The sequence below is a fragment of the Metabacillus schmidteae genome, from assembly GCF_903166545.1.
In the GTDB taxonomy this organism is placed as follows: Bacteria; Bacillota; Bacilli; order Bacillales; family Bacillaceae; genus Metabacillus; species Metabacillus schmidteae.
Genome location: NZ_CAESCH010000001.1, coordinates 288,358 through 346,028, shown reverse-complemented (window position 1 = coordinate 346,028; position 57,671 = coordinate 288,358). Strand labels below are relative to the sequence as shown.

The following is a 57,671-nucleotide window of genomic DNA, read 5'->3' as shown; positions in this document are numbered from 1 at the left end:
TAGATAACTTTTCTTTTACTTCTTCAAGATTTGTACGTAGAAATTTAATATCTAACATAATGACTGCTCTCCTTTTCATAATTTGCCCGTGACGAGGAAGATTCTAAGCAACAAAAAAACTCCCGTCCCCAAAAAGGGACGAGAGTTACCCGCGTTGCCACCCTAGTTAAGAATACACACTGTATTCTTCACTTAATGAATAACGGTCATAGCCGGAATAGCCTACTTAAACAATTGTTAGTTCAGCCATTCATTCAAGGATGGATTCGCAGGCATCTATCACCGATTTTCACCAGCCATCGGCTCTCTATAGATAGAACATCATGCTACTAGTTCCTATCATCACGTTTGCTTAATTTATTTAGTATAAATTAATTTACTATAAGTTTATAGTAGTCGCAAGTTTTTTATACACTTATTTAGACTCTTTTACCATATTTACAAATAATTGAGTCATCCGATGATCATCTGTTAATTCCGGATGGAATGAGCATCCAAGGAATTGTCCTTGACGAGCTGCAACAATTCGGCCATTATGCTTCGATAGAATCTCCACATCTTCACCAACCTCAACAATATGAGGAGCGCGGATAAAGACTCCTACAAAGTCCTCTCCAACACCGGTAATCATTAATTCAGCCTCAAAACTATCCTTTTGACGGCCAAATGAATTACGCTCTACCGTTACATCTAATAACCCTAAGTGAGATTGATCATATCCCACAAGATTCTTAGCCAACAGAATTAATCCTGCACATGTACCAAACATAGGCTTTCCAGATGCAGCAAACTCTTTTAATGGCTCCATAAAATTATATTTATCGATAAGGCGACGCATCGTTGTGCTCTCGCCACCAGGAATGATTAAGCCATCAAGGTCTGCAAGCTGATCAACTGTTTTAACAACAACTCCCTCAGCTTCACATGCCTCTATTGAACGAACATGCTCTCTTACAGCACCTTGTAACCCTAATACACCAATTTTCAGCATGTTAAAAACTCCTTTGTTACCAACCACGCTCTTGCATTCTGTGCTCTGGTAAAAGACTTGAAATTTCAATTCCCTGCATTGCAGATCCAAGTCCTTTAGAAAGTTTCGCAATTAGTTCATAGTCTTGATAATGAGTTGTTGCTTCTACAATTGAGCGTGCAAATTTAGCTGGATTTTCTGATTTGAAGATACCAGATCCAACAAATACTCCATCAGCACCTAGTTGCATCATTAACGCAGCATCGGCAGGAGTTGCTACACCACCGGCAGCAAAGTTAACAACCGGTAATTTACCTTCTTTTTTAATTTGAAGAAGAAGCTCAAAAGGAGCACCTAAATTTTTCGCTTCTGTCATTAACTCATCTTCGCTCATTGCAGCTACTTTGCGAATTTGTGCATTCACTTTACGCATATGACGAACAGCTTCAACAATGTTTCCTGTTCCCGGCTCACCTTTTGTACGAAGCATAGATGCACCTTCTGCAATACGGCGAGTTGCTTCACCTAGATCACGGCAACCGCAAACGAATGGTACTGTGAAGTCACTTTTTAATAAGTGATACTCTTCATCTGCAGGAGTTAAAACTTCACTTTCGTCAATATAGTCTACACCCATTGCCTCTAATACACGTGCTTCTACAATATGTCCGATACGTGCTTTTGCCATAACTGGAATCGATACAGCATTCATTACTTCCTCTACAATTGTTGGATCAGCCATTCTTGCTACACCACCGGCAGCACGAATGTCAGCAGGAACTCGTTCAAGTGCCATTACAGCAACTGCGCCTGCTTCCTCAGCAATTTTAGCTTGCTCTGCATTTACAACGTCCATGATGACGCCGCCTTTTTGCATTTCTGCCATTCCACGCTTTACGCGGTCAGTACCTGTTGTATTACTCATTGTGGTTGTCCCCCTTATGTAATGTCCTAGTAACTAGGATTTGTTTTAGATTAAGAAAAATTCATCTACGCTATATTTTATCCTAAGTTCTAAAAAAATCCTATCAAAATTCAATTAATTAGTAAAACAATTCCTATATATTTTACTATTCTATCATTTAACAATTAATAATTTTCTATTATAGCTTAGTTTTCATGATACGAATACTTTTTTATGTATTTTAGATGATCATAAATTATTAATGAGTCGCAATATAAAAAGACTCCCTATAAAGAGAGTCTTTTTCATCATAATATTAAAACCAGCCTTTTACTGTATCTGATACTGTGCCCCATAAATCTCCAAAGAAGCCTCCAATACCCCTCATAGAGAGAATAAACCAGTTGGCCTTTTCAACTTTTTCATTCGTTACAAGGTCTACTTGAGAGAGTGTATCACTTTTGATATTTGTTAAAGCTTGACCTTCTCCCTCATAATTAATTGTCATTTTACCTACAACATGGTCTTTTTTAACTGGTGCGGTTAATTCCCCTGCTTTTGTTAATTGATCCTGGTCAATTTCAAAGGTTGGCTTATAGGCGTCCTCTTCACCGTTTTTCACTACAAGTTTTACGGCATCCTTGGTATGAATGGATACTGAATCTTCCTTACCTTTTACTACAGGAATAGTTGATTGCTTTTCAATTTGATAATTTGCTGGAAATACTTCTTTTACTGAGAAGTTATCGAATGCGTAGTCTAACATTTTTTCTGTCTCAGGGAAGCGTGAATTTTTCACATCTCCCTCATTTCCTTGTGCATCCATCACAACAGTAATAACACGCATACCATTTTTAGTTGCAGTAGCAGTAAAACAAGATCCTGCTGAAGAAGTTGAACCTGTTTTCAAACCGTCTACACCTTCATAACCATAAACTAACTCAGGAAGCATCCAGTTCCAGTTTGGCATGAGAGTTGCGTCATCAGTACCTTCTCTAAAGGTTTTTTTAGGAATACTTGCTGTTTCTAAAACCTCTGGGTAATCTTGAATTAATCTTTGTGAAAGTAAGGCCATATCTCTTGCTGACAATTTACTTTCTGCATTCACATCTGTACCTTCAGGATGCATGCCAGATAAATCCTTATTTTCTAATCCTGTCGCATTGACAAATTCATAATTTGTTAAGCCTAGCTCTTTCGCTTTGTCATTCATCATTTTGACAAAAGCTTTCTCTGATCCTGCAATTAATTCAGACAAAGCAATAGCTGCACCATTAGCAGAGTAAATAGCCATTGCTTCATATAATTCTTGTACGTTATAGCTGCCATCTAGTCTTAAAGGTACATTTGAAAGATTTCCATTTTGTGAAATCTTATAAACATATTCACTTGGCTTATAGGTTTGATCCCAGCTAATTTTTCCTTCTTTAATTGCCTCTAGAACTAAGTATTCTGTCATTACCTTTGCCATACTTGCAATAGGTAGTTTTTCATCAACATTTTTTCCATATAAAATTGTTCCAGTAGATTCCTCAATTATGATTGCTGCTCCTGCATTAATTGATATCGGCTCTGCAGCCTGAGCAGACGTATAAGGAAAAATGGATGAAACAATAAAGGTTAAAGCAAATAGAATTGCTATCATTTTCTTTATTCTCACGTTGTACACTTCCTCCAAATTATATTATCTATATGAAAACTCCATTTGAATTTTGCTTTCTTAAAGAAACAACAAAATTGATTTTATCATAGAAAGAGCAAAAAAAATAGACAGAGTCATAGACTCTGTCAAATGTTATAGTTCTGTCATATTTGGATTATATTTAATCCAAAAGACTTATTATAACGAGTAATTTGGGGCTTCTTTCGTAATTTGGACATCATGTGGGTGGCTTTCTTTTAAGCCTGCGCCAGTCATACGGATAAATTGTGAATTTTCTCTAAGTTCTTTAAGATCCTTTGTTCCACAATAACCCATACCAGAACGAATACCACCGACTAATTGATAAATAGTATCTGCTAATGGCCCCTTATATGGAGTTCTTCCTTCAATACCTTCTGGAACGAACTTCTTGTTGTCTTCTTGGAAATAACGATCTTTACTTCCCTTTTCCATTGCAGCTACAGAACCCATACCACGATAAACTTTAAAACGTCTTCCTTGGAAGATTTCCGTTGCACCAGGACTTTCAGAAGTACCTGCAAGTAAACTTCCTAACATGACAGCATGGCCACCTGCAGCTAAAGCTTTTACCATATCACCAGAGTATTTAATACCTCCATCTGCAATAATCGATACCCCATGTTTTCTTGCTTCTGTTGCACAATCATATACTGCTGTGATCTGTGGTACACCTACTCCTGCAACTACTCGAGTTGTACATATAGAACCAGGTCCAATTCCTACCTTGACAACATTTGCACCAGCTTCTATTAGATCTTTTGTAGCTTCAGCAGTTGCAACATTTCCTGCAACAATATTCAGGTTTGGATATTCATTACGGATCGCCTTCACTGTATCAAGAACACCCTTTGAATGACCATGAGCTGTATCAACTACAATTGCATCTACATTTGCTTCAACTAACTTCTTAACACGAATCATTGAATCACCTGTAACACCAACCGCTGCAGCAACAACTAGGCGTCCATGTGAATCTTTAGCTGAGTTCGGGAATTCAATTACTTTTTCAATATCCTTAATTGTAATAAGACCTTTTAAAATACCATCATTATCCACTAAAGGTAGTTTTTCAATTTTATGCTTTTGCAACATACTTTCAGCTTCTTTTAGAGTTGTTCCAACAGGTGCAGTTACAAGATTTTCCTTTGTCATGACATCACTGATTTTAATGGAATAATCTTGAATAAATCTCATATCACGGTTTGTGATAATACCAACTAATTTCTCTTCTTCGGGGTTATTTACAATTGGAACACCTGAGATTCTATATTTACCCATTAAGTGCTCTGCGTCAAAAACCTGATGATCTGGAGTTAAATAAAATGGGTCTGTAATAACTCCTCTTTCAGATCTTTTTACTTTATCAACCTGCTCTGCTTGCTGTTCAATTGACATATTCTTATGAATAACACCAATTCCACCTTGTCTTGCAATCGCAATAGCTAATTCAGCTTCTGTTACAGTATCCATACCAGCACTGATAATTGGAATATTAAGTTTTAAGCTAGGTGTAAGCTGTACACTTAAATCCACATCTCTTGGTAATACCTCAGATTTTGCTGGCACTAATAGAACATCATCAAAAGTTAAGCCTTCTTTAGAAAATTTTTGTTCCCACATTAGTAAAATCCCCCTCTTTTCGGCAAAATATTATTAGTAGATTATCAACATGTTTTCAGACTGTCAAGAATGGAATAAAGAGTTTAAATATTTAGAATTAAATAATTGGAGTGTACAATTTATGCCAGCCTTGTATTGGGAACGCTTACTATCGTATCATTCAACGCAAACAATTCAAAAGAAATTAGAAAGATGTTATAAAAATCTTTCTGAAGAAAATTCAAGTGGCTTGTCCTATGATAATTGTTACCGATTTATTTACTTTCTTAAACATGGTGAAAATTTCTTTTTACAGGCCAACCAGTCACCACAAGCCATTCAACCAATTTTGCTTTTTTATGGTATATCACAGCTATTGAAAGCATGCTTATTAATAAAGGATCCCAACTATCCTTCAACTTCATCAGTACTAGCACATGGGGCATCAAGCAGAAAAAGAAAAAAACAACAATATCAATTTTTAAAAGATGAAATTAAAGTTCAGAGAAATGGTTTGTTCAGCCATGTAGCAAAGGAACTTTTTCAAATACAGGATCATCTTGAAGCCGAAAAGTACTCAATGGAATTACTTCTTAACCAAATAGCTGAGATGAACGATGTTTTGTTGTTTCATCAAGCTAAAAAAAATTATGTGAAAGTTGAAACAACTGGCCAACGTCAAATCATTTTAACAGATACCACTGCTCAATATTTCCATATGTCAGCTGAAAGACTTTCTGAATTTTTAGGGAAAAATCACCATCTTGAGCGGGAAAAAGATGCTACGAATAACCAAATTATTTTACGAACTAAATATTCAAATCATACGTTTCACTGTTCACCCTTTTTATTTCATATCGAGGATAATGCATTTTATTTACCAAACAAACGTGAATCATTTCTATCCCTTCCGGAACTTCTCGTTCACTACTTATTGCTATATAACCTGAGTATGATCTCACGTTATGAAACTGAGTGGTGGTATGAACTCCTATTAGGAACATCAAATGATGACTATCCAATTATTCTACGTTATATGGAAATAGCTAAAAGAAAGATCCCTTATTTTATTTTGAAGTTTTTAGAAGAACATTTGTGAATTTTAACATTAAAGGAGAAGCTAAACCTAAGGGTAGCTTCTCTTTTTTACGTTCAGATTTCTGCTGGCTTGCGATAAGCGTGGGAATCTCCGCGTCAGTTGTTCATTCAGTGTCATGTGCCATCTGCGCACACATTAGTAGGGTGTTAAGTTAATTTATCTTCGATTATGAAGATTTATCAACGATTATTTCATTTTATCTTCGATTTTCAGCAACTTATCTTCGATTATTTTAATTTATCTACTATTCTACAAAATTCACCAAAAATCTACATACACGTAAACTCCATATCAAACAAAAAAAGACCAGTATCTCTACTGATCTTTTCCCTCTTCTTACTTGGCGACGTCCTACTCTCACAGGGGGAAACCCCCAACTACCATCGGCGCTGAGAGCTTAACTTCCGTGTTCGGATTTCGGCTTGCGATAAGCGGCGAATCTCCGCGTCAGCTTGTTCGTTCAGATCCTCATGTGCCAACTGCGCACATTCCGGTCTTCTCTCTCGGCGCTTCCTTACTTGCACAGGATGTGCTGACTTCTACGTTGCCACAGGACGTGGCGCTCTTAGTAGAAGTTCCTTAATATGCTTCTCCCAAGCCTCAGGCTAGTAAGTTTACTTTGTCTCTACCTCTTTACAGACTAAACCTTCGGTTTATTTTACTTTTTAAATCCATACAAAAAAAGACCAGTATCTCTACTGATCTTTTTTCCTCTTCTTACTTGGCAACGTCCTACTCTCACAGGGGGAAACCCCCAACTACCATCGGCGCTGGAGCTTAACTTCCGTGTTCGGATTTCGGCTTGCGATAAGCGGCGAATCTCCGCGTCAGCTTGTTCGTTCAGATCCTCATGTGCCAACTGCGCACATTCCGGTCTTCTCTCTCGGCGCTTCCTTGATCTTCTTGCTTCTCCCAAGCCTCAGGCTAGTAAGGTTACTTTGTCTCTACCTCTTTACAGACTAAACCTTCGGTTTATTTTACTTTTTAAATCCATACAAAAAAAGACCAGTATCTCTACTGATCTTTTTTCCTCTTCTTACTTGGCGACGTCCTACTCTCACAGGGGGAAACCCCCAACTACCATCGGCGCTGAAGAGCTTAACTTCCGTGTTCGGCATGGGAACGGGTGTGACCTCTTCGCCATCATCACCAAATAATATAAAGTTTGAAGGCATGTTCCTTCAAAACTAGATAACGATTCACAATTCAATTCACTAAGCTTACGCTTTTTATTAGGTTAAGTCCTCGATCGATTAGTATCAGTCAGCTCCACACGTCACCGCGCTTCCACCTCTGACCTATCAACCTGATCATCTTTCAGGGATCTTACGTCACTAAGTGACAGGGAAATCTCATCTTGAGGGGGGCTTCATGCTTAGATGCTTTCAGCACTTATCCCTTCCGCACATAGCTACCCAGCTATGCCTTTGGCAAGACATCTGGTACACCAGCGGTGCGTCCATCCCGGTCCTCTCGTACTAAGGACAGCTCCTCTCAAATTTCCTACGCCCACGACGGATAGGGACCGAACTGTCTCACGACGTTCTGAACCCAGCTCGCGTACCGCTTTAATGGGCGAACAGCCCAACCCTTGGGACCGACTACAGCCCCAGGATGCGATGAGCCGACATCGAGGTGCCAAACCTCCCCGTCGATGTGGACTCTTGGGGGAGATAAGCCTGTTATCCCCGGGGTAGCTTTTATCCGTTGAGCGATGGCCCTTCCATGCGGAACCACCGGATCACTAAGCCCGACTTTCGTCCCTGCTCGACTTGTAGGTCTCGCAGTCAAGCTCCCTTGTGCCTTTACCCTCTACGAATGATTTCCAACCATCCTGAGGGAACCTTTGGGCGCCTCCGTTACATTTTAGGAGGCGACCGCCCCAGTCAAACTGCCCACCTGACACTGTCTCCCAGCACGATCAGGGCTGTGGGTTAGAATTTCAATACAGCCAGGGTAGTATCCCACCGACGCCTCCACCGAAGCTAGCGCTCCGGCTTCTCAGGCTCCTACCTATCCTGTACAAGCTGTACCAAAATTCAATATCAGGCTACAGTAAAGCTCCACGGGGTCTTTCCGTCCTGTCGCGGGTAACCTGCATCTTCACAGGTACTATAATTTCACCGAGTCTCTCGTTGAGACAGTGCCCAGATCGTTACGCCTTTCGTGCGGGTCGGAACTTACCCGACAAGGAATTTCGCTACCTTAGGACCGTTATAGTTACGGCCGCCGTTTACTGGGGCTTCGGTTCAAAGCTTCGCTTGCGCTAACCTCTCCCCTTAACCTTCCAGCACCGGGCAGGCGTCAGCCCCTATACTTCGCCTTGCGGCTTCGCAGAGACCTGTGTTTTTGCTAAACAGTCGCCTGGGCCTATTCACTGCGGCTTTTCCGGGCTATTCACCCTAAAAAGCACCCCTTCTCCCGAAGTTACGGGGTCATTTTGCCGAGTTCCTTAACGAGAGTTCTCTCGCTCACCTTAGGATTCTCTCCTCGCCTACCTGTGTCGGTTTGCGGTACGGGCACCTCTCACCTCGCTAGAGGCTTTTCTTGGCAGTGTGGAATCAGGAACTTCGGTACTATAGTTCCCTCGCCATCACAGCTCAGCTTATGTGACAACGGGATTTGCCTCGTTGTCAGCCTAACTGCTTGGACGCGCTAATCCAACAGCGCGCTTACCCTATCCTTCTGCGTCCCCCCATTGCTCAAACGGTGAGGAGGTGGTACAGGAATTTCAACCTGTTGGCCATCGCCTACGCCTTTCGGCCTCGGCTTAGGTCCCGACTAACCCTGAGCGGACGAGCCTTCCTCAGGAAACCTTAGGCATTCGGTGGAGGGGATTCTCACCCCTCTTTCGCTACTCATACCGGCATTCTCACTTCTAAGCGCTCCACGAGTCCTTCCGGTCTCGCTTCACAGCCCTTAGAACGCTCTCCTACCATTGTTCGTAAGAACAATCCACAGCTTCGGTGATACGTTTAGCCCCGGTACATTTTCGGCGCAGAGTCACTCGACCAGTGAGCTATTACGCACTCTTTAAATGGTGGCTGCTTCTAAGCCAACATCCTGGTTGTCTAAGCAACTCCACATCCTTTTCCACTTAACGTATACTTTGGGACCTTAGCTGGTGGTCTGGGCTGTTTCCCTCTTGACTACGGATCTTATCACTCGCAGTCTGACTCCTGAACATAAGTCTTTGGCATTCGGAGTTTGACTGAATTCGGTAACCCGATGGGGGCCCCTAGTCCAATCAGTGCTCTACCTCCAAGACTCTCATTTCAAGGCTAGCCCTAAAGCTATTTCGGAGAGAACCAGCTATCTCCAAGTTCGATTGGAATTTCTCCGCTACCCACACCTCATCCCCGCACTTTTCAACGTGCGTGGGTTCGGGCCTCCATTCAGTGTTACCTGAACTTCACCCTGGACATGGGTAGATCACCTGGTTTCGGGTCTACGACCACGTACTCTTTCGCCCTATTCAGACTCGCTTTCGCTGCGGCTCCGTCTTATCAACTTAACCTTGCACGGGATCGTAACTCGCCGGTTCATTCTACAAAAGGCACGCCATTACCCATTAACGGGCTTTGACTACTTGTAGGCACACGGTTTCAGGATCTCTTTCACTCCCCTTCCGGGGTGCTTTTCACCTTTCCCTCACGGTACTGGTTCACTATCGGTCACTAGGGAGTATTTAGCCTTGGGAGATGGTCCTCCCTGCTTCCGACGGGATTTCACGTGTCCCGCCGTACTCAGGATCCACTCTGGAGGGAACGAAGTTTCAACTACAGGGTTGTTACCTTCTTTGACGGGCCTTTCCAGACCTCTTCATTTACTCCGTTCCTTTGTAACTCCGTATAGAGTGTCCTACAACCCCAAGAGGCAAGCCTCTTGGTTTGGGCTAATTCCGTTTCGCTCGCCGCTACTCAGGAAATCGCGTTTGCTTTCTCTTCCTCCGGGTACTTAGATGTTTCAGTTCCCCGGGTCTGCCTTTATTACCCTATGTATTCAGGTAAAAATACTACTCCATTACGAGCAGTGGGTTCCCCCATTCGGAAATCTCCGGATCAAAGCTTACTTACAGCTCCCCGAAGCATATCGGTGTTAGTACCGTCCTTCATCGGCTCCTAGTGCCAAGGCATCCACCGTGCGCCCTTAACAACTTAACCTTCGACAAATGATAAGCTTCAGATTACTTCGTTGGCTTCATGTTCTGCGGTGCTCATGGACAAATTACGTCCATTCCGCTCCTCAACCATTTCGCCGCCTCGTACTCTTCGCTTCTCCTTTGTCTCAAGACATAAGTACTTACTTAATGTCCTGATTCAAATATTATTAAGAGAATCACTAAACTAAGCGTTTAAACTCAGTGAATTACTTGAATTGTTTTCGTTATCTAGTTTTCAAAGAACATTGGTGGAGCCTAGCGGGATCGAACCGCTGACCTCCTGCGTGCAAAGCAGGCGCTCTCCCAGCTGAGCTAAGGCCCCATATTTTTATTTGAGATGGTGGGCCTAAATGGACTCGAACCATCGACCTCACGCTTATCAGGCGTGCGCTCTAACCAGCTGAGCTATAGGCCCATCTCTATAAATTCAGAGAACAAAGTTCTCTCAAAACTAAACAAAATACCAAGCGTACCTCATATCCTTAGAAAGGAGGTGATCCAGCCGCACCTTCCGATACGGCTACCTTGTTACGACTTCACCCCAATCATCTGTCCCACCTTAGGCGGCTGGCTCCTTACGGTTACCCCACCGACTTCGGGTGTTACAAACTCTCGTGGTGTGACGGGCGGTGTGTACAAGGCCCGGGAACGTATTCACCGCGGCATGCTGATCCGCGATTACTAGCGATTCCGGCTTCATGCAGGCGAGTTGCAGCCTGCAATCCGAACTGAGAATGGTTTTATGGGATTGGCTTGACTTCGCAGTCTTGCAGCCCTTTGTACCATCCATTGTAGCACGTGTGTAGCCCAGGTCATAAGGGGCATGATGATTTGACGTCATCCCCACCTTCCTCCGGTTTGTCACCGGCAGTCACCTTAGAGTGCCCAACTGAATGCTGGCAACTAAGATCAAGGGTTGCGCTCGTTGCGGGACTTAACCCAACATCTCACGACACGAGCTGACGACAACCATGCACCACCTGTCACTTCGTCCCCCGAAGGGGAACCTTCTATCTCTAGAAGTAGCGAAGGATGTCAAGACCTGGTAAGGTTCTTCGCGTTGCTTCGAATTAAACCACATGCTCCACCGCTTGTGCGGGCCCCCGTCAATTCCTTTGAGTTTCAGTCTTGCGACCGTACTCCCCAGGCGGAGTGCTTAATGCGTTTGCTGCAGCACTAAAGGGCGGAAACCCTCTAACACTTAGCACTCATCGTTTACGGCGTGGACTACCAGGGTATCTAATCCTGTTCGCTCCCCACGCTTTCGCGCCTCAGCGTCAGTTACAGACCAGAGAGTCGCCTTCGCCACTGGTGTTCCTCCACATCTCTACGCATTTCACCGCTACACGTGGAATTCCACTCTCCTCTTCTGCACTCAAGTTCCCCAGTTTCCAATGACCCTCCACGGTTGAGCCGTGGGCTTTCACATCAGACTTAAGAAACCGCCTGCGCGCGCTTTACGCCCAATAATTCCGGACAACGCTTGCCACCTACGTATTACCGCGGCTGCTGGCACGTAGTTAGCCGTGGCTTTCTGGTTAGGTACCGTCAAGGTACCAGCAGTTACTCTGGTACTTGTTCTTCCCTAACAACAGAACTTTACGACCCGAAGGCCTTCATCGTTCACGCGGCGTTGCTCCGTCAGACTTTCGTCCATTGCGGAAGATTCCCTACTGCTGCCTCCCGTAGGAGTCTGGGCCGTGTCTCAGTCCCAGTGTGGCCGATCACCCTCTCAGGTCGGCTACGCATCGTCGCCTTGGTGAGCCGTTACCTCACCAACTAGCTAATGCGCCGCGGGTCCATCTGTAAGTGACAGCCGAAGCCGTCTTTCAATTTCGAACCATGCGGTTCGAAATGTTATCCGGTATTAGCTCCGGTTTCCCGGAGTTATCCCAATCTTACAGGCAGGTTACCCACGTGTTACTCACCCGTCCGCCGCTAATCGTCGGGAGCAAGCTCCCTCAGATTCGCTCGACTTGCATGTATTAGGCACGCCGCCAGCGTTCGTCCTGAGCCAGGATCAAACTCTCCAATAAAGTGTTTGATGTAGCTCATAAAAGTTTTGTACTATATAGTACGTTTTTGTTAATCGAAATTAACGTTGGCACGCTTGGTTTTGTTTAGTTTTCAAAGAACTTTTATCGCCCAAAAGCGACTCCTTTAATATAACATTTAACTCATTATCAAGTCAACTGTTTTTTTATTTGTTACTTTTTTGAATTCAGCTCTGATTAGCTGACTTAAAAGATTATAGCAGCAACAAAAACTTTAGTCAACACAAATCAGAGCTTTTTTATATAATTTCTTCTATAAACATTTCTCTTCGATCTTTTAATGAAATGATTTCCTCTGTGAATAAGTATTTCACCATTGGTCTAGTAGGATTATGATCATCTATAAAGATGATTTCGGCATCCAGACCATTTGATAACCTTACCTTAGTACCTGAGGAAAATCTGGTAATACCCTTTTTTAACTCGTTAATGATTGTAATATCAAACTTTCCAAAGTCATCCTCCATTATTTGCTCTAAAACCTTAAAAGGCGATTGTTTACTTCGATATGGTCTAATAGAGACCATTGCCTGATATGTGTCAGCCAAGGCTACTATTTTGCTGTATGGGTGCAGCTGCGATTCTCTTACATTCAATGGATAACCACTGCCATCAATTCTCTCATGATGCTGCAAAACCCCCATCTTCACTCCATCTTTGATAGACATGATGTTTTTAAGCATATTGTAGCTATGAACTGGATGTTGTTTTATATCTTTGTATTCACTCTCAGTTAATGTTAATTTCTTTTTTAATATATTTTGATTTACTTTAGCCATACCACAGTCACATAATAACCCCGTTAATGCAATCTGATTTACTTCACCTTGTTGGTAACCTAACTTGTTTGCTAAATACGCACTAACCAATGCCACTGAAATACTATGATGAAAAACGTAATCTTCTTGTTGGCAATAATGATAAAGCTTAAATACTTCTTCATCATTGCGAACAATATTAGGAACTAAGGGTATTATCACTTGTCTTACCTTATTAATATCCAGTAAACCACCAGATTGACAGTTTATAAAGAGCTGTTTGTAAGCTTGTACACTTTCTAAATATTGTTGATAAAATGTTTTATGGATTACTTCCTCTTTTGAAATGTCTGTCACTTGATCTTCATCAAAGAATGATGGTCTAAATTCTTTTCCGTTTTCCAATACGCTTGCTACTTGTACCTCTTTAACTAAAAATGCTTGTAGAACATCTTTTAAATGATTATTAATGATTGTATTTTTATATGCTAATGGTCTACTTGTTGCTGATAAGACATGATCAGTTAAAATACAACCTTCTTGTAATTGAGTAATATGGATTTTCAAAAGGTATCCCTCCCTAGTCCATTATACCTAAAAACGAGAACATTGCTCTATTTTTAAATAGAAAATTAAAAAGGAGTTAATACAGCACGATTGTGTGTATTAACTCCCTTTTTTCTATTCCTCAGATTGAATATCTGCTTCTGTTTCTTCCTCTTCCTGGTCTTGTTCCTCTTCTTTTTGCACCAAAGCAACAGTTGATACAGAAACATTCTCATCAAGCTTAATTAATTTTACACCTTGTGTGTTACGTCCCATTTTGGATATAGTATCAACATCCATACGAATTATAATACCGCTTGCCGTGATTAACATAATATCCTCTTCTCCAGTAGCAGCTTTTACTGATACAACTGGTCCATTTTTCTCGGTGATATTACATGTTTTCAACCCTTTACCGCCACGGCTTTGAACTCGATATTCTTCAGAAGGAGTTCGTTTTCCATATCCATTGCCTGTAACAATTAGAACATCCACATTTTCTTCGAGAATTTCCATACCAACAACTTCATCATCCTCATCAAGGGAAATCCCTTTAACTCCTGAAGCAGTTCGGCCCATTGAACGAACATCTGATTCTGGGAAACGAATCAACATACCATTTTTGGTCCCGATGATAATGTCTTTTGAACCATCTGTTAATTTAACTGAAATAAGTTCATCTTGTTCACGAAGACCTACAGCAATTAATCCATTATTACGGATATTTGCGAATTGAGATAATGGGGAACGCTTAGAGACCCCTTCTTTTGTTGTAAAGAATAAGAACCAATCATCAACAAATTCAGAGACAGGTATAATTGCATTAACCCATTCGCCTTTTTCTACACTTAATAAATTAATAATTGGAAGACCTTTAGCTGTTCTGCTAAATTCAGGAATTTCATATCCCTTCGCTCTATAAACCTTCCCTTTATTAGTGAAGAATAGGATTGTATCGTGGGTTGATGTTGTTAATAGCTGTTCGACAAAATCATCATCATTTGTTCCCATTCCCTGGATGCCTCTTCCGCCACGTTTTTGACTTCTATAAGTGGATACTGGAAGACGTTTAATGTATCCATTATGAGTTAATGTAATGACGATATTTTCAACAGGAATAAGATCTTCATCTTCAATTGCTTCAAGACCTCCTGAAACAATTTCAGTACGACGAACATCATTGAATCGATCTTTAATTTCAGTCAACTCATCACGAATAATCGCAAGTACTTTTTCTTCATCTGCTAAAATAGCTTTTAATTCTGCAATTAACTTAATAAGTGATTGATATTCTTCCTCGATCTTTTCACGTTCTAATCCGGTTAATCTCTGTAGTCGCATATCTAAAATTGCTTGAGCCTGCTTTTCACTTAGAGAAAATTGCTCCATTAATCCATTACGGGCAATTTCAGTAGTTTGTGAATTACGGATTAATGTAATCACTGCATCTAAATGATCAAGTGCCACACGCAAACCTTCAAGTATATGAGCTCTAGCTTCTGCTTTTCTTAATTCAAAAGCTGTTCTACGCTTAATAACAACTTTCTGATGCTCAAGGTAATGGAATAGCATTTGCTTAATATTAAGAACCTTAGGGTGACCATCCACTAAAGCAAGCATATTGATTCCAAAACTTGTTTGCAGTGCTGTTTGTTTATAAAGATTGTTAAGTAATACATTGGCATTAGCATCTTTGCGGACTTCGATTACAACACGCATACCATTACGATCAGATTCATCGCGTAAATCTGTAATTCCGTCGATTTTCTTATCACGAACCAATTCAGCAATCTTTTCAACCAGCTTTGCTTTATTTACTTGATAAGGAATTTCTTTCACAATGATTACTTGTTTACCTGAAGGTTTTTCTTCAATTTCTACCTTCGCTCGAAGTGTAATGGAACCGCGACCTGTTTCATAAGCTTTTCGAATTCCGCTACGACCAATGATTTGTCCTGCCGTTGGGAAATCCGGACCAGGTATAATTTCCATAATTTCAGGAATAGTTAAATCCGGGTCCTTACTTAAAGCGAGAACTCCATCAATAACCTCTCCTAATTGATGTGGAGGAATATTCGTTGCCATACCTACCGCAATTCCTGTTGCACCATTTACTAGTAAGTTTGGAAATCTAGCCGGGAGAACAACCGGTTCTCTTTCAGACCCATCATAGTTATCCTGGTAATCGATTGTATCTTTATTAATATCACGGATTAATTCCATGGATATTTTAGACATACGGGCTTCCGTATAACGCATTGCAGCTGCTGAATCTCCATCTACAGAACCAAAGTTACCGTGTCCATCAACTAACATATATCGAAAGTTAAAATCCTGAGCCATACGAACCATTGTTTCATAAACAGCTGAATCACCGTGCGGATGGTATTTTCCTATTACCTCTCCAACGATACGTGCTGATTTCTTAAATGGTTTGTCTGAAGTCATTCCTAAATCATTCATTGCATACAAAATACGACGGTGAACAGGTTTTAATCCATCACGCACATCAGGTAAAGCACGAGATACGATAACACTCATTGCATAACCTAAAAAAGATTCTCGCATTTCGTTACTAATATTTCTTTCTATAACATGAGAGCTTTGATTTTCTGCCATTCTAAGATAACCTCCCTTGTCCTTTCTGCAATCTTAATTGGGAGTTCCAAGTCATTCATCAGAAAACAGCAAAACACTATCATATTTGAAAATTTTCATGATAGTAGTTATCTGTTATAAATCCTGCCCAATTGGATAGTTTATTAATAGTCTACTCTTCATTATAGCAATATTGACGAGAGAATACACATGAATTTACTAGATAATTCATAGATAATCATTATATATACGAGTATTCGGCTAAATTACATATAAAAGTTTCGAACCTTTTAAAAAACACCTCATCGATATGAGGTGTTTCTGATTCACTTAATTAAATATCTAGATTTTTGACATATTGTGCATTTTCCTCGATAAAGTTTCGACGGGGTTCTACTTTATCTCCCATAAGCGTATCAAACGTTTCATCCGCATCAATTGCATCTTCTAGGGTTACTTGAAGCAATGTACGTGTTTCCGGATCCATGGTTGTCTCCCATAATTGATCCGGATTCATCTCTCCAAGACCTTTATAACGTTGAATTCCCGGCTTTGGTTGTTCTGGCATTTCTGCTAAGTAAGCATCAAGTTGTTTATCATTATAGGCATATTCAACTCGCTTACCTTGTTGGATTTTATATAGTGGCGGTTGAGCAATATAAATATAACCTTGTTCAATAATAGGACGCATATAACGATAAAAGAACGTTAATAGCAATGTACGAATATGTGCTCCATCTACATCTGCATCTGTCATAATCACAACTTTATGGTAACGGGCTTTAGTGATATCAAAATCTTCACCAATACCTGTCCCTAATGCTGTAATAATGGCTCTTATTTCATTATTAGACAAAATTTTATCAAGCCTTGCCTTCTCAACATTGATAATTTTCCCTCTTAACGGCAGGATGGCCTGGAAATGTCGATCACGCCCCTGCTTCGCAGAGCCACCTGCAGAATCACCCTCAACGATATATAATTCGCTAATTGATGGATCCTTTGAGGAGCAATCAGCTAATTTACCAGGTAAATTTGAAATTTCTAAAGCACTTTTACGTCTTGTTAATTCACGTGCTTTCTTAGCTGCCAAACGCGCTCTGGCTGCCATAAGACCTTTTTCAACAATCTTTCTTGCTACAGATGGATTTTCTAGCATGAATTTATCAAATGCCTCTGAGAAAACAGAGTCGGTAACTGTTCGGACCTCTGAATTTCCAAGCTTTGTCTTCGTTTGCCCCTCAAACTGAGGATCAGGATGCTTAATCGAGATAATAGCTGTAATACCTTCCCGGACATCTTCTCCTGATAGATTATCATCATTTTCTTTGAAAATTTTATTCTTTCTAGCATAATCATTAATAACACGTGTTAAAGCTGATTTAAATCCAGCTTCATGTGTTCCACCTTCATAGGTATGAATATTATTAGCAAATGAATAAATGTTACTAGTGTAGCTGTCATTGTACTGAATAGCTACTTCTGTCGTGATTCCATCTTTTTCCCCTTCAATGTAGACAGGTTCATCATGAATAACCTCACGAGTACGGTTTAAGTGTTCAACATAAGACTTAATACCACCTTCATAGTAGTATTCATTTGAACGCTTATTCTCACGTTTATCCTCAATTGTAATTTTTAAACCGCGATTAAGGAAAGCAAGTTCACGGATACGATTAGCTAAGATCTCATAATCGTATTCTGTTGTTTCTTTAAAGATTTCCGGATCAGGCTTAAAGTGAGTAATCGTTCCAGTTATTTCACTTTCACCAATAACCTCTAAATCTGCTGCAGGTACTCCTTTATGAAACTGTTGAAAGTGAATTTTCCCTTCACGATGTACAGTGACATCAAGCACTGTTGAAAGGGCATTTACTACAGAGGCACCAACACCATGAAGACCACCGGAAACTTTATAACCTCCACCACCGAATTTACCCCCGGCATGGAGAACAGTCATAATAACCTCTACAGCTGGACGTCCCATTTTTTCATGTATCCCTACTGGGATTCCACGACCATTATCTTTAACAGTAATACTGTTGTCTTCTTCTATGATCACATTGATTTCATTACAGAAACCAGCTAAAGCCTCATCAATACTATTATCAACAATTTCCCAAACTAAATGATGCAGACCTTTGCCACTAGTTGATCCGATATACATACCTGGACGTTTACGAACAGCTTCCAGACCTTCTAATACTTGAATCTGATTTTCATCATATGATTGTTGTTGGACTTGATTGTTATCTGTCGTCAAACTGATCACCTACACTTTTCCTAAAGCTTACATAACCGATTTAGAAGCCTGTTACATATGGCTTCTTAAAAGAATATTCTGTTACCAACTATATAACAATTGATAAACAGGCAGCTTTATATTTAAGTCTATAAAAGCCTTTTTCAATCTAATCTATATCAAAAGCAACATGTGCTCGTTTTTTTAATGTGCTTGATGATAATGGTGAAAAATAAATTTTATCAAGCGTTATAATAATAGATTTTGCATCATTACTCGCTAGTTGAACGATTTTATCCTGCTGTTTTTTGAAAAATTCATCGACAATTGCTGATTCTTGTGAAGATTGTCGATCCAATATCATAACGACTTCTTTTGAAGGGACAACATGGTTGTCTCCTAGATGAATATACATATGAATCACCTCATTTTTCGTCAGAAAGCTCTCCCGCCTTCACGTGAAAGGTCGCGGCTTCCTTTAATGTTTGATGGTCGATTCCTTCTACACTTGTTGTTGTAACAAATGTCTGTACTTTTCCTTGAATGGTATTTAACAAATGAGATTGTCTAAAATCATCCAATTCAGATAATACATCATCTAGCAAAAGAATTGGATATTCTCCTATTTCGTTATGGATCAAATCAATTTCAGCCAATTTTAACGATAAAGCAGTTGTTCTTTGTTGACCTTGTGATCCATATGTTTGTACATCATGGTCATTTACATAAAAAAGCATATCATCCCGATGAGGTCCTGCTAGAGTAGCCCCACGTTCGATTTCCTTTTCTCTTATTTTAGCAAATTTTTGTTCATATGCTTCTATCATTTTCGTCAAATCATGATCTTCTGATACATCAACAGAAGGCTTATATTTAATCCTTAGTGTTTCTAGTCCTCTGCTAATTCCAGAATGGATAGGCTCAGCCCATTTTTGAAGCTCAGAAATAAACTGTAGACGTTTATAAATGATCTTTGCAGCCGCTTCACAGAGTTGTTCTGTTAAAACATCCAGCATTGTTTGATCCTTTTGTTTTCTTAGCTGTAACAATTTTAAATAATGATTTCGCTGCTGCATAATTTTCTGGTAACGACTTAGATCATGGAGATAGATAGCTGAAACCTGGCCAATTTCCATATCAATAAATCGTCTTCTTACCTGAGGGCTTCCTTTTACCAAATTCAAATCTTCAGGAGCAAACATGATGACATTCATAGCCCCTACATATTGGCTTAATTTTTCTTGTTCTATATGATTTAATTTCGCTTTTTTGCCTTTTTTCGAAATAACTAATTGAAGAGCTGTTGAACGGTTGTATTTTTCAATACTACCTTCTATTTTAGCATACTCTTGATCCCAACCAATCAATTCCTTATCATTCGAGGTACGGTGTGATTTTGCCATAGCTAGGACATAGATTGATTCCATAACATTTGTCTTTCCTTGTGCATTTTCTCCAAGGATAACATTTACTTTATTTTCAAATTGTACAGTCAGATCCGCATAATTACGATAATTTTTTAATTTCAGCTCTTTTATAAACAATATTTGTACACCAACTTTAATTTTTCACAATATATGTGCCGAAATCAGGTATATAGAGAACATCGCCATCTCTCAACTTTTTTCCACGACGATTTTCAGGTTCATTATTAACAAAAATCTCATATTCTGATAAAAACCACTTTGCCATTCCACCAGACTGAATCACATCTGCTAATTTTAGAAATTGGCCAAGTGTAATAAACTCCGAATCAATTTTGACTGGTTTAGCCATAGTGAACCACCTTTCACATCAGTAGTCTCTAACCTTTTTATTTTACTAAAAAATTGATCATAAGTACAACTGCTCTCAATACCTATTCTGCGTGTCCACTCCACAAAGACACCAAATTCAAACTTCAATCTATTTAGGACCTTTTGACCATACATCTAAATTTTTACAACTAAAAGAAAAGGACTGACATTAAAATCAGTCCTTCTTTTAAAAGCTATCAAGGCATTTCTGCTTTTCTTATGTCAATATGTTCTTACTGGTAATATTAGTTGGAGCATTGAATCATCGTCTTTTGTTTGAATGACAAACGGTCTCATTGCCCCTGTAAAATTAACATTTATTTCAGTGCCTTCAAGTGCCTTTAAAGCATCCATTACATATTTTGCACTAAATGAAATTTTCAATTCTTCTCCCTTAACTTCCTCTGCTTGAATTTCTTCACTTACTTTTCCAATTTCAGGAGAGTTAGAAGATACCTCAATCATTCCTTCAGATAATGTTGAAAGTTTTACAACATTGTTTCGAGCTTCTTTTGCAAGCAATGATGCACGATCAATGGCTTGTAGGAATTCCTTTGAATTCAAAGTTAAGTTTGTTTTACTATCTGAAGGTATTAAACGGGATGTATCCGGGTAATTGCCATCTAATAATCTTGAAAAGAATAATAAATTTTTTGCTTTGAATAATACTTGATTCTCAGTAATAACAATTTCAATCGGTTCACTTGTATCATCAAGGATTTTACTTAATTCACTAAGACTTTTTCCAGGAATAACAGCATTATAAGAGATTTGATTTTCTGAATTTATCATTGCTTTCCTTAAAGCTAAACGGTGGCTGTCTGTAGCAATACAGATTAATTCACCATTTTCAAGTTTCCAATTAACCCCTGTTAAGATTGGTCTTGTTTCAGAAGTTGAAACAGCAAAAACAGTTTGACGTATCATTGCTTTTAGTAAGTCTGTTGGAATCTTAAATAAATGATCTTCTGCGATTTGAGGAAGATGAGGATATTCCTCAGCATCTAAGCCATTTAGGCTAAACTCCGCTTTACCAGATCGGATAATTGTTGAATGATGATTTCCTACTTCAATTTCAACAATATCCATTGGAAGTTTCTTTACTATTTCACTAAAAAACTTAGCTTGTAAGACAACACTACCGGCTTGGACAATTTCCACAAATTCTTTACCATCTTCTTCGGCTGGTATAAACGATTCAATAGAGATATCAGAATCACTACCAGTTAAGGTTACACCCTCAGTGTGAGCAACAATCTTAATTCCTGTCAAAATTGGAATAGTTGTTCTAGAAGATACAGCTTTCATCACATCTTGAACACCTTGAACTAATTTATCTCGTTGAATAATAAATTTCATGAATATATTCCTCCTGTTCCTAAGCCATTTTAAATTCTAGCAATGCAATTAGGATTTGTGAAACTCTTAGTTATATTATTTTTTTATAAAAAATATAGTAGAAGTACTAGTAGGCGCTGTGGAAATGTGGATAACTACCTGAAAAGCAGAGAAACACAGCCTATCCACATGTGGACAGACTGTGTATACATCTGTACGAGTTATTCACATTATTCATCCAAAAAAATTAAGATCCTTTTAATAGACCTGCTATTTCTTTTAACTGTTTTTGTAATTGTTCATCAGTTTGAAGCATCTTAGAGATTTTTTCATGAGCATGAATGACAGTTGTATGGTCACGTCCTCCAAATTCCTCACCAATTTTCGGAAGTGAAGAATCGGTTAATTCTCTAGATAAATACATTGCAATTTGTCTAGGGAAAGCGACTGACTTTGTTCGTTTTTTCGCTTTAAAATCTTCTAATTTAACTTGAAACTCCTGTCCAACTATACGCTGAATATCACTAATTGAAATCATTTTAGGCTTTGAGTTAGGGATAATATCTTTTAATGCTTCAGCAGCTAAATCTGCATTTATATCTTTATTTATAAGAGAAGAATAGGCGACAACACGAATTAAAGCACCTTCTAATTCTCGAATATTTGAATCGATTTGGTTTGCAATATATAGCATCACTTCATTAGGGATATCAAGACCTTCAGCTTTCGCCTTTTTCCTAAGGATAGCAATTCTTGTTTCTAAGTCCGGTGGAGTAATATCTGTAATTAACCCCCATTCAAAGCGGGAGCGGAGTCGATCCTCTAATGTTGGGATTTCCTTAGGCGGTCGGTCACTTGAAATGACAATTTGTTTGCTTTCTTCATGAAGTGTATTAAAAGTATGGAAAAATTCCTCTTGTGTTTGTTCTTTTCCTGCTAAGAATTGAATATCATCAATTAATAACACATCAACACTTCTATATTTATTTCTAAATTCGACAGTTTTATTGTCTCTAATCGAATTAATAAATTCATTTGTAAACTTTTCAGAAGATAAATAGACAACCTTTGCAGAAGGCTTATGATCAATTACATAATGACCGATTGCGTGCATTAAATGAGTTTTCCCCAGTCCGACTCCTCCATAGATAAACAAGGGATTATATGCTTTAGCTGGTGCTTCAGCTACTGCAAGTGAGGCTGCATGTGCAAAGCGGTTGCCGGACCCTATTACAAATGTATCGAATGTATATTTAGGATTTAGCATATTTTGCGGTAATTCGGTGTGTTCCTCATCGTTTTTATTCATTTGCTTAATAGGTGAATTTGGAACAAAATCATCATCCGTTTGGTTTTGGGGAATAATAAATTTTATCGCAAACTCTTCACCGGTTAATTGATAGATTGAATCTGCTATTAAGTGTAGGTATCGGGATTCTAACCAGTCTCTGGCAAATTCATTTGGAGCAGTAATCGTTAAAGTGTCTCCTTGAATTCCATGAGCTTTTGTTGATTTAAGCCATGTCTCAAAGCTGGGCTTGCTTATTTTTTTTTCGATCTCTGCCAAAGCTTTGTCCCATAACTCAGATATATTCTCCATTTATGCTGTGTCCCTCCTTTGCCAAAACGTTCTCTGTATAACAATTGTACAAGCCATGGATGTCCATGTATAAACATGCAAAAATAGACGAATGTGAATAAATATATAATATAGTAGAAAAACGTCTTTTCGACAAAACTCACGAGTTGTGGACAACAAATTACACAACCTGTTCATAAACTTTCCACATGTTATCCACAGTCTGTGGATATATTAAAAATGCTAATAGTTTATTAAGAGTGAAAACACAAATATAATATCAGAATAAAACTAGATATGCAACGGTTTTTACAAACTTATCCACACAATTAATCATTTGTTAAAATAAATTGTCCACAACAGTAAAACTTGTGAAAAACTTGTCGATAACAGTTGTGGATAGTGAAGAATCGTGTCGAAAAAATATCCACAGGTTGACGTGTAGAAGGGTTGAGAGTTTTTTGAAAATGAATTGATTGTTTTTTTAATCTAGTATTAAAGGAGATAAAGAAAATTATCCAAAATGAAAATATATGTTGGTGGTTGACAATTTATGTGGTAGGTAACTATAATTAGTAAGACTGTCTTTAACTGTTATTCCTCAGGGAGGTGTCAATATATGAAACGTACTTATCAACCAAATAAACGTAAACGTAGTAAAGTTCATGGTTTCCGTAGCCGTATGAGCACAGCTAATGGACGTAAAGTTCTTGCTCGCCGTCGTCGCAGAGGAAGAAAAGTATTATCAGCATAGGCCACTGAAAAGTCAGTGGTCTCTTTTTTTAAGTAAGGCTGATTTTCGTAAAGATTGTTGATTTTGAATACTTTTGTTATCAAAAGTGGAATGAACGTAAAAAACAACAAAGTATGCGAAGACAGCCTTAAATAAAATGTATGATGAGGCACTTAAACAGAGTAATTTACATAAATGGTCCAAATGAAGTGGATAGATCAGAATGTAAACAAGTTTAAATCAGGTTTAATTCAGATATAATGATGGTGATTATTCTGTTGTTGACATGATAACAGAACAAACCGGAGTGAAGAGAAATGAAACGGAAGTACAGAATTAAGAAAAATAAGGATTTTCAAGTTGTCTTTAAAAGAGGAAAGTCCATAGCAAATAGACAGTTTGTTCTTTACATTTTGCCTAAACCGGAAGAAAAGGAATTTCGGATTGGTTTATCAGTAAGCAAGAAGATAGGAAATGCTGTTACACGGAATAAAGTTAAGCGTTTAATTCGACAAGTTTTTTTAGAAGAAAAGCATCGAATTGCAACTGGCAAAGAATTCATCATTATTGCCAGGAAACCAGCTGCAGAAATGAATTACCACGAGGTAAAAGGCAGCTTGAACCACTTATTTAGAAAAGCTAAAATCTATCAAATAAAATAGATGATGAAAATTGTTGAAATTATATGAATAAAAACTTCATAAGACAAAACAATTCTATGAATAAAAGTGTTAAGATATCTACTATGTGGAACTTTTTCTATCTTTTAACGTACAAAGAGGGTATCAATTATTAATTAGGAGGAAAAAGGTTTGAAGAGGCGCATATTATTATTTGCAGGTTTAGTAGGGATCCTAGCCCTATTATCTGGTTGTACGGAAGTAAATGTTCCGATTACATCTGAAAGTGAAGGGTTCTGGAATTCGTACATTGTTTATCCTTTATCACAACTTATTACATATGTTGCAGAGATAACTGGTGATAATTATGGGATTGCAATCGTTATTGTTACACTTATTATTCGATTGGCCATTCTACCATTGATGATCAAACAAATGAAAAGTTCAAAGGCAATGCAGGCAATTCAACCAGAAATGCAAAAATTAAGAGAAAAATACAGTTCAAAAGATCAACAAACTCAACAAAAACTTCAACAGGAAACAATGGCTTTGTTCCAGCAACATGGTGTAAATCCACTTGCAGGTTGTTTTCCTTTAATAATTCAGATGCCAATTTTAATTGGGTTCTATCATGCGATTATGAGGACTGAAGAGATCGCACAGCACAATTTCCTATGGTTTGATTTAGGAGAAAGAGATCCATACTTTATCTTACCGCTGGTTGCAGGTGTTACAACATTTATTCAACAAAAATTGATGATGGCTGGTACTGCTAATCAAAATCCGCAAATGGCTATGATGCTATGGCTTATGCCAATTATGATTATTGTCTTTGCTATTAGTTTCCCTGCAGCTCTTTCTTTATATTGGGTAGTTGGTAATATTTTCATGATTGTTCAAACTTACTTTGTAAAAGGTCCTGAAATAAAGGCCTCAAAAGATGGAGGAAACAAAAAGTGAAGGAAGTAACTGCTAATGGACTAACTGTCAATGAAGCAGTAGAGGAAGCGTTAAAGCAATTGCAAGCGAAAAGAGATGAAGTTGAGGTTACAATTCTTTATGAAGGTAAAAAAGGCCTTTTCGGAGTTTTTGGAAAAAAACCTGCCAGTGTCAAAGTAAGACTGATTCAAAATCCAATGAAAATTGTACATGCTTTTTTATCAGATATCGTACAAAAAATGGGGATTAATGCAGATATTGATGTGAAACAAACCGGAAAAACGATCAACATTCAACTATCTGGAGATAAAATGTCAGTGCTGATTGGAAAAAGAGGACAAACATTGAATTCTTTACAATATCTTACTCAATTAGTTGCTAACCGCAACTCCAATCACTACATACAGATTATTTTGGATGCAGAAAATTATCGAGAAAAAAGAAAAGAAACATTAAAACTGTTAGCAGAAAAGTTAGCCAAGCAAGTAATTCGTACCTCGAAAAATGTTTCTTTAGAGCCAATGCCTTCTTCTGAACGAAAAGTAATTCATGCTGCACTTGCTGAATTTAGAGAAATAAAAACATATTCAGTAGGTGAAGAACCAAACAGACACTTAGTTATATCACCCAAAAAAAGAGGATGACAAATTCATCCTCTTTTTTTTATCCTTCTTATTACTATATTAATAAAGCATTCCTATAAGAAACCCACCCTCATATTAGACATTCATTAACCTATATATTTTCTACCAATTATTTATCATGCCTAATTTCAGACCACTTTTTTTGTGAGGATCTATTTACTATGTGTTCAGCAAATATTGTTATTAACATGTGGATAAGTTAAAATAAGTAGAGGTATTAAGATAGTGGATAAAAAGATGTGGATAAAATAAATTGTTTTTTCTTTCTTATGAAAACGAAATATGCTATCTTTAAAATTTGGCCGAGTGTAATAAAAAGAAAATTGTTTATATAAATGAAAGAGAGAGGTGGTCGTAGCGATGGAGTTAGATACAATCGCAGCGATATCAACGCCTTTAGGAGAGGGAGCTATTGCAATTGTTCGATTAAGCGGTGAAGATGCTATTCAGATTGCAGATAAGCTATTTAAGGCTCCTTCAAATAAAAGGTTAGCAGAAGTTGACTCCCATACGATCCATTACGGACATATGATTGATCCTTCAACAAATAATATTGTTGAGGAAGTAATGGTTTCCTTAATGAGAGGACCTAAAACATTTACAAGAGAAGATGTAGTCGAAATTAACTGTCATGGTGGAATTGTGACGGTTAATCGAGTGCTGCAACTAGTGATACAAAATGGAGCAAGACTTGCAGAACCAGGAGAATTTACGAAACGAGCATTTTTAAATGGTCGAATTGACTTATCACAAGCAGAAGCTGTAATGGATTTAATTCGTGCAAAAACAGATCGGGCAATGAATGTGGCATTAGGACAAATGGAAGGGAAATTGTCTAAGCTTGTTCAAAAATTAAGACAAGAGATATTAGAAACACTAGCCCATGTTGAAGTCAATATTGACTACCCTGAATATGATGATGTAGAAGAAATGACCCACCAAATGCTTATAGAAAAGGCAACACTCGTAAAAGATGAAATAAGTAAGCTTTTACAGACATCTCAACAAGGGAAAATCTTAAGAGAAGGTCTCTCAACAGTTATTATTGGAAGACCGAATGTTGGAAAATCCTCCTTACTAAATAGCCTTGTCCAGGAAAATAAGGCGATTGTAACAGATATTCCCGGTACAACTAGGGATGTCATTGAAGAGTATGTAAATGTCAGAGGAGTTCCACTGCGTTTAGTTGATACAGCTGGGATCCGTGAGACAGAGGATATTGTCGAAAGAATTGGTGTAGAACGGTCAAGAAAAGTATTGAAGGAAGCAGATTTAATTCTGTTGGTATTAAATTATAATGAAGAGCTTTCTGAAGAAGATAAACAGCTATTTGAAGCTGTTAAGGGCATGGACATTATTGTCATCGTCAACAAAACCGATCTAGAACAACGAATTAATCTTGATCAGGTAAAAGAACTGGCAAATAGAAGACCTGTTGTGACTACATCATTACTAGAAGAACAAGGGATTGATGCTCTTGAGGAAGCAATTAGTGCACTATTCTTCAAGGGAAATGTTCAAAGTGGTGATTTAACATATGTATCAAATTCTAGACATATCGCATTATTAACTGCTGCTAAAACCTCAATTGAGGATGCATTAGTCGGAATAGATGCAGGAGTACCTATAGATATAGTGCAAATTGATCTGACCAGATGTTGGGAGCAATTAGGTGAGATTATTGGTGACGCTGTTCATGAGAGCTTAATTGATCAGTTATTCTCTCAATTTTGTTTAGGAAAATAAGAAATGCTTTTTAAAAAGGAGGTTACAAAATGACCTATCATGCAGGAAATTATGATGTTATCGTTGTTGGAGCTGGACATGCCGGGTGTGAATCAGCTCTCGCTTCAGCAAGAATGGGGGCTAAAACACTCGTCATTACAATTAATTTAGATATGGTTGCATTTATGCCTTGTAATCCATCTGTTGGTGGACCTGCAAAAGGGATTGTCGTTCGTGAAATAGACGCTTTAGGCGGAGAAATGGGTAAAAATATTGATAAAACACACATTCAAATGAGGATGTTAAATACAGGAAAAGGTCCAGCAGTGAGAGCATTACGAGCTCAAGCTGATAAATTTGCCTATCAACATGAAATGAAAAAGACGTTAGAAAATGAGCCAAACCTAACATTGCTTCAAGGAATGGTTGATCGCCTTATTGTTGAAGACGGTGTTTGTAAAGGAATCATAACTCAGACAGGAGCAGAATACTCTGCAAAAGCTGTTGTCATAACCACAGGGACATTTTTAAGAGGAGAAATTATCCTTGGAGAATTAAAATATTCAAGTGGCCCGAATAATCAACAACCTTCAATTAAATTATCAGAGCACTTACAAGAATTAGGTTTTGATTTAGTCCGCTTCAAGACTGGCACACCTCCACGTGTCAACAGTCATTCAATTGATTACAGCAAAACAGAAATACAACCAGGTGATGAGGTACCTAGGGCATTCTCATATGAAACAACAAAGTACATTACAGACCAGCTTCCATGTTGGCTAACGTATACAAGTGGAGAAACTCATAAAATTATTGATGATAATCTTCATCGTTCTCCAATGTATTCCGGAATGATCAAAGGAACTGGACCGAGATATTGCCCATCTATCGAAGATAAAGTTGTAAGATTTAATGATAAGCCACGCCATCAAATCTTTTTGGAGCCGGAAGGACGAAATACTCAAGAGGTTTATGTGCAGGGATTATCAACAAGCTTACCGGAAGATGTACAACAACAAATCTTGAAAACCATCCCGGGACTAGAAAAGGTTCAAATGATGAGAGCGGGATATGCCATTGAATATGATGCGATTGTGCCGACACAATTATGGCCAACACTTGAAACAAAATCAATTTCTTCTTTATATACTGCCGGTCAAATAAATGGGACATCAGGCTATGAAGAAGCAGCTGGTCAGGGATTAATGGCGGGAATTAACGCTGCACAAAAAGCTCTTGGAAAAGAAGAAGTTATCTTGAGTCGATCTGATGCTTATATTGGGGTGCTTATTGATGATTTGGTGACAAAAGGAACAAATGAACCTTACCGTTTGCTTACATCAAGAGCGGAATATCGCTTATTGCTACGCCATGATAATGCAGATTTACGTTTAACAGAAACTGGTCATAAAATTGGACTTATTTCAGAAGAGCGATACGAAAAGTTCAATCATAAAAAGAAAGCAATCGAGGATGAAAAAGAGAGATTATCTTCTACTATAATTAAGCCAAATCAAGAAACACAAAGTCTGATTGTTTCAGTTGGTGGAAGTGAATTGAAGGACGGAATTAAAGCAGCAGATTTACTTAAACGTCCTGAAATGACATATGAGCATATTGCTCAACTTGTACCGTCTGAGCAAGAAGTGAACTCAGATGTTGCGGAACAGGTCGAAATTCAGATCAAATATGAAGGATATATCGAAAAATCCTTACAGCAAGTGGAAAAATTAAAGAAAATGGAAAATAAAAAGGTTCCGGAAGATATCGATTATGATGATATAAATGGATTAGCTTCTGAAGCACGACAAAAGTTAAAAGAAGTTAGGCCTCTATCAGTTGCACAGGCATCACGTATAGCAGGTGTAAATCCTGCTGATATTTCCATTTTACTGGTATATCTTGAGCAAGGAAGAATAGCCAGAGTCTCTAATCAATAATAGAAAGGTTTTGAGCATGGATACTGCACTATTTCAATCAAGTTTGGCTGAGAAAGGGATTCATCTTTCTCAGCAACAGATGGATCAATTTGATAAATACTATAAGCTTCTAGTAGAATGGAATCAAAAAATGAATTTAACTTCTATTACGGAAGAAAAAGATGTTTACTTAAAACATTTTTATGATTCAATTTCAGCTGCGTTTTACTTTGATTTTTCAAAACCGCTTTCTATATGTGATGTGGGTGCTGGTGCTGGATTTCCAAGTATCCCAATTAATATTTGTTTTCCGCAATTGAACGTATCTATTGTAGATTCATTGCAAAAGAGAATTACCTTTTTGTCGCATTTAGCTAATGAATTAGGTTTGAAAAACGTTCAATTATTTCACGATCGTGCAGAAACATTTGGCCAAAATAAGCAATTCAGGGAAACTTATGACGTTGTAACAGCAAGAGCGGTGGCTAGATTATCTGTTTTAAGTGAGCTTTGCATACCATTAGTAAAAAAAGACGGATATTTTATTGCAATGAAAGGTTCTGCTGCTCAAGAAGAACTAGAAGCTGGAAAAAAAGCAGTAGGGACTTTAGGTGGTACCGTGCAACAAATTCATTCATTTGAGTTACCAATGGAAGAAAGTGAAAGAACCATTATCATTATTCAAAAAGAAAAACTAACTCCCAAAAAATATCCTAGAAAGCCTGGAACGCCTAATAAGCTTCCAATTGAGTAGATGTTTCACATGAAACATTTACTTCGTCGTTAGGAAATTATAAAATGCTTAAACTGTGGCTAAGCACACGACATCCAGCTCCGAAGCACAGGACGTGCAAGTGCAGTCAGTGCGACAGGACGTCGCGTGCTTTGACTGCCAGCGCCTAGCCCCTCTAGGGTCTAGCCAATTTAGAATTGAAGGCAAAGAACGCCTTCTATTCTAAATCGTCTTATTTGCCCGAGGCTGATCAAGGCGCTTGCGCTTTTGTTATTCTTTTCAGTATTTTGAAGGAAATAGTAATAGAAAGATAGAATATTAAAAATGGTAGTTTTTAAAGGTGGTGTAGGCTCATGAAGCATCCATTTTCTCGTTTTTTCGGTTTGGGAGAAAAAGAAGAAATAGAACAAATCGTTGTTGAGGAAGTTGAACAGGAAAATACAGCGGAAGAAATAAAGGAAGAGGTTAAAAAGATTCAAATTAAGGACATTGTACCTAACCGATTCCAGCCACGTACCGTTTTTTCAGATGAGAAAATTGAGGAGTTAGCTTTAACAATTCGTACACATGGAATCATTCAGCCTATTGTTGTACGAGAAGTTGACGGTAAGTTTGAATTAATAGCAGGAGAGAGACGTTGGCGTGCTGTACAAACATTGGGTTGGGATGTTATTCCTGCTATTGTTAAGGATTTCAATGATACAGAAACAGCAAGTGTTGCTTTAATAGAGAATCTGCAGAGAGAAGAATTATCTTCAATTGAAGAAGCTGTAGCTTATGCCAAGTTGCTTGAATTACATAATCTTACTCAAGAAGCTTTAGCTCAAAGGCTTGGGAAAGGTCAATCAACAATAGCAAACAAGCTACGATTATTAAAGTTGCCAGAAACAGTACAAGATTCACTGCTCAAGAAATTAATTACAGAACGTCATGCCCGTGCTCTTATTCCATTAAAAAATCCGGAATTACAAAATACTTTATTAGAAGAAATCATTCAAAAACAGCTTAATGTAAAACAAACTGAAGATAGAGTAGTTAAGCTGCTTGAGAAGAATAATGTAAAGCCTAAACCAAGACGGAAAGCATTTAGTAGAGATACAAGAATTGCTATGAATACAATACGTCAATCCCTAACGATGGTAGCAGATAGCGGTGTCAAGTTGAACACTGAAGAAGAAGAATTTGATGAATATATCCAATTTACAATAAAAATTCCAAAGTAGTTTCAATCCTTCTTATAAGCACTTATATGTTAAATAGATTATCTATTCTACGTATAGTTTGTTAGGTACTGGCTTTTGTCAGGCCTTTTTTCTTTTGAATTCTTTTATAGAATCGTTTCAGTTTTTGTCTTCTTAAGATTTTGAGGAATAGGGACTGTTGATCAATTTGCCCATGACATTCTGTGCTTCAGAGCAGGCAATAAAATAGCGGTTTAGGCGGGTCTCCACAATTACACAGTGCGCGCCTAAGGGCTCACAGTCTACCCAGGAAAAGCATACATCCATGCCCAATCAACTATGTATGTTTAAAAAAGAGCTTTTCACTAAGAGAAAATACCAAATTAAATAAATACAAAAAAATTCAAACCTTTCCTTCATTTTTCGTGATAAAATAAAAAATGGTGAAAAGGTTTGAATTTTGTAATATCAGGAAGTATAAAAAATTATACTTAGTGTAGTGTCTAGCTCCAGGCGCCGCAGCAAAGCACAAGATGTCCAAGTGCAGTCAATGCGGTAGGAAGCTGCGATTTTGACTGCCTCTAGGTCTAGTCAAATAGGAATTCCTATGCGCTTTATGCTTGTCGCCGAATGCTTAGCACCTTGCGCTTTTCTAATTTCCTACTCAATGTATTAGGTGTTTGTTAAATACAGCAGATCTTATGTTTATGAAAGTAGGTGACATCGTGGGAAAAATCATTGCGATTGCAAACCAAAAAGGTGGAGTTGGAAAAACAACAACATCAGTAAATTTGGGAGCTTGCTTAGCATACATCGGAAAGCGAGTGCTTCTTGTCGATGTTGACCCACAAGGAAATGCAACAAGTGGAATTGGCATTGAAAAAGCCGATGTCGAACATTGCATTTATGATATTTTAGTAGATGACGTAGAAGCAAAGGACGTCATTAAGCCAACAGCAGTTGAAAATCTTGATATTATTCCGGCAACTATCCAGTTAGCAGGTGCTGAAATAGAATTAGTTCCTACTATATCAAGAGAAGTTAGGCTGAAACGGGCACTTGAGGCTGTAAAAGACAACTATGATTATATGGTTATAGACTGTCCGCCTTCATTAGGACTGTTAACAATAAATGCACTAACCGCGTCTGATGCAGTCTTAATACCTGTACAATGTGAGTATTATGCATTAGAAGGATTAAGTCAGTTATTGAATACAGTTCGTCTGGTTCAAAAGCACTTGAATACGGATTTAACAATTGAAGGAGTCCTATTAACAATGCTTGATGCCAGAACAAATTTAGGTATTCAAGTTATTGATGAAGTGAAAAAGTATTTTCAAGATAAAGTATATAAAACGATTATTCCAAGAAACATTCGTTTAAGTGAAGCACCAAGTCATGGTCAACCTATTATCATTTATGATCCAAGGTCTAGAGGAGCAGAGGTTTATTTAGATTTGGCAAAGGAAGTGGTTGTAAATGGCTAGAGGATTAGGGAAAGGAATTAATGCTTTATTTACAAATGTTGAAGTCGGGCAGGAAGAGTCTGTCCAAGAAATAAAGATAAAAGAAATACGTCCGAATCCATATCAACCTCGTAAGGTGTTTGAACCGGATGCCATTAATGAACTAAAGGAATCAATTCTACAACATGGTGTTCTACAACCTATCATTGTTCGTAAAAGTATCAAAGGATTTGAAATTGTAGTTGGAGAACGTAGATATCGAGCTGCAAAAGAAGCAAAATTATCTGCTATCCCTGCTGTTGTCCGTGACCTAACGGAACAACAAATGATGGAATTAGCTTTATTAGAAAATCTGCAACGTGAAGATCTCTCTCCAATTGAAGAGGCTCAAGCATATCAAAAGCTGATGGAGCAGTTAAATGTAACACAAGAGGCATTAGCTAAAAGACTGGGGAAAAGTCGTCCGCATATTGCTAACCATGTTAGACTTCTTACATTACCTTCCAAAATTCAGCAATTAATTGCCGAAGGTAAACTTTCAATGGGACACGGTCGAACACTACTAGGATTGAAAAATAAAGAAAAGTTAAATGCGCTTGTTGAAAAAGTGATGAAAGAACAATTAAATGTTCGTCAATTAGAGCAGATCATCCAGCAGTTAAATAATAGTGTTCCACGTGAAACAAAGAAGAAACTGCCTGAAAAAGATGTATTCATTAAAGAAAGAGAATCATATTTACAAGAATACTTCGGTACATCTGTTACAATAAGTAAGCAAAAGAAAAAGGGGAAAATCGAAATAGAGTTTTTCTCTCAGGAAGATTTAGATCGTATTTTAGACTTGCTTGATAAGCAATAATAATATAGTAATATATTAACTACCAAGTGCTGACTAAAATAGTCAGTTTTTTTTTTGATGATAAACATTTAGAATGGAAGGTAATTAAATTGGTTTTATTTGGGAGTATTGTGAATGCATTAGGGATTATCCTCGGAACATTAATTGGACTATTACTAAGGAAAATACCTGAACAGATGAAGCAAACAGTTATGACAGCTATTGGACTCTCTGTTGTTGTATTAGGATTGGATATGGCTTTGAAGAGTGAAGACTTCTTTTTTGTTATCGTTAGTTTAGTTTTAGGAACTGTTATGGGAGAATGGTTAAAGCTAGAAGATCACCTTCATGAAGTAGGAAATATGCTGGAGAAAAAGCTTGGTAAATCTTCTACCGGGAATATTGCCCAAGGGTTTGTAACAGCAACATTGATATTTGTGGTTGGAGCTATGGCAATCATTGGGGCACTAGATAGTGGATTAAGACTGGATCATTCTGTGCTCCTTACAAAATCTATGATAGATGGTTTTACCAGTATGGTATTAGCAAGTACCCTTGGGATAGGTGTATTATTTTCGGCAATTCCTGTCTTCCTCTATCAAGGAGGAATTGCTTTATTTGCAAATGTTATTCATCAATTCCTATCAGATTCACTATTAGAAAGTTTAATTGCAGAGCTAACTGCAGCAGGTGGAGTTCTTATTATGGCAATAGGAATCAATATATTAGGTCTAAAAAAAATCAGGGTGGCAAATTTATTGCCAAGTATTGTTGTAATTACAACAATCGTTCTTATTCAATATAACTTTTCATCATAAATCATTTCTATACACTGCAACCATTTGTAGTGTATTTTTTGTGCGTTAAGCAAGTATAAATAGCAGCAATGAAGAATAATCAATGTTGTGGCTCTTTTAAAGTATAAACATAACTAATCATCACGCTTCGCTTTACAGGTCCTATGTTCGGGTGAGATTTCTTTATCGTATTAGAGAAGATATTAATTTATGGCAGTATCCTGATTTGCTAACCAATTTCTTCTGACTGAAATACGCTTTTCCAGATAGATTTTCTCGGCTTCAATAATACCTGTAGAAATAATGTCAGCCATGCTCATGACTAAATGCAATCTTGTATTTTGTAAAACAAGGAATTCCATGTACCCACTAATATTTACAATGCCGGTTATATGCATATCACCAACTTCAGGCAATTCTTTGTTAACACCTGCACCAGGTTTAATGGATCCTTTTGCTACTTCCATAAATCCCACACTTTTAAATCTCCCTAAGCAGGCATCTATTGCAATAATGAAGGGATTTCGATGTGTGTCTCTTATAAATTGAATGGTTTCTTCAAGATTAACAGCGTGAACCGGATCCTTTAAGGTTCCATAGACATGGAAATGACTTACTTCTTTTTTTGTAGAAGTACCTATTAAAGGCCCTAAACAATCTCCGGTAGAGCGGTCTGTTCCAATACAAATAATAACAATAGGCTTATAGAATAGTTTTGGTAAGTGCTCTAAAATCATATTTGTTAAGAAGGATGTAGCTTTTTCATCTTCGTAATGGATGCGACCTTGGTTCTTTTCTGATTGAAAAAGACCTGATTTTAGATTCATAGAATTCACTCCCACGTCATAGTAGTAACAGTATACGGAGAAAAGTATGATTCTATACATGTTCGTTGTAATTAGGACAACCATAAGAGGTGGGAAAATGAAATCAGGTATTAAATGGATGTTTCTAATCTTAGGAACAATGATTGGTGCGGGATATGCATCCGGAAGAGAAATATGGGAATTTTTTGGTTTTGAAAGTGGACTGGCAATCATCATCTTCACTGTTATTTTTATGATTTCTATCTATGTTATTATGAAAATTAGTTATGAAGAAAAATCAACCCACTTCTTTCCAATAATAGAAAGGTTAGTAGGGAAAAAGCTTTCATATGTGTATGATGTTCTCATCATGATGTATTTATTTACAACAACAATTGTAATGATTGCTGGTGGCGGTGCTACTCTTGAAGCCTTTGCGATTCCTTACTGGGGTGGAATCACCTTTTTTTCAGTATTACTCATTCTTCTTTTTGTCGGAAGTACAAATGGCATTATTAAACTGAATGCTTTTGTTATTCCCATTCTTGCTTTAGGGCTTTTTTATTCTCTATTATCCTTTAATATCAATCATCATCATTCATGGACTTTCGATTTAAATAAACAATATAATTGGCCTGCTGCCTTTACCTTTACTTCTCTAAACATTTTATCTCTTATTGCAGTATTATCTGCAATTGGCAGGGAAATGAAAGGGTTGAAGGAGGCAAAGGTTGCCAGCATAGGAAGTGGGCTTGTTCTTGGAGTTATTTCCTTTATTTATAATGAAACGTTATTACAGGTTTCAGATTATTTGGCAGAATATGAGATTCCCCTTTTTGCTATATTAAAGGGGTCGTCATTTGCCTTCTTCCTCTTTATGTCGATTATGTTATGGATTGCAATTTATACAAGTGCCGTTGCTGGGGTATTTGGCCTTGCTTCACGACTAAAGGATATGATTAAAATGCCTTTTTGGATCATAGCTGCTATTTTAGTTATCAGTATGATTCCTTTTACTCGTTTTGGTTTTGCAAATTTAGTGGCAATTTTATATCCTTTATATGGCTTAATCAACCTTTATTTACTTGTTACAATCCTCCTTTATCCAATCTTAAGTCGTTACCGAACAAGAGATTAGTTCTATGTCAAACTACTTTTGTCTTTACTATACAGGAAGGGTGAGACATAATTTCTATACTTCGAGACGAATATATATAATTGTTTAAATTCCGTAGTATAATTAGCTATGAAAATGTATTAAGTTTGATCGTAAAGGATGATTTTATTGAAGATACTCGAAGAATTGTGGTTTCAAATTGTCGATTATGTAACAAATATAGTGTTATGGATTTCATTAGGACAAGGTATATTAAAGATTTGCTTAATTTTCATTGTCGCAACTGCTTTTATTCGAATCGGTAAAATTGCTATAAGTAAAGTATTTTTATTCCGCGGGAAATCACCCATTCGAATTTCTGAAAGAAGAGAAAATACGTTAGCCAAGTTACTTGAAAATATTCTCACTTATGTTGTGTACTTTATTGCCATTATAATGGTCTTAGAAACATTGGGACTTGATGTAGCTGCTTTACTTGCAGGAGCAGGAATTGTTGGGCTGGCGGTAGGTTTTGGTGCACAAAACTTAGTGAGAGATATTATAACAGGATTTTTTATTATTTTTGAGGATCAATTTTCTGTAGGCGATTATGTCCGTATTTCCACCTTTGAAGGAACAGTTGAAGAAATTGGTTTACGTACATCGAAAATAAAAAGTTGGACAGGAGAAGTTCATATCTTGCCTAACGGAAACATAACTGAAGTGACAAATTTCTCTATTAATAATAGCGTTGCTTTCGTTGATATTAGTATTGCCTATGAAAGCAATATTTCAAAGGCAGAAATAGTCATACAGGAATTATTAATGGAAGTACAAGATAAGTATGAAGATATCGTTAGTCCTCCTGAATTATTAGGAGTTCAAAATTTAGGTGCTTCTGAAGTCATTCTTCGTGTGATATGTGAAGTTGAACCGATGAAGCATTTCCATATTGCAAGGATGCTGAGAAAAGACATTAAAACAAGATTGGATGAGAGAGGTATAGAGATCCCTTATCCTCGTATTGTTATGTATAACAGAAAAGAAGAAGTAAGCTAGGAGGTACTTATACTATGGATAAAGAATTTGGCTTAAATGATATTGTTGAAATGAAAAAACAGCATCCATGTGGAACGAATGAATGGAAGATTATTAGAATGGGAATGGATGTCCGGATTAAATGTCTGGGTTGTAATCATAGTGTACTTATTCCTCGTAAGGAGTTTTCTAGAAAAATAAAAAAGGTATTAGTTAGAAACGAGGAAGCAAACGAACTATAAGTGGGGATAGGCATTTATGAAACAAAAAGTTAATTCATCATGTCCTTTGAATTGTTGGGATAGCTGTGGTTTTGAAGTAACAGTCGAAAATGGGAAAGTTATTAAGGTTGATGGAGATAAGGAGCATCCGATTACTCAGGGAAAGATTTGTGGAAGAGGCCGGATGCTTGAAACAAAGACAAATTCCAACGAAAGATTGACTGTTCCCTTAAAAAAGGTAAATGGACATTTTGAGGAGATCTCCTGGAATCAAGCTCTCAATGAAATTGCAGAAAAAATGAGTGATATAAAAAAATCCTATGGACCAAGCGCTGTCCTGCACAGCCATGATTATGCGAATAATGGTCTATTAAAAAATCTCGATAAAAGATTTTTTAACTGTTATGGTGGCGCGACTCACTTAGTCGGCAGTATTTGCTGGGGTTCTGGTATTGAAGCTCAAACCTGGGATTTTGGCAGCTCGGATAGTCATGCTCCAGACGATATTCTCCATAGCCGAAACATTGTGATTTGGGGAAGAAATGTAGCGAGAACAAATATGCATTTGTTTCAAAAGCTACAAGAAGCAAAAAAACAGGGTGCAACAATAACTGTCATTGATCCAATTTATAATGCAACAGCAAAAATCTCTGATCAATATATTTCGGTCAAGCCTGGTATGGACGGACTATTAGCAATTGGCATTATGAAATACATCATCAGAGAAAATAAGGAAGATAAGAGTTTTATTGAGAACTATACTGTAGGATATACTGATTTACTAGAGTTAGTAAATCAGTTCACAATTGAAGAAATCTGTTTAAAAGCAGAGGTTACGTTAACAGAAATTGAATATTTAGCTTCCATCTATATAAATGGACCAACCTCAACATTTTTAGGTCTTGGTATGCAACGTTATGCAAATGGTGGAAATACCATTCGCTTAATTGATGCTTTAGTTGCCATAAGCGGAAATGTAGGAGTTCAAGGTGGCGGAGCCAACTTCGGGAATATTCAAGTTGGAAAAAGCTTCAATAAGGATGTTCTTACATTATCAGCTAAAAAAACAGAATCAAGAACTTTCACTATGATGCAACAAGCAGAGGGAATCTTAGATTCAATGGATCCTTCCATTCAAATGATTATTGTGACATGTGGTAATCCAATCGTCCAGGTTCCTGACTCAAATAAGATGATTAAAGCATTTCAATCAGTCGAAACAGTTGTCGTTATTGACCATTTTTTAACAGATACAGCAGAAATGGCTGATTATGTTCTGCCTACCACAACTGTTTTTGAAGAAGAAGACATTTATTATGCATCCATGTATCATCACTATGTAAATTATGGAGACAAGCTGGTAGAACCCCCGGGTGAGGCAAAGTCTGATTTATGGATTTGGACACAGCTAGCTGAGCGACTAGGTTTTGGTGATGCCTTTTCTTATTCAAGAGATGAGTTTCTCAAAATGGGAATTGAGCACCTTGAGTCAGATGGAATTACACTTGAGAAACTTAAAGAGGAAAAGAGACTGCCGTTACCTGTTAACCATACACCATGGAATGATCGGAAATTTTCAACACCGAGTGGAAAATTCGAGTTTACATCAGAGCTGGGATATGAAAAGGGATTTGAAGGTAAACCACACTATTTGTTTCCAAGTGAATCAGGCCATACAAACCCTGCACTAGCCAACCAATATCCTTATCAGCTGTTATCCATCCATCCGTTACGCTCAAATCATTCACAGCATTATGTGTTAATAGAAGCTATGCAATCAGTAAAAATTGAGGTATCAGAGGATATTGCAATCGAAAAGCAATTAGCTGAAGGAGATAAGGTGAGAATTCACAATAATCGAGGTGAATTAACCGGTTCAGTCAAAATAATGAAAAGGGCCCATCCCAAAACAGTAAATGTTGATGAAGGATTATGGCACAAGTTTGGAGGCTCAGTCAACCTCCTCACACCTGATTCTGTATCAGACAATGGACAAGGAAGTACTTTATACGATTGTTTAGTAGGATTAGAAAAAGTAGATTGATTTTTATGAAGAGCTTTTACTAGCTCTTTTTTTAGTTTGTTATTTCATCAGTACGCTTGTATTTTAAGCATTTACTATCTATAATTGTTGAAGATTGATTGAAATCGGACAAGACAAATTTCTTTGTTTTATAATAGAGGAGTGGGAAAAATGGCATTAACTGCTGGAATCGTAGGTCTACCTAACGTAGGAAAATCTACATTATTTAACGCAATTACACAAGCTGGGGCAGAATCAGCTAACTATCCATTCTGTACGATAGATCCTAACGTTGGAATTGTAGAAGTTCCAGATGAACGTTTACAAAAATTAACAGAACTTGTTAAGCCGAAAAAGACAATTCCGACTGCTTTTGAATTTACGGATATTGCAGGAATTGTTAAAGGTGCGAGTAAAGGAGAAGGTTTAGGTAATAAATTCCTTTCACATATTAGACAAGTAGATGCAATATGTCATGTTGTGCGTTGCTTTGCAGATGACAATATCACACATGTATCCGGTAAAGTGGATCCAATTTCTGATATTGAAACAATCAACTTAGAATTGATTTTAGCTGACTTGGAAACAGTTGATAAGCGTATTGATCGTGTTGCGAAATTGGCAAAGCAAAAAGAAAAAACAGCTGTATTTGAACACGAAATTTTGGTGAAGCTGAAAGAAGCATTTGAGAGCGAAAAGCCGGCACGTGCAGTTGAATTTAACGAAGAACAACTGAAGTATGTAAAACAATTACATCTTTTAACAATTAAACCAATTCTATATGTATCAAATGTAAGTGAGGATGAAGTTGCAGATCCTTCAAACAATCCATATGTTAAGCAGGTGCGTGAATTTGCTGCTGCTGAAAATGCAGAAGTAATTGTTGTTTGTGCAAAGATCGAATCAGAGATTGTTGAACTTGAGGGCGAAGAAAAGGAAATGTTCTTAGAAGAGCTAGGTATAGAGGAATCCGGTTTAGATCAATTAATTAAAGCATCTTACCATCTTCTTGGACTAGCTACTTACTTCACTGCAGGTGAACAAGAGGTTCGTGCTTGGACATTTAAAAAAGGAATGAAAGCTCCTCAGTGTGCAGGAATTATTCATACTGACTTTGAGAGAGGGTTCATTCGTGCTGAAACAGTTTCTTATGAGGATTTATTAGCAGCCAAAACAATGGGAGCAGCACGTGAAGCAGGAAAGGTTCGTTTGGAAGGTAAAGAATATATTGTTCAAGATGGAGATGTTATTCACTTCCGTTTTAATGTTTAAATGCTAACTTGCGTGTTTCCAATCTTTTTGTTATAATACCTAATTGTGAGTAATTTATTTATTTAATTGCTCCTTGCCCAATTATGGGCCGTTTAGACCAAAAGGAGGTGTAAGATGATGAGAAAGTACGAAGTTATGTACATCATCCGCCCAAACATTGAAGATGAAGCTAAGAAAGCTTTAGTAGAGCGTTTCAACAACGTTTTATCTGATAATGGTGCGGAAGTAGCAGAAACAAAAGAGTGGGGCAAACGTCGCCTAGCATACGAAATCAACGATTTCCGTGATGGTTACTATATGCTTCTTCAAGTAAGCTCTGAATCTGCTGCTGTTCAAGAATTCGATCGTTTAGCGAAAATCAGCGAAGATATCATTCGCCATATCGTTATTAAAAAAGAAGACTAATTGTGATAGATAAGATATACAAAAAAGGATGGTTCTGATGTTGAATCGAGTAGTATTAGTCGGAAGACTAACAAAAGATCCAGATCTGCGTTACACACCAAGCGGAGTAGCTGTTGCTACCTTCACACTAGCAGTAAACCGTACGTTTACAAACCAACAAGGTGAAAGAGAAGCAGATTTTCTTAACTGTGTTATTTGGCGAAAGCAGGCTGAAAATGTTGCGAATTTCCTGAAAAAAGGAAGCTTAGCAGGTGTTGACGGTCGTTTGCAGTCCCGTAGTTATGAAGATCAAACTGGAAAACGTGTTTATGTAACAGAAGTTGTTGCAGAAAGTGTCCAATTCCTTGAGCCTAGAGGAGCAAGTGGTGGAGGAAACAACAACAACTTCAACAATAATAATAACTTTGGTGGGTACCAAGGTGGTAATTCTGGCAATCAAAATCCATTCGGTTCAGATCAAAATCAACGTAATCAAGGTCGTACAAGCTTTGATGATGATCCATTTGCAAATGATGGAAAACCTATTGATATATCTGACGATGACTTACCGTTTTAATAGATAAACATTTAAGATAAGAAGGGAGGAAATTGATCATGGCAGGCGGACGTAAAGGTGGACGTGCAAAGCGTCGTAAAGTGTGTTTCTTCACATCTAATGGAATCACACACATCGATTATAAAGATGTAGATTTACTTAAAAAGTTCGTATCTGAGCGTGGTAAAATTTTACCTCGTCGTGTAACAGGTACTAGCGCTAAATACCAACGCAAATTGACTGTAGCAATCAAACGTGCTCGTCAAATGGCTTTATTACCATATGTTGCTGGTGAATAATTAATGAAAAAGCACAGAGATGGATTCATTCCTATCTGTGCTTTTTTCGTCATTAAATACCGCATTTTTAAGCAATTTTTAGGGTAAGATTTAGTAAAGACATAATACATATAAGGATATGTCCTGGAATCCTTAGTACGTAGATTTTTACAAGGTAAGAAAGTATAACTTTTTGGTACTTAGTATAGGTGTCTAGCTCCAGCGCCTAGCCCCGAAGCACAGGACTTGCAAGTGCAGTCATTGCGACAGGACGTCGCGTTAATGACTGCCTCGAGGTCATTTGTGTCTTATTTGCCCGAGGCTGGCCAAGGCGCTGGAGCTTTTCTAAAAAGAGGTGTCATTGTGAAGAAAGCTCATGTTTTAACAGAAGGGGCTGTATTATTAGCGCTTTATTTAGTCCTCATGCTTTTTGCGAGATATGTACCTATAATTGGTACAATCGTTTTATTTGTATTACCATTGCCTTTTATTATTTTTACAATCCGGCATGGTATCCGACTTACGTTTCTCTTAATTTTTGCAGGAAGTATTCTGTCCATTTTATTTGGTTCTATCTTTAGCATTATAACAGCTGTTACTTATGGTTTAAGCGGCTTAGTAATGGGTTATTTCTATAAGAGAAAGCAGACACTAGGCGTATTAGTTGGAGGAAGCTTAGCTTATACAGTTAGCCTTATTGTTACGTATATTGGAGCAAAGTTTTTAATGGAAATTGATTTTATTCATGACTCCATTGCTATGATGGAACAATCCATGGAACAATCAAAAACTATGTTGGAATCTTTTACAACAGATGAGCAACTAAGTGCACAGTTTGCTCAGTTGGAGCAAGGGTTAGAAATGATGGTACAGTTAGTTCCTACAATTTTTATTACACTTGGAGTAGTTTCTGCAGTTATCACTCATTTATTGGCCAGCCCAATACTTAGAAGACTAAGATTTGATCTTGCTCCATTAAAGCCATTCCGTGATTGGAAACTGCCAAGAAGTATTGTATGGTATTATTTAATTGTTTCCATTTTGTTAATGGTAAATCAAGATACAGATACCTTCCTTTTTACAGCCGTTATTAACCTTTATTTTATCTTGCAATTTTTTGTTCTTTTGCAAGGCTACTCATTTATATTTTATTACTCATTTATAAAAGGATGGTCAAAAGCCGTACCAATTTTAATCTTGATTGGCTCATTTCTTATCCCAATACTTCTTTATCTTATAAGAATCTTAGGTATAATTGATTTAGGCTTTCCTCTCCGTGGTAAAATATCAAAAAATTAGGTTTGTATTCACTGTTGCGAGGAGTTGAAAACAGCATGCCAAGTTTTTATGAGAAACCATTAATCCGTTATCCTATTTATGCATTGATCGGCGTAACAGTGATAGCCACACTTGTTTTATCTTTTTATAATTGGATCTTAGGATCTATTTTATTAGTCATTATAGCCATTGTCCTTTATTTCATTAAAAAAGCTCTCTCAGATTTTAAGGCTGAGATGGAAGAATACATAACAACGCTCTCATACCGATTGAAAAAAGTAGGCGAAGAAGCCTTGATGGAAATGCCAATCGGAATTATGCTCTTTAATGACCAATTTCAAATTGAATGGTCTAACCCTTTTATGACCTCTTGTTTTGATGAAGATACACTTGTTGGCAGGTCCCTTTTTGATTTGGCCGACTCCTTGGTCCCACTGATCAAACAAGAAGTTGAGTCTGAAACCATCACATTGTATGATAGAGAATTTAGGGTGATTATAAAAAGAGAAGAACGTTTAATTTACTTTTTTGATGTAACTGAGCAAATCGAGATTGAAAAGCAGTATGAAGATGAACGAACAGTCTTAGCGCTTATTTTCTTAGATAATTATGATGAAGTGACTCAAGGAATGGATGATCAAACAAGAAGTGCTATAAATAGTAACGTAACTTCTTTATTAAATAAATGGGCAAAGGATTATGGTGTCTTTCTGAAAAGAATTTCTTCCGAAAGGTTTCTCGGAGTATTAAACGAAGATATCTTAACAAGGCTAATAAAAACAAAGTTCTCGATATTAGATGAAGTACGGGATAAAACAATGATCCATAACGTTTCCCTAACGCTGAGTATTGGAGTGGGATCTGGCGTTTCTTCTTTGCAGGAGCTAGGAGATTTAGCTCAGTCAAGCTTAGACCTTGCGTTGGGACGTGGAGGAGATCAGGTAGGAATCAAGCAGCAAAATGGAAAGGTAAGATTCTTTGGAGGAAAAACAAATCCAATGGAGAAACGGACTAGAGTTCGTGCCCGAGTGATTTCACATGCGTTAAGGGAGATTGTAACTGAAAGTGACAAAGTCATGATCATGGGACATAAATACCCTGATATGGATGCCATTGGTTCTGCTATTGGGATTCTAAAGGTTTCACAAGTTAATGAAAAAGATGGATATATTATTTTAGATCCTGATGCACTTGATTCAGGAGTTGAACAATTATTATCTGAAGTTAAATTACATCCGGAATTATGGTCAAGGTTTATTACACCTGAGCAGGCCCTTGAAATCATGACAGATGATACGCTTTTAATTGTTGTAGATACACATAAACCTGCATTAGTTATTGATGAAAGAGTGCTGTCGAGAAGTGAACGCGTAATTGTCATTGATCATCATAGACGGGGCGAGGAATTTATAAAGGATCCGATTCTAGTCTATATGGAGCCGTACGCTTCTTCTACAGCCGAATTAGTAACAGAACTGCTGGAATACCAACCGAAGCATTTAAAAGTAAATATGATAGAGGCAACAGCCTTATTGGCTGGAATTATTGTAGATACAAAAAGCTTCACCCTTCGTACAGGATCACGTACATTTGATGCAGCGTCTTATTTGCGAGCCAAAGGCGCTGACACTATATTAGTACAGAAATTCTTAAAAGAAGACATTACAAGCTATGTGAGGCGTGCAAGACTTATTCAGAATGCTTCCATATTTAAAGAAGGTATAGCTATAACTGCTGCAGACGATCATGATTTTTATGAGCAGGTAACCATTGCTCAAGCAGCAGATACATTATTGTCAATGAACGGAATTGAAGCATCATTTGTTATCGCGAAACGTAATGAGGATATGGTAAGTGTAAGTGCCAGATCACTTGGAGATGTAAATGTTCAAATTATCATGGAAGCTCTTGGCGGCGGAGGACATCTAACAAATGCAGCAACTCAATTGCAGCATACTACGTTACAAGAAGCAGAAAATAGATTAAAATTAGCAATAGAAGACTATCTAGAAGGAGGAACAAAATCATGAAGGTAATCTTTTTGAAAGATGTAAAAGGTAAAGGGAAAAAAGGCGAAGTAAAAAATGTTGCTGACGGCTATGCACATAACTTTTTAATTAAACAAGGCCTTGCAGTAGAAGCGACAAATGCTAATGTAAGTTCATTAAATGCACAAAAGAAAAAAGTAGAGCAAGAAGCGATAGAAGAATTAGAACAAATGCAGCAACTAAAGGTTGACCTTGAAAAATTAACAGTAGAAATTCAAGCGAAATCAGGTGAGGGCGGCCGTTTATTTGGTTCTGTAACAAGCAAGCAAATTGCTGATGAACTGAAGAAAACTCATAGCATTAAACTTGATAAACGTAAATTAGATTTACCTGATGGTATTCGTGCACTAGGGTATACAAATGTTCCTGCTAAGCTTCATCCTGAAGTAAGTGCAACGATCAAAGTACATGTAAAAGAACAGTAAGTAAAATGTTGGAAGAGGTTGTGGTTTAGTGGAAAGATTGAAATTTGTCTTGAAGCGGAGCCACTTTTTTTTTATACTAGCACAAGATATGAGAGTTTAATGGATGCTAGAAAAAGAAAAACCTAGTGCTTGGTGACAAGCCAAGTTTTCATAATCCTAATTACCTAGAGACACTATTAGCAACTAATAGATTACTATAAACTTTAAAAGGACGGTGATCATCATTAACGAGTTACTTGGTGATCGTATTCCACCACAAAATATAGAGGCAGAACAGGCTGTTTTAGGGGCTATATTTCTAGTACCAGCCTCACTTACTTTAGCATCAGAGATATTAATACCTGATGATTTTTATCGTGCTGCCCATCAGAAAATATACAATGCCATGCTCGAGCTTTCAGACAAAGGTGAGCCTGTTGATATAGTGACCGTTACATCAGAATTAGCTGATGCAAACTTACTAGAAGAAGTAGGTGGAGTATCCTACCTTAGTGATCTGGCAAACTCAGCGCCAACTGCCGCAAATATTGAGTACTATGGGAAAATTGTAGAGGAAAAATCAATCTTAAGAAGACTGATTCGTACTGCTACAACCATCGCACAGGATGGATATAGCAGAGAAGATGAGGTTGAAGTCCTGCTCAATGAAGCGGAAAAGACAATTATGGAGGTAGCACAGCGAAAAAATGCTGGAGCCTTTCAAAATATTAAAGATGTATTAGTACAAACATATGATAATATTGAAACTCTCCATGAACGAATAGGTGATGTAACAGGTATTCCAACAGGATTTGTTGAATTAGATAGAATGACAGCAGGGTTTCAGCGAAATGACCTCATTATTGTAGCAGCTCGTCCATCTGTAGGTAAAACAGCCTTTGCATTGAATATTGCACAAAACGTTGCAACAAAAACAGATGAAAATGTAGCTATATTCAGTCTGGAGATGGGAGCAGACCAGCTTGTAATGAGGATGCTATGTGCAGAAGGAAATATTGATGCACAAAGACTTAGAACGGGATCATTAACACCTGAAGACTGGGGTAAGCTAACAATGGCGATGGGAAGCTTATCAGACTCAGGTATTTATATTGATGATACTCCTGGTATACGTGTAAGTGAAATTCGTGCAAAGTGCCGCCGCCTTAAGCAAGAAAGTGGACTTGGAATGGTATTAATTGATTACCTTCAGTTGATCCAAGGCTCCGGCCGTTCGGATAACCGTCAACAAGAGGTATCCGAAATTTCCCGTACACTAAAGGAACTGGCACGTGAACTAAAAGTACCTGTCATTGCATTATCACAGTTATCACGTGGTGTTGAGCAGCGTCAAGATAAACGCCCGATGATGTCAGATATTCGTGAATCTGGGAGTATTGAGCAGGATGCCGATATTGTTGCCTTCTTATATCGTGATGACTACTATGATAAAGAATCTGAAAACAAGAATATTATCGAAATCATTATAGCAAAGCAACGTAACGGTCCAGTTGGTACAGTTTCATTAGCCTTTGTAAAAGAATATAATAAATTCGTTAACCTGGAACGGCGATTTGATGATGAAGGTGTTCCGGCATAAGAAAGAAGATCGTGTTAGAGCGGTCTTCTTTTTTTAGTTTTGAAAAGGACTTTCATCTCGAGACTTAAGTTTTTCTTATTTTTTAACATGTATATTCCCTTAAATGGAAACAATATATTAGGGTCTAAAATGTAAATGAAAAGTATCATTTTGTTAAAGAGATCGAGGTTTGAGTTCAATTTACGAACAAATCACATAATTGAATTTGATATTGTTCGTATTTTGGATTGACTTTCACAATTGCCATTGTTAAAATAAACATGTTTGAATAGTGCGAAATTACGGAGGTGCACGGAATGTCTTCAGTAGTAGTTGTTGGAACTCAATGGGGAGATGAAGGAAAAGGGAAAATTACCGATTTCCTTTCTGAAAATGCAGAGGTTATTGCTCGTTACCAAGGTGGTAACAATGCAGGTCATACGATTAAATTTGATGGAGAAACGTACAAGCTTCACCTAATTCCATCCGGGATTTTCTATAAAGATAAAATTTGCGTAATTGGAAACGGAATGGTTGTCGATCCAAAAGCACTTGTAAAAGAGCTTGCTTATTTACACGAACGTGGAGTTACAACAGATAATTTACGCATCAGCAATCGTGCTCATGTTATCCTTCCATACCACCTGAAGTTAGATGAGGTAGAAGAGGAACGCAAAGGCGCAAATAAAATTGGAACAACGAAAAAGGGAATTGGTCCAGCATACATGGATAAAGCAGCTCGTGTTGGAATCCGTATTTCCGATCTTTTAGAGCGTGATGTATTTGAAGAAAAATTATCAAGAGCTCTTCAAGAGAAAAATCGTCTACTTGAGAAATTCTATGAAGTAGAAGGCTTCACAGTGGACGAAATTCTGGACGAATATTATGAATATGGACAACAATTTAAGAAATATGTTGTAGATACATCTGTTGTACTGAATGATGCTTTAGATGAAGGACGTCGTGTTCTATTTGAAGGTGCACAAGGTGTTATGTTGGATATTGACCAAGGTACATATCCATTTGTTACATCATCAAATCCAGTTGCTGGGGGAGTAACAATTGGTTCTGGTGTAGGACCAACAAAAATCAATCACGTTGTTGGTGTGTCAAAAGCATATACAACTCGTGTAGGAGATGGTCCATTCCCTACTGAGCTTAATGATGAAATTGGTCATCAAATTCGTGAAGTAGGTCGTGAATATGGAACAACAACTGGACGCCCACGTCGTGTAGGCTGGTTTGATAGTGTTGTTGTTCGTCATGCAAGACGAGTGAGCGGATTAACAGATCTTTCATTAAACTCAATTGATGTTTTAACAGGTATTGAAACATTAAAAATCTGTGTTGCCTACAAATATAAAGGTGAAACAATCAATGAGTATCCAGCAAGTCTAAAAGTCCTGGCTGAATGTGAACCGGTATATGAAGAATTACCAGGCTGGACAGAGGATATCACAAGTGTACGTAATCTAAGTGAATTACCTGCAAATGCAAGACATTATATCGAACGTATCTCTCAACTTACAGGAATTCCATTATCAATCTTTTCTGTTGGACCAGATCGTTCACAAACAAATGTTATTCGCAGCGTGTATAGCTAATGATAATGGGGGGATGTTTATCCCTCCTCTTTTAATGTTTTAAAAAAAAATAATTTTTTTAGAAAAACATATTGTAAAGTCATTTATATGATGATATGATAGATCACGTCCTGTTAAGACAACTTGTTTTACTTCTCATTGTAAGATGAGCCATTAGCTCAGTTGGTAGAGCACGATTGAATATGCTGCGAAGTGTTACTTCAGCACACAAATTGAGCTGCTCCTTGAATATTCTTTCTGAGATTTGGGTGTCTGAAACAAACGGAAAACTAAGTTGTACTTCTCATTGTAAAATGAGCCATTAGCTCAGTTGGTAGAGCACGAACGAATAAGCTGCGAAGCGTCACTTCAGCACACAAATCGAGCTGCTCCTTGTATAATCTTACTGAGATTTGCGTGTCTGAAACAAGTGAAAAAACTATAAGTTGTACTTCTCATTGTAAAATGAGCCATTAGCTCAGTTGGTAGAGCATCTGACTTTTAATCAGAGGGTCGAAGGTTCGAGTCCTTCATGGCTCACCATTGTTTTTAAAAACAGTGGCCCATTGGTCAAGCGGTTAAGACACCGCCCTTTCACGGCGGTAACACGGGTTCGAATCCCGTATGGGTCACCATTATTAATTCTTTAAATATAGAAAATGGTCCGGTAGTTCAGTTGGTTAGAATGCCTGCCTGTCACGCAGGAGGTCGCGGGTTCGAGTCCCGTCCGGACCGCCATTTTACATATTATGATTTAATATATTACATACAATTAATAAGTTGCGAGTAAAAGGGTTTCGATAAGCGAAAAGATCAAGGAAGCGAATGAGCGAACACTGGAGCGTATGTGAATACGTGAGGATGTGAGTGAAGGAGCTGACGCAGAGATTTGAAGCTTAGCGGAAGCCGTAAGCTAAATATGGCTCGGTAGCTCAGTTGGTAGAGCACGACCGAATAAGCTTCTCTGAATAGACATCAGCGTACTCATCGAGCTACTACTTGAGTAATCATCCTGAGATGAGGACGATTACCTAATTACAGAAATAAAAATGAAAATAAGTTATTACGTATAATTATAAGTACTTGAACAGCTATATTAAGTTCAATACATATAATACATAATATATATGGCTCGGTAGCTCAGTTGGTAGAGCAATGGACTGAAAATCCATGTGTCGGCGGTTCGATTCCGTCCCGAGCCACTTAAAAGACATGAATCTTTAGATTCATGTCTTTTCTATTTGGTATGTGAAATATGACAATATAACCAAAATATGTATCCAATAATACAGTAGTATTACAATTCAATTAAAAAACCATACGAATATTGATTCTATGTTAAATTAGTAAAGGGTAAAATGACGTGAATTTTGCCGGTATTTAAGAGTAAATTCATAGTAGCTTGCTTTTAATAGTGCTCTACTTAATAGATTTAGGAGGAAATACCATTGTTTAATCGTTCTACTAGAGTGCTAGGAGAAGAAAGGTCAATTATGCAGCGCTCTTTATTTAAAAAGCTTACAATGGGTGTGGTTTTAGCAACATCCTTAACCTTTGGAATAGATGCTCAAGCTGAAGATTCAATAGCTACTGTTTACCATATTTATCATGAGGGTAAGTATATGGGTACAGTTGATGATCAAAAGGTAATCGAAGAGCTTAGTACATTGAAAATTAATAAAGTAAAAGATAAATATAAAGATCTACAACTAACTGTCGAAGATATTGAGATTATCCCTGAAGAAATGTTTCGACCAGTTTTTAATAATATAGAAGTTGCAGAGAATCTAAAAAAAGAGCTAGATGTAGTAGTGAACGCGACTGTCATAGAAATTAATGATCAAGAAGTCGCTGCATTTCAAGATAGCTCAATTGCGCAAAATGTTTTAGATAAATACAAACAGAAATTTGTTTCAAAAAAAGAATTAGAAGAATTAGCATCACAACAAGCGACTAAGTCTTTGCCAGTTCTTAAAGAGGGACAATCTCGAATTACGGATGTTTCCTTTACTGAAGACGTTACGCTGGAAACAAAAAAAGTGTTACCTGAGAAAATAATGACATCTCAACAAGGATTAAATCTATTGGAAAAAGGTACACCTGTTGAAAAGGAGTATAAAGTACAGGAAGATGATGTCCTTGGAGAAATTGCATCTAAACATGACCTATCTCTTGATAAGTTATTAGACCTTAATCCTGAGCTTAAAGAAGATTCTGTTATCAAACCAGGTGATCTGTTAAACGTAACTGTGTTAAAGCCATATGTAAAAGTTCAGGTTCAAGAAGAAGTATATGAGAAGGAAACAATTGCTTATAAAACAGAGATAAAAGAAGATTCCTCAGTGCCAAAGGGAGAAGAGGAAGTTACTCAAAATGGTCAAGATGGAGAAAGTTTAGTACATTATACTATCACAAAACAAAATGGTTCTGAGATAAAGCAGGAAATTTTAAATGAAAAAGTACTAAAGGAACCTGTTAACGAAATGATTATAAAAGGTACGAAAGTTATTCCTTCAAGGGGAACGGGAAGTCTTGCATGGCCTGCAGTAGGCGGTTATATTTCTAGTGGACTTGGACAACGCTGGGGTAAGCTACATAAAGGCATTGATATAGCAAGACCTAGTGATCGTACTATAAAAGCTGCAGATAATGGAAGGGTTATATCTGCAGGTTATAATGGTGGTTATGGAAATAAAGTTGTTGTTGATCATAACAATGGAATGAAAACTGTTTACGCACATTTGAGTTCGATCTCTGTCAAAGTTGGACAAGTTGTATCACAAGGACAAAAGCTGGGCGTAATGGGATCAACAGGTAACTCAACAGGAATCCATCTTCACTTTGAAGTTTATGAGGATGGAAACCTGAAAAATCCTGAGGATTACTTAAAATAATATAATAGAAAGGGTCTGACAAACTTACTATCTCAGTCAGTCCCTTTTTTCATTTCCATATAATTATTTTTATACCACAGGTAATCCTATAGTAAACTATATATAGGAAGGAATCGTTGAAAAAGATGAATCTCTTCTTTGAACATGGTACATTTAAATATATGACAACTTCTAGCTTATTGTCATTTGGCTATAAAGTTTGAAATAAAAAAGTAAAATAAAACAGGAAAAATAGATGAGACATATTAAAGTAAGGGGCGAGAATATGGAAAAGAAGATATTAGTTGTTGATGATGAAAAACCAATTGCAGATATACTGCAATTTAATCTAAAAAAAGAAGGCTATGCAGTTTACTGTGCTTATGATGGAAACCAAGCATTAGAAATGGTAGAAGAAGTAAATCCAGACCTCATATTACTAGACATTATGCTACCAAACAAAGATGGAATGGAAGTTTGTCGTGAAGTGAGGAAAAAATATGAGATCCCGATCATTATGTTAACCGCAAAAGATTCAGAGATCGATAAAGTGCTTGGACTTGAATTAGGTGCTGATGATTATGTAACAAAACCATTTAGCACGAGGGAATTATTAGCTAGGGTAAAAGCAAACTTACGAAGACATCAGGTTAATGATACAACTGATTCAAAAGGGACATCCAATGAAATCTCAATTGGATCACTTGTCATCCACCCGGATGCATATGTTGTATCGAAGAGGGGAGAAACAATTGAATTAACACACCGTGAGTTTGAGTTACTTCACTATCTTGCTCAGCATATTGGACAAGTTATGACACGGGAGCATTTGTTACAAACGGTATGGGGATATGATTATTTTGGAGATGTGAGAACTGTTGATGTAACCGTTCGACGCTTAAGGGAAAAAATAGAAGATAACCCAAGCCATCCGACCTGGATTGTAACGAGACGTGGAGTAGGCTATTACTTAAAGCAATCAGAACAGGAATAATAGCATGAAACGAGTAAGATTTTTTCAATCCATTCATTTTAAGTTTGTATCAGTTTATGTTTTACTGATCATGCTAGCCATGCAAATTATTGGAGTTTATTTTGTAAAGGAATTAGAAACAACATTAAAAACGAACTTTGAGACTTCATTAACCAAGCGTGTCAGCCTATTGGTATATAATATTGAGCAAGAAATGTCACGAGATCCTAAAGAGTATCCAGATGGAAAGGACTTGAATAGTGAAATCATGTCAATTTTTCGAGATTTCGTTACTGATGAGATTATCGAGGTTCGAGTAATTGACATGAATAAAACGGTCATTGCAACATCTGGTAGTAATCAGGATATTGTGGACAAGAAAACGACAGAGGAATCTGTTCGACGTGCATTAGTAGGGCTTGATTATACAGCCTTAGCATTCCATAACGAATCTGAGGATCGTGTTCGAGTCATTTCAGTTCCTGTTAACCATAATAACCAAACAATTGGTGCAGTTTATGTTATTGCATCAATGGAAGAAGTTTTCTCACAGATGAGTATAATTAATAAGATACTGGCGACAGGCACAATTATTTCGTTAGCTATTACTGCAGCCCTCGGGATTTTTTTGGCAAGAACGATTACTAGACCAATGACGGATATGAGGAAGCAGGCAATTGAACTAGCTAATGGTAATTTTTCTCGAAAAGTTAAAGTTTATGGAGAAGATGAAATTGGTCAGCTTGCGATTACCTTTAATTATCTAACACAAAAACTAGAAGACGCACAATCAATGACAGAGGGAGAACGAAAGAAATTAGCGTCTGTTATTGCCCATATGACAGACGGTGTTATTGCAACGAATCGAGAAGGTCGAGTGATCTTAATCAACAATCCTGCATTAGAGATGTTAAATGTTTCACGTGGAACAGTTCAACAAATACCGATTACAGAACTCCTTGGCATTAGTGATGAATATACATTTGATAGTCTAATTGAGGAACAGGAATCATTAGTATTAGATACAGGTACGGATGAACGTCCATTTATTTTACGAGTCAGTTTTTCTGTTATTCAAAAAGAGATGGATAAAACAGATGGTTTAATTGCTGTTTTGTATGATATTACAGAACAGGAGAAAATTGATCAGGAAAGAAGAGAGTTTGTCGCAAATGTATCTCATGAGCTGCGTACGCCTCTTACAACGATGAGAAGTTATTTAGAAGCACTTGCTGAGGGAGCATGGAAGGATAAAGAGATTGCCCCGCAATTTTTGAATGTAACTCAAACAGAAACAGAACGAATGATTCGTCTAGTGAATGATTTATTGCAATTATCAAAGCTTGATCGAACAGATTATCAGTTAACGAAAGACTGGATTAACTTTACGGATTTTTTCCATAAAATAATTGATCGATTTGAGATGACAATATCTCAACATGTATCATTTGTTCGCAACATTCCAAAGGAACCTCTTTATGTTGAAATAGATACAGATAAAATTACTCAGGTATTAGATAATATTATTTCAAATGCACTAAAGTACTCACCAGAGGGCGGAAAGGTAACCTTCACTATTGATATACTTCCATCTGAAATTCAAATTCGAGTAAGGGATGAGGGTGTTGGGATTCCGAAGGAAAGTGTAAATAAAATCTTTGATCGTTTCTATCGTGTTGATAAGGCTCGTACTCGTAAGCTTGGAGGAACAGGCTTAGGCTTAGCAATTGCAAAGGAAATGGTTCAAGCACATGGAGGAGATATATGGGCACAAAGTAAGGAAAGTTCGGGAACAACTGTGTTCTTTACTCTGCCATACGATCCGGAACAAGAGGATGAGTGGGAATGAATAAAGAGTCAATAAAAAGTGTGTTATTAACAATACTAGTTGGAATTAGTTTATTTTTCACATGGAATTTGTGGAATTCACAGCCGCCTTTTGAAGAGCTTCAAAATAATAGTTTTGTTGAAAGTGTTCCAATCAATAATATAGAAAGAGAGCTATATGAGGTAATAAAACCAAATAAGCTATTTTTGCATACACCAGAACAGCATTTTGGTACGTATGATAAGCAGGATGTAAATAATCTTTGGTCGGAAATGCAAAAATGGGACTATAGCCTAAGTACTAATCGTAACTTAATTCAAACTTTTTCGAAGGATAAATTTATAAATTGGATTAACGGGAATGATGAAGCTAAAATAGAACTTAGATTTCTTGACGGAGTTCCTTTTGAAACCTTTGAGACAATGTTTAACTGGGAGACAGAATTAATTGAAGATATAAGGTTTGATCGAATCTATTTAAATGTGCCACGGGAGAAGGAAGTCCAAAGGGTGTACTTTGTTTCAAGTGATACATTACAATATGTTGAAGCTTCTGTTAATCTTACGGATGCTAATACAATTGTTGCAGAGATTTACAATCAAAGAAACGAATTAATTCCATTCTTTGCTTACGGTGAAGATGATAATGTTCAAATTTACTTACCAGAGAATGAAGTGAAAATTGATAGCTATGAATATGGTACAGATGAAATTGAGGGGTCTGCTTTTAAAAATGCTTTATTTGGTAATCCCCAAAATGTAAAACAAGATGTCAATTCATTGAGAAATCGCTATACAGATAGTTGGCGAGAACTAAATATCCATTCAAGTGAACATAGGGTAGAGTTTGTAAACCCTACACTGAGAGATACCAGCTTCCTTGAAAGCAGTGCGCTCATTAGTCAGAGTGTTGATTATTTAAACGATCACGGCGGTTGGACTGATGATTATATTTTTTATATGATAAATGAGCTGAATCAAGAAATTACGTACATTATGTCTATTCATTCAATTCCGGTATTTGAGTCAGATGATAAATACTTTGGACCAACCAAAATATCTCAACAATGGGGTCAAAGTGAAATATCGATTTATGAACGTCCTTCTTATCAACTTATGAAAAACCTTTCAAGTAATAACACAGAGAGATTACCTTCGGGGCATGAATTAATAGATGTTCTATCCAAGGACTCATCTATTAATATAAAGGACATTAAGGACATTTATATTATGTATGAACTACAGGGAGAAACTGATCAAAGGATTGTAAAAATTACTCCATATTGGTGGGCTGAATTACAGGATGGAAGAGTTCTAAAAATAGATGGAAATCAAAGGGGGGATAGAAGTGGATTGGAGTAAGACAAAAACCATTTTTATTCTTGCCTTTCTTGTTTTAGATGTCTATTTGGCAATGGAATTCTTTGAGCTAAGAGATAAATCTGATTATGCAATTATTCAGGAGGCCACGATTGAGGAAAGGTTAGAAGCAGAAGGAATCGTTTATAATGACTTACCGGAGGACATTAATAAAAGCTTTTATATTACAGCAAAGAGTAAGGATTTCACAATAGAGGAAGTGGCAAAATTAGAAGGTCAAAGAGTTGAATTACCGAAATCAAGTCTTGAGGGAGAACAATCATTTCGGACAATTAACATGTTATTAGACAAGCCATTTCCATTACCCGATGTGAATACTCAAAGTAAAATTACTCAATTTTTAAAGGATAATGTTATTTCTGGTGATCAATATCATTATTGGTATACAGATGATCAAAAAAACTCTATAATATGTATTCAGAATTATAATAATCGGACCATTTTCCAAACAAAAAATGATCATATCGGAATGGTGATTTTATATCTTAATGAGGATAATGAAATCATTAGTTACGAGCAATCAATGTTAGAAGAAATAAAGGAAGTCGAAGAAAAAGAATCAGCCATCACTGCTTTAAAGGCAATTGAAGCTTTATATAAAAATAATTATTTAACACCAAATAGTGAAGTGGTAGATATTGAATATGGCTACTACACTCACACCCCTCTTTCTAATCAGCAAATTTTGGCACCAACTTGGCATCTAATAGTTGAAAAAGAAGATAAAGAGAAAGAAGATTACTATGTGAATGCATTAGAAGGGGATGTTTTACAATTAACGGAATAGGGAAAAGAGGAGTGACGAAGATGAGCTTGCAGTTTAGTGTACTTGCAAGCGGTAGTACGGGGAATGCTATTTATGTTGAAGCGAACAATCAGGCATTTTTAGTTGATGCTGGTTTAAGCGGTAAACAAATGACAAACTTATTTGAGCAAATTGGTCGAGATATAAAAAATCTTTCAGGCATCCTGGTGACACATGAGCATAGTGACCATATAAAAGGACTGGGTGTACTTGCCAGAAAACATAAGCTACCCATTTATGCAAATGAAAAAACATGGCAAGCAATGAATGGTTTAATCGGAGAAATTTCAACAGATCAAAGGTTTGTTTTCCAAACGGGTTCT

45 protein-coding genes, 6 tRNA genes, 3 rRNA genes and 1 other annotated feature (2 of these 55 only partly in view) are annotated in these 57,671 nt (G+C 37.3%); of the genes, 35 read left to right on the top strand and 19 right to left on the bottom strand.

Features of this window, described 5'->3' with window-relative positions:
* From serS to guaB, 5 genes are all read right to left on the bottom strand, one after another.
* On the bottom strand, positions 1-58 hold the 5' portion of the coding sequence (gene serS / locus HWV59_RS01560; RefSeq protein ID WP_175637943.1) for a serine--tRNA ligase. Its footprint begins 1,226 nt before the window's first position; 58 of the gene's 1,284 nt are visible here — the first part of the coding sequence; the start codon lies at positions 56-58; its stop codon lies off the left edge, out of view.
* 73 nt (positions 59-131) lie between these two features.
* Positions 132-352, bottom strand: a binding site (T-box leader).
* Positions 353-415: 63 nt separating this feature from the next.
* Complete coding sequence (pdxT, locus tag HWV59_RS01555; RefSeq protein WP_175637942.1) at positions 416-991, bottom strand: pyridoxal 5'-phosphate synthase glutaminase subunit PdxT; 576 nt, start codon at positions 989-991, stop codon at positions 416-418.
* 16 nt (positions 992-1,007) lie between these two features.
* Positions 1,008-1,895 carry a pyridoxal 5'-phosphate synthase lyase subunit PdxS gene (gene pdxS / locus HWV59_RS01550; protein WP_175637941.1) on the bottom strand — a complete coding sequence of 296 codons (888 nt, stop codon included), beginning with the start codon at positions 1,893-1,895 and terminating at the stop codon, positions 1,008-1,010.
* Between the two features lie 295 nt (positions 1,896-2,190).
* Entirely contained in the window at positions 2,191-3,519 is a 1,329-nt protein-coding gene (locus tag HWV59_RS01545; RefSeq protein ID WP_217708479.1) for a D-alanyl-D-alanine carboxypeptidase family protein, read from the bottom strand.
* Positions 3,520-3,714: 195 nt separating this feature from the next.
* Positions 3,715-5,178, bottom strand: coding sequence for an IMP dehydrogenase (guaB, locus tag HWV59_RS01540; RefSeq protein WP_175637939.1), 1,464 nt, complete (start codon positions 5,176-5,178; stop codon positions 3,715-3,717).
* 121 nt (positions 5,179-5,299) lie between these two features.
* On the opposite strand from guaB, the gene HWV59_RS01535 reads away from it, so the two are divergent.
* On the top strand, positions 5,300-6,256 hold the full coding sequence (locus tag HWV59_RS01535; protein WP_175637938.1) for a YaaC family protein: 957 nt from the start codon (positions 5,300-5,302) through the stop codon (positions 6,254-6,256).
* Between the two features lie 1,038 nt (positions 6,257-7,294).
* On the opposite strand, the gene rrf is transcribed toward HWV59_RS01535, so the two are convergent.
* The 13 genes from rrf to dnaA form a co-directional block, all read right to left on the bottom strand.
* Positions 7,295-7,410 (bottom strand): 5S ribosomal RNA (rrf, locus tag HWV59_RS01530).
* Positions 7,411-7,489: 79 nt separating this feature from the next.
* Positions 7,490-10,419, bottom strand: a 23S ribosomal RNA gene (locus tag HWV59_RS01525).
* Positions 10,420-10,664: 245 nt separating this feature from the next.
* Positions 10,665-10,740, bottom strand: a tRNA-Ala gene (locus HWV59_RS01520).
* A 16-nt stretch (positions 10,741-10,756) separates the two neighbouring features.
* Positions 10,757-10,833 (bottom strand) — tRNA-Ile (locus HWV59_RS01515).
* Positions 10,834-10,904: 71 nt separating this feature from the next.
* Positions 10,905-12,454 (bottom strand): 16S ribosomal RNA (locus HWV59_RS01510).
* Together the 16S, 23S and 5S rRNA genes with 2 tRNA genes alongside form the textbook arrangement of a ribosomal RNA operon.
* 257 nt (positions 12,455-12,711) lie before the next feature.
* Positions 12,712-13,797, bottom strand: coding sequence for an HD-GYP domain-containing protein (locus HWV59_RS01505; protein WP_175637937.1), 1,086 nt, complete (start codon positions 13,795-13,797; stop codon positions 12,712-12,714).
* A 114-nt stretch (positions 13,798-13,911) separates the two neighbouring features.
* Entirely contained in the window at positions 13,912-16,395 is a 2,484-nt protein-coding gene (gene gyrA, locus HWV59_RS01500) for a DNA gyrase subunit A (protein ID WP_175637936.1), read from the bottom strand.
* A gap of 313 nt (positions 16,396-16,708) precedes the next feature.
* Positions 16,709-18,637 carry a DNA topoisomerase (ATP-hydrolyzing) subunit B gene (gyrB, locus tag HWV59_RS01495; RefSeq protein ID WP_175637935.1) on the bottom strand — a complete coding sequence of 643 codons (1,929 nt, stop codon included), beginning with the start codon at positions 18,635-18,637 and terminating at the stop codon, positions 16,709-16,711.
* 148 nt (positions 18,638-18,785) lie between these two features.
* Positions 18,786-19,031 (bottom strand): extracellular matrix regulator RemB, encoded by a 246-nt coding sequence (gene remB, locus HWV59_RS01490; RefSeq protein WP_175637934.1) that lies wholly within the window; start codon positions 19,029-19,031, stop codon positions 18,786-18,788.
* Between the two features lie 10 nt (positions 19,032-19,041).
* On the bottom strand, positions 19,042-20,160 hold the full coding sequence (recF, locus tag HWV59_RS01485; protein ID WP_175637933.1) for a DNA replication/repair protein RecF: 1,119 nt from the start codon (positions 20,158-20,160) through the stop codon (positions 19,042-19,044).
* 16 nt (positions 20,161-20,176) lie between these two features.
* Positions 20,177-20,392, bottom strand: a complete 216-nt coding sequence (yaaA, locus tag HWV59_RS01480; RefSeq protein ID WP_026561638.1) for a S4 domain-containing protein YaaA — start codon at positions 20,390-20,392, stop codon at positions 20,177-20,179.
* A gap of 242 nt (positions 20,393-20,634) precedes the next feature.
* Complete coding sequence (gene dnaN / locus HWV59_RS01475) at positions 20,635-21,771, bottom strand: DNA polymerase III subunit beta (protein WP_102231808.1); 1,137 nt, start codon at positions 21,769-21,771, stop codon at positions 20,635-20,637.
* Positions 21,772-21,997: 226 nt separating this feature from the next.
* The gene (gene dnaA, locus HWV59_RS01470) at positions 21,998-23,350 is read right to left on the bottom strand and encodes a chromosomal replication initiator protein DnaA (protein WP_175637932.1); all 1,353 of its coding nucleotides are present in this window, start codon (positions 23,348-23,350) and stop codon (positions 21,998-22,000) included.
* Between the two features lie 598 nt (positions 23,351-23,948).
* On the opposite strand from dnaA, the gene rpmH reads away from it, so the two are divergent.
* From rpmH to HWV59_RS01415, 11 genes are all read left to right on the top strand, one after another.
* On the top strand, positions 23,949-24,083 hold the full coding sequence (gene rpmH, locus HWV59_RS01465) for a 50S ribosomal protein L34 (RefSeq protein WP_026561635.1): 135 nt from the start codon (positions 23,949-23,951) through the stop codon (positions 24,081-24,083).
* A gap of 296 nt (positions 24,084-24,379) precedes the next feature.
* On the top strand, positions 24,380-24,724 hold the full coding sequence (rnpA, locus tag HWV59_RS01460; RefSeq protein WP_175637931.1) for a ribonuclease P protein component: 345 nt from the start codon (positions 24,380-24,382) through the stop codon (positions 24,722-24,724).
* A 150-nt stretch (positions 24,725-24,874) separates the two neighbouring features.
* Positions 24,875-25,642, top strand: coding sequence for a YidC family membrane integrase SpoIIIJ (gene spoIIIJ, locus HWV59_RS01455; RefSeq protein WP_175637930.1), 768 nt, complete (start codon positions 24,875-24,877; stop codon positions 25,640-25,642).
* Complete coding sequence (gene jag, locus HWV59_RS01450) at positions 25,639-26,265, top strand: RNA-binding cell elongation regulator Jag/EloR (RefSeq protein WP_175637929.1); 627 nt, start codon at positions 25,639-25,641, stop codon at positions 26,263-26,265. The genes spoIIIJ and jag overlap by 4 nt, the downstream gene beginning before the upstream one ends.
* 360 nt (positions 26,266-26,625) lie before the next feature.
* Positions 26,626-28,011 carry a tRNA uridine-5-carboxymethylaminomethyl(34) synthesis GTPase MnmE gene (mnmE, locus tag HWV59_RS01445; RefSeq protein WP_175637928.1) on the top strand — a complete coding sequence of 462 codons (1,386 nt, stop codon included), beginning with the start codon at positions 26,626-26,628 and terminating at the stop codon, positions 28,009-28,011.
* Between the two features lie 29 nt (positions 28,012-28,040).
* Positions 28,041-29,930 carry a tRNA uridine-5-carboxymethylaminomethyl(34) synthesis enzyme MnmG gene (mnmG, locus tag HWV59_RS01440; RefSeq protein WP_175637927.1) on the top strand — a complete coding sequence of 630 codons (1,890 nt, stop codon included), beginning with the start codon at positions 28,041-28,043 and terminating at the stop codon, positions 29,928-29,930.
* Positions 29,931-29,946: 16 nt separating this feature from the next.
* Positions 29,947-30,663 carry a 16S rRNA (guanine(527)-N(7))-methyltransferase RsmG gene (rsmG, locus tag HWV59_RS01435; RefSeq protein ID WP_175637926.1) on the top strand — a complete coding sequence of 239 codons (717 nt, stop codon included), beginning with the start codon at positions 29,947-29,949 and terminating at the stop codon, positions 30,661-30,663.
* A gap of 332 nt (positions 30,664-30,995) precedes the next feature.
* The gene (gene noc, locus HWV59_RS01430) at positions 30,996-31,865 is read left to right on the top strand and encodes a nucleoid occlusion protein (protein ID WP_102231800.1); all 870 of its coding nucleotides are present in this window, start codon (positions 30,996-30,998) and stop codon (positions 31,863-31,865) included.
* Positions 31,866-32,548: 683 nt separating this feature from the next.
* Positions 32,549-33,310 (top strand): ParA family protein, encoded by a 762-nt coding sequence (locus HWV59_RS01425; protein WP_102231821.1) that lies wholly within the window; start codon positions 32,549-32,551, stop codon positions 33,308-33,310.
* On the top strand, positions 33,303-34,148 hold the full coding sequence (locus tag HWV59_RS01420; RefSeq protein ID WP_102231799.1) for a ParB/RepB/Spo0J family partition protein: 846 nt from the start codon (positions 33,303-33,305) through the stop codon (positions 34,146-34,148). The genes HWV59_RS01425 and HWV59_RS01420 overlap by 8 nt, the downstream gene beginning before the upstream one ends.
* Positions 34,149-34,237: 89 nt before the next feature.
* Positions 34,238-34,945, top strand: coding sequence for a DUF554 domain-containing protein (locus HWV59_RS01415; RefSeq protein ID WP_175637925.1), 708 nt, complete (start codon positions 34,238-34,240; stop codon positions 34,943-34,945).
* 182 nt (positions 34,946-35,127) lie between these two features.
* Here HWV59_RS01415 and yyaC read toward each other — a convergent pair whose 3' ends face one another.
* On the bottom strand, positions 35,128-35,751 hold the full coding sequence (gene yyaC, locus HWV59_RS01410) for a spore protease YyaC (protein WP_175637924.1): 624 nt from the start codon (positions 35,749-35,751) through the stop codon (positions 35,128-35,130).
* A gap of 97 nt (positions 35,752-35,848) precedes the next feature.
* On the opposite strand from yyaC, the gene HWV59_RS01405 reads away from it, so the two are divergent.
* The 23 genes from HWV59_RS01405 to HWV59_RS01295 form a co-directional block, all read left to right on the top strand.
* Positions 35,849-36,868 (top strand): YkvI family membrane protein, encoded by a 1,020-nt coding sequence (locus tag HWV59_RS01405; RefSeq protein WP_175637923.1) that lies wholly within the window; start codon positions 35,849-35,851, stop codon positions 36,866-36,868.
* Positions 36,869-37,015: 147 nt separating this feature from the next.
* Positions 37,016-37,885, top strand: coding sequence for a mechanosensitive ion channel family protein (locus HWV59_RS01400; protein WP_175637922.1), 870 nt, complete (start codon positions 37,016-37,018; stop codon positions 37,883-37,885).
* A gap of 14 nt (positions 37,886-37,899) precedes the next feature.
* A complete protein-coding gene (locus HWV59_RS01395) occupies positions 37,900-38,106 on the top strand; it encodes a DUF951 domain-containing protein (protein WP_175637921.1) in 207 nt (68 codons plus the stop codon).
* A 16-nt stretch (positions 38,107-38,122) separates the two neighbouring features.
* Entirely contained in the window at positions 38,123-40,129 is a 2,007-nt protein-coding gene (locus tag HWV59_RS01390; RefSeq protein WP_175637920.1) for a molybdopterin-dependent oxidoreductase, read from the top strand.
* 150 nt (positions 40,130-40,279) lie between these two features.
* Entirely contained in the window at positions 40,280-41,380 is a 1,101-nt protein-coding gene (ychF, locus tag HWV59_RS01385; RefSeq protein WP_175637919.1) for a redox-regulated ATPase YchF, read from the top strand.
* Positions 41,381-41,497: 117 nt separating this feature from the next.
* Positions 41,498-41,785 (top strand): 30S ribosomal protein S6, encoded by a 288-nt coding sequence (gene rpsF, locus HWV59_RS01380; protein ID WP_102231820.1) that lies wholly within the window; start codon positions 41,498-41,500, stop codon positions 41,783-41,785.
* A 37-nt stretch (positions 41,786-41,822) separates the two neighbouring features.
* On the top strand, positions 41,823-42,341 hold the full coding sequence (gene ssb, locus HWV59_RS01375; RefSeq protein WP_102231791.1) for a single-stranded DNA-binding protein: 519 nt from the start codon (positions 41,823-41,825) through the stop codon (positions 42,339-42,341).
* A gap of 38 nt (positions 42,342-42,379) precedes the next feature.
* Positions 42,380-42,619: a 30S ribosomal protein S18 gene (gene rpsR / locus HWV59_RS01370; protein WP_026561616.1), complete on the top strand. Its 240-nt coding sequence runs from the start codon at positions 42,380-42,382 to the stop codon at positions 42,617-42,619.
* 342 nt (positions 42,620-42,961) lie between these two features.
* On the top strand, positions 42,962-43,897 hold the full coding sequence (locus HWV59_RS01365; protein ID WP_175637918.1) for a YybS family protein: 936 nt from the start codon (positions 42,962-42,964) through the stop codon (positions 43,895-43,897).
* A gap of 35 nt (positions 43,898-43,932) precedes the next feature.
* Positions 43,933-45,906, top strand: a complete 1,974-nt coding sequence (locus HWV59_RS01360; protein ID WP_175637917.1) for a DHH family phosphoesterase — start codon at positions 43,933-43,935, stop codon at positions 45,904-45,906.
* Positions 45,903-46,349, top strand: a complete 447-nt coding sequence (gene rplI, locus HWV59_RS01355) for a 50S ribosomal protein L9 (protein ID WP_026561613.1) — start codon at positions 45,903-45,905, stop codon at positions 46,347-46,349. The genes HWV59_RS01360 and rplI overlap by 4 nt, the downstream gene beginning before the upstream one ends.
* 223 nt (positions 46,350-46,572) lie before the next feature.
* On the top strand, positions 46,573-47,928 hold the full coding sequence (gene dnaB / locus HWV59_RS01350) for a replicative DNA helicase (RefSeq protein ID WP_102231819.1): 1,356 nt from the start codon (positions 46,573-46,575) through the stop codon (positions 47,926-47,928).
* Between the two features lie 296 nt (positions 47,929-48,224).
* A complete protein-coding gene (locus tag HWV59_RS01345; protein ID WP_102231788.1) occupies positions 48,225-49,511 on the top strand; it encodes an adenylosuccinate synthase in 1,287 nt (428 codons plus the stop codon).
* 446 nt (positions 49,512-49,957) lie between these two features.
* A tRNA-Lys gene (locus tag HWV59_RS01340) sits at positions 49,958-50,033 on the top strand.
* 17 nt (positions 50,034-50,050) lie between these two features.
* Positions 50,051-50,125, top strand: a tRNA-Glu gene (locus tag HWV59_RS01335).
* Positions 50,126-50,151: 26 nt separating this feature from the next.
* Positions 50,152-50,228: transfer RNA gene (locus tag HWV59_RS01330), tRNA-Asp, on the top strand.
* Between the two features lie 391 nt (positions 50,229-50,619).
* Positions 50,620-50,692: transfer RNA gene (locus HWV59_RS01325), tRNA-Phe, on the top strand.
* A gap of 246 nt (positions 50,693-50,938) precedes the next feature.
* Positions 50,939-52,384 (top strand): peptidoglycan DD-metalloendopeptidase family protein, encoded by a 1,446-nt coding sequence (locus HWV59_RS01320; protein WP_235991647.1) that lies wholly within the window; start codon positions 50,939-50,941, stop codon positions 52,382-52,384.
* A gap of 265 nt (positions 52,385-52,649) precedes the next feature.
* On the top strand, positions 52,650-53,357 hold the full coding sequence (gene yycF / locus HWV59_RS01315) for a response regulator YycF (protein ID WP_102231787.1): 708 nt from the start codon (positions 52,650-52,652) through the stop codon (positions 53,355-53,357).
* Positions 53,358-53,361: 4 nt separating this feature from the next.
* Complete coding sequence (gene walK, locus HWV59_RS01310; protein ID WP_102231786.1) at positions 53,362-55,185, top strand: cell wall metabolism sensor histidine kinase WalK; 1,824 nt, start codon at positions 53,362-53,364, stop codon at positions 55,183-55,185.
* Positions 55,182-56,525 carry a YycH family regulatory protein gene (locus HWV59_RS01305; protein ID WP_102231785.1) on the top strand — a complete coding sequence of 448 codons (1,344 nt, stop codon included), beginning with the start codon at positions 55,182-55,184 and terminating at the stop codon, positions 56,523-56,525. Before walK ends, HWV59_RS01305 begins: the two co-directional genes overlap by 4 nt.
* Positions 56,512-57,330 (top strand): two-component system regulatory protein YycI, encoded by an 819-nt coding sequence (locus HWV59_RS01300; protein WP_175637916.1) that lies wholly within the window; start codon positions 56,512-56,514, stop codon positions 57,328-57,330. Before HWV59_RS01305 ends, HWV59_RS01300 begins: the two co-directional genes overlap by 14 nt.
* A gap of 20 nt (positions 57,331-57,350) precedes the next feature.
* Positions 57,351-57,671: the beginning of an MBL fold metallo-hydrolase gene (locus HWV59_RS01295; protein ID WP_175637915.1), read on the top strand. The gene runs 474 nt beyond the window's last position; 321 of the gene's 795 nt are visible here — the first part of the coding sequence; its start codon is at positions 57,351-57,353; its stop codon lies beyond the right edge, outside the window.

What these genes read in the sequence shown, in the direction of transcription:
- HWV59_RS01305 (WP_102231785.1), top strand. Translation starts at nt 55,182, where the DNA reads ATGAATAAAGAGTCAATAAAAAGTGTGTTATTAACAATACTAGTTGGA.
- remB (WP_175637934.1), bottom strand. Translation starts at nt 19,031, where the DNA reads ATGTATATTCATCTAGGAGACAACCATGTTGTCCCTTCAAAAGAAGTC.
- ychF (WP_175637919.1), top strand. Translation starts at nt 40,280, where the DNA reads ATGGCATTAACTGCTGGAATCGTAGGTCTACCTAACGTAGGAAAATCT.
- walK (WP_102231786.1), top strand. Translation starts at nt 53,362, where the DNA reads ATGAAACGAGTAAGATTTTTTCAATCCATTCATTTTAAGTTTGTATCA.
- rpsR (WP_026561616.1), top strand. Translation starts at nt 42,380, where the DNA reads ATGGCAGGCGGACGTAAAGGTGGACGTGCAAAGCGTCGTAAAGTGTGT.
- rpsF (WP_102231820.1), top strand. Translation starts at nt 41,498, where the DNA reads ATGAGAAAGTACGAAGTTATGTACATCATCCGCCCAAACATTGAAGAT.
- HWV59_RS01545 (WP_217708479.1), bottom strand. Translation starts at nt 3,519, where the DNA reads ATGATAGCAATTCTATTTGCTTTAACCTTTATTGTTTCATCCATTTTT.
- yyaC (WP_175637924.1), bottom strand. Translation starts at nt 35,751, where the DNA reads ATGAATCTAAAATCAGGTCTTTTTCAATCAGAAAAGAACCAAGGTCGC.
- guaB (WP_175637939.1), bottom strand. Translation starts at nt 5,178, where the DNA reads ATGTGGGAACAAAAATTTTCTAAAGAAGGCTTAACTTTTGATGATGTT.
- HWV59_RS01390 (WP_175637920.1), top strand. Translation starts at nt 38,123, where the DNA reads ATGAAACAAAAAGTTAATTCATCATGTCCTTTGAATTGTTGGGATAGC.
- HWV59_RS01345 (WP_102231788.1), top strand. Translation starts at nt 48,225, where the DNA reads ATGTCTTCAGTAGTAGTTGTTGGAACTCAATGGGGAGATGAAGGAAAA.
- yycF (WP_102231787.1), top strand. Translation starts at nt 52,650, where the DNA reads ATGGAAAAGAAGATATTAGTTGTTGATGATGAAAAACCAATTGCAGAT.
- HWV59_RS01405 (WP_175637923.1), top strand. Translation starts at nt 35,849, where the DNA reads ATGAAATCAGGTATTAAATGGATGTTTCTAATCTTAGGAACAATGATT.
- noc (WP_102231800.1), top strand. Translation starts at nt 30,996, where the DNA reads ATGAAGCATCCATTTTCTCGTTTTTTCGGTTTGGGAGAAAAAGAAGAA.
- ssb (WP_102231791.1), top strand. Translation starts at nt 41,823, where the DNA reads ATGTTGAATCGAGTAGTATTAGTCGGAAGACTAACAAAAGATCCAGAT.
- HWV59_RS01360 (WP_175637917.1), top strand. Translation starts at nt 43,933, where the DNA reads ATGCCAAGTTTTTATGAGAAACCATTAATCCGTTATCCTATTTATGCA.
- dnaN (WP_102231808.1), bottom strand. Translation starts at nt 21,771, where the DNA reads ATGAAATTTATTATTCAACGAGATAAATTAGTTCAAGGTGTTCAAGAT.
- HWV59_RS01420 (WP_102231799.1), top strand. Translation starts at nt 33,303, where the DNA reads ATGGCTAGAGGATTAGGGAAAGGAATTAATGCTTTATTTACAAATGTT.
- rpmH (WP_026561635.1), top strand. Translation starts at nt 23,949, where the DNA reads ATGAAACGTACTTATCAACCAAATAAACGTAAACGTAGTAAAGTTCAT.
- pdxT (WP_175637942.1), bottom strand. Translation starts at nt 991, where the DNA reads ATGCTGAAAATTGGTGTATTAGGGTTACAAGGTGCTGTAAGAGAGCAT.
- mnmE (WP_175637928.1), top strand. Translation starts at nt 26,626, where the DNA reads ATGGAGTTAGATACAATCGCAGCGATATCAACGCCTTTAGGAGAGGGA.
- mnmG (WP_175637927.1), top strand. Translation starts at nt 28,041, where the DNA reads ATGACCTATCATGCAGGAAATTATGATGTTATCGTTGTTGGAGCTGGA.
- rnpA (WP_175637931.1), top strand. Translation starts at nt 24,380, where the DNA reads ATGAAACGGAAGTACAGAATTAAGAAAAATAAGGATTTTCAAGTTGTC.
- pdxS (WP_175637941.1), bottom strand. Translation starts at nt 1,895, where the DNA reads ATGAGTAATACAACAGGTACTGACCGCGTAAAGCGTGGAATGGCAGAA.
- HWV59_RS01535 (WP_175637938.1), top strand. Translation starts at nt 5,300, where the DNA reads ATGCCAGCCTTGTATTGGGAACGCTTACTATCGTATCATTCAACGCAA.
- dnaA (WP_175637932.1), bottom strand. Translation starts at nt 23,350, where the DNA reads ATGGAGAATATATCTGAGTTATGGGACAAAGCTTTGGCAGAGATCGAA.
- gyrA (WP_175637936.1), bottom strand. Translation starts at nt 16,395, where the DNA reads ATGGCAGAAAATCAAAGCTCTCATGTTATAGAAAGAAATATTAGTAAC.
- rplI (WP_026561613.1), top strand. Translation starts at nt 45,903, where the DNA reads ATGAAGGTAATCTTTTTGAAAGATGTAAAAGGTAAAGGGAAAAAAGGC.
- yaaA (WP_026561638.1), bottom strand. Translation starts at nt 20,392, where the DNA reads ATGGCTAAACCAGTCAAAATTGATTCGGAGTTTATTACACTTGGCCAA.
- HWV59_RS01395 (WP_175637921.1), top strand. Translation starts at nt 37,900, where the DNA reads ATGGATAAAGAATTTGGCTTAAATGATATTGTTGAAATGAAAAAACAG.
- rsmG (WP_175637926.1), top strand. Translation starts at nt 29,947, where the DNA reads ATGGATACTGCACTATTTCAATCAAGTTTGGCTGAGAAAGGGATTCAT.